Below are 57,671 nucleotides of genomic sequence, written 5' to 3' on the forward strand. Positions count from 1 at the left end.
TGTCTGAACCTGCGTCTTATTCTTGATATTCAATTCCTGCATGATCTCTTTCATAGGTACACCTGCCAATCTCATTTCTACAGCCTTCTGTTTGACTTCAACTGGATAACTCACTCTTGTCCCCATAAAAAAAACACCTCCATGTTTTATTTCGGATCACAACGGTCCGTTTTCAAACTTGAAGGTGTTTTTTATTTGTCTCATCTTAGGGGGTCAGTCCCTTCTGTGTTTATTTTTTTGTTACGACGAGAATGTCTTTTCCAGAGATTTGAATCGCCTCTAAAGCCTTTCCCGCGTTCACATGTGGCGGAAGCTCCTGGAACGCCTTCTCATTCAGCGACCCGCCCCTCTGCCTAGCTTGTCGATGATAAATTCAGTCTGCCATTTCACCGCCTTTGACGTTGCAGAGGCTACAAGTGCTTCCACCTTTCTGCTGAACGGTCCAATGTGATGACAGGTATATTTGAAGCATTCGCTGATTCGACAACTGTTGAAATCGCAGAAGAATCAGCTTCGTCTTTGTGTAACCGTTTACACGCATAGATTATCACGAAATTATAGAACTGACAATCTTGAAAAATATAAAAAGAAAAGAAAGATGACTTCTTCCCTTTCTTAGCTAGTAATACCTGTTTGTTTAATGTTCACTTTGATTTTTGGAATAATTTTCACCTTTGGATAATCGTTGACCCAGTTCATTTTCATATACTCATCATAATGTCTTACTCGGTATTTTCTGCCAAGACTTAGGACATCAGAGTTTGCTTCTTGCAAAGCAGCAACGACTTTTTCAGCTTCTTTTGTCAAAATGACTGAAAGTCTTTTGTTGAGCATTTGGATGTTCTTATCTGTATCTAGGTTATCTTTCGGGTACTCTAGCACAGATGTCGTGAATTCATAATTGAGAAAGAATGTTAAGTCTCGGTGATCAGGATTGACAATCTTGATGTCTCTCTTTGAGTCAGTTACTTGAATGGTGATGTAATTGCTCTCTTTTGATTTCATATCACTTCCGACTTTTTTTGTGAAATTTGCATATCTCCCCATTTTGTTGTCCATCACGGTAAGCAGGATCGCATCTTGACCGTACAGTTCGCCTTTCTTTTTATCATTATTAAATAGGGCTACACCTTTTACACGAATTAATTGCTTCGATTGATCGAAGTGAAGTAAAGGCAGTGTTAAGTCCTCTCCAGTTTGGAGCATTTTAGACCGGACACTTTGAATGTTTTTGGGTGAAACTTGTGAGGAACGTGAAGCAGTGGTGATTAAGTTATTTAAATAGTCGCTCACAATGAGCTTTTCCTTGAGCAGCTGGTTGATCACATCCACACAGCTTCCACCTTGTACCAAAGCGAGATTTGCAAGTAAAGGACTTTTGGGGTCACGGTAAAACATATCTAAGTAAGGGAGAAGGCGTTGTTGAGCAAATTCATCGCCGATCAGCATGACCTGCATTTTCGACATATCAATTTTTTGGTCGACAATTCGGCTAAAGTTGGTTCTTGCTTTTCTTAAAGTCGGTGCTTCAGTTGAGAGAACAGTGGTTGAATAGTTGCCTGTATTTTCTTGTTCCATGCTTTGAGACTGCTGCACCTTTCGGTAGGTAATTGAGAATTCCGCATTGTCATCTTCTCCTTGGTCAATAGCTGAAGTTAAGACAAGAGAGATGTTTTTTAACAAGGTCTGATCCCAGCAGCCAGGCATGAATATAAGGGAAATACATATAAGCAGTGTCAGTATGGACTTATGACGCATGTGATTTCACCTTCCCTTTGCGATGTTTAATCAAGATGATAATGGCCATCATGATCGGAAGTGTATAAATAACTGAATATTGAGAAAAAGTCGTAAACTCATTAAAGCGCTTAATTCTAAAATTATCGTCTGCGAGAAAACAGCTAGCGACATAGATCAAAATGGCAATATAATAGACATATTTTTTATGATCTGTTTTTTTTAAAATACTGGATAATCCATTTGCGCAAAAGTAGAGATAATTGCTGAGTGTGGCAAGAATGTTAAACACCCAAAAACTGAGAAAAATTAAATCTGTTCTTTCAATTACACCGAATGAAATGGTCTTTAATAGATAAAGAACAGGGTGGGGAATGATATTAAGCTCAATTGGGCTGAAAAACATAAAACAAATTAATGTGATAATTAAGTAGTAAAGGGTTGTGCATATATTTGAAATGGTCATCACCTTATACCGTTGCTTAATGGAGCCCTTCATAAATGGAGAGATGATGAGGATCATCTCGAATCCATTCAAGGACAGAACCACGTCCTTCAACCCAAGCTGAAATTGAGAAATATTTGTTTGGAAAAAAGGCATAATGTAATCCATATTCGTTCCTTTTACTGCATAACACATCAATAGAGATAGCATGAGCAAAAAGGGAGTCAAAATAAAGTTAAACCTGACAATTGCTGTGATTTTTTCCTTTGCAATGTAGATAATGCATATCATCATCAATAAATTAATGACCCAATTTGGCGTAAGCGGCAGCACCCATATTCCAAGAATTCTAGTGAAAATCGATAGAACAGCAATGCAGACTGAGGCGAAGTATACTGTATAGAGTACGATCAAGAACCGACCGATCCATTTTCCGAACACGTCGATTAACGTTTGAAAAAACGATGTGTCAGGATATTTATGAATGATGTAAATAAAAATGGTGTTGATGATTTGGATGAATAATCCGGCTAGAATAATGGCCATCCACCCATCGTGACCCATGTCTTTCATGAGCAAATGGGGAAGTACTAAAATACCAACACCAATTTGAGATTGAATGATGAAAAAAACAGCTTGAGGTGGAGATATTTTATTTTCCATTTTCCTTTTTCCACCCTCTCAAATTTTCGATTTGTCTTTTCTTTTGCGGATTTAAATAAACAGGGCGCATTTTGTACATCCCCATCGGTAATCGAATGATCGTGTCTTTTAAGTCCTGCCAGTTAAATGGAGCAACTGGTGATAAGTAAGGCACTCCTAGTGATTCAAGGCGGCATAAATTCATGAGTACGATGGCCAGTCCGAATGAAATGCCAATAAAACCAAACATTGATGCCATGAACATGAGCGGGAAACGTAGCACTCGAATGGTTGACGTCATTTCAACGGATGGGAGGACAAAGGAAGCCACAGCTGTTACTGCAACGACAACAATAAGGACATTGGAAATGAGACCTGCTTGTACAACGGCATCCCCAATGACCAACCCCCCTACAATTCCAATCGTCTGACCGATGGGTCTTGGCAGACGTACCCCCGCCTCCCGTATGAGTTCAATGGTGACCCCCATCAGCATTGCTTCTATTAATGGAGGGAAAGGGATACCGATAATTGAATTTTTCATCGTAATCGCTAATTCATCTGGAATGACCTCATAATGAAAGGTAATAACAGCGATATAAAGAGATGGCAAGGTAATGGCGATGATAAAGGAAAAAAAACGAAGAAAACGAATAAACGTAGCTGGAATCCAGCGGCTACTATAATCATCAGGTGATTGAAAGAAACTAAAGAAAGTGATAGGCAGAATAATGGCCATAGGACTACCATCCATCAGCACCACAATTCTCCCTTCAAGGATTGCAGATCTCACCTTGTCAGGGCGCTCTGTATCAATAAGCTGCGGAAAAATAGAGAATGAATCATCCTCAATGGCCTCTACGACTGAGCCAGGGCTTAGCAGCGTGTCTACTTTAATAGAAGTAATCCGTCTGTTTACCTCTTCTACCTTTTCTGGATTAGCGATATCAGAAATATAAATCGTCGCAAGTTTTGTTTCCGATTTTGTACCGATCTTATGATATTGGATCGCGAGCTTTCGATCATTTAAGTGTGAACGCAGTAAATAGATATTGGTATCTATACTCTCAACAAATCCATCATGTGCACCTGCAATAGTGCTTTCAGAAGAAGGCTCAGAAATAGATCGCAGCGGCGGCTGCCCGACGGCAAATAATTTGATCTGAGAGGCATTTTCATCAAGAAAGGCAATACTTCCTGCAATAATACTGTCGGTGATCAGCGTCAAATCACCGGTTTCAAGTGTACTAAGAGATTTTACGTAGTCTTGCTTTCCTGCAGGACCTAACAAGTTGCCGATCATGAAGTCATTTAATTTACTTTCATCCACTCTTGTTTTAATAAAAAACAGTACTGATTTTGTGCCATTCACCATTAACTCTCTGTATTCAAAATCGTCACTTTGCTGAAATATCTTTTTCAGGATCCGAATTTTCTCCTCAAAGCTGCCTGATAAAAAGTGCAAGCGTGTTTGCTCATTGGTGTTTGGCATCTTTAGCCTCCTCTCACAGGTTTTTTAACCATAGTGTAAGCAGAGAAGCTAATTTTATGCGCTACCTTTAGGGAAGACATGAGCCGACAAGTTTCAACTAAATCATATTAAAATGTTAAGAAATGATGAATCTTGATAAAAACAAATGAATAATGTTTCATTGTTTAGGTCATAAGGAGGGAAAAATGTAAAGATGAGATGTAACGAAATGATCATTTTTTTACATAATAAACCATTTTTTTGTGACCTAGAAATAAGCAGATTACTTGATTTTCCTAGAGGTGACCTTTGTCGTAGGTCAACGCGTAGCGTTCTGATCACTGAGGATGACTTTCTAACCTGTTCATTCAAAAAACGAAAAAATTCCAAAACACGTACTATTCATTTAAAGCACTGATATGACTGATTTTATAGAATGAAAGTGTATTTAAAACAATGATCAAAATACATTTTAATCATTGTCAAAAAATTTAGGGAGAAAAGTACAGAAGATTTTTCAATGATTGATGATAGCGCTTTCTCTTGTGTGAGGCAGAAACTTAGGCTAAATTTTGTCCGCCTTTTGTCCTTGTCATTTGAGAGAAAGCTAGGCAAATTCGGCTTCTGATTAGAGGATTTTGTCATACGGGAAAGTGAAAGAGTATGTTACATAATACCGATTGTGATTTTATGCTGAACAGATATACTGATGATTGAATTTACATATCACACTCATAAAAAAGGAGATGTAGATAGCGATGTGGTTAATCGTTATAGCCTGTGTCATCATGTTAGGGGTTGGCTTTATTGAAAAGAAGCGTCATCAGAAAAATATCGATGCCCTGCCGGTGCGCGTTAATATTAATGGTATTCGCGGAAAGTCCACCGTTACAAGATTGACAACCGGTATTTTAATGGAGGCAGGTTATAAAACTGTCGGCAAAACAACGGGAACGGATGCAAGAATGATTTATTGGGATACGCCAGAAGAGAAACCGATTAAAAGGAAACCGCAAGGACCGAATATCGGAGAGCAGAAGGAAGTGATGAGAGAAACAGTTGAAAGAGGAGCAAATGCCATCGTCAGTGAATGTATGGCGGTAAATCCAGATTACCAAATTATCTTTCAGGAAGAACTGCTTCAAGCGAATATTGGCGTGATCGTAAACGTTCTTGAAGATCATATGGATGTGATGGGGCCAACTCTTGATGAAATAGCAGAAGCTTTTACAGCCACAATTCCTTACGATGGACACTTGGTTATTACGGATAGTGAGTATACGGATTTCTTTAAAGAGATTGCGAAAAAACGCAACACTGAGGTCATTGTTGCAGATAATTCCAAGATTACCGATGAGTATTTGAGGAAATTTGAGTACATGGTTTTCCCAGATAATGCTTCACTTGCACTTGGTGTCGCTCAAGCATTAGGGATTGATGAAGATACGGCATTCAGAGGAATGCTAAATGCGCCGCCTGATCCAGGAGCGATGAGAATTCTTCCATTAATGGACGCAAAAACACCTGGACACTTTGTAAATGGATTTGCGGCAAATGACGCAGCATCTACATTGAACATTTGGAAGCGTGTGAAGGAAATTGGATATCCGACAGATGAACCAATTATTATCATGAACTGTCGTGCGGATCGTGTAGATAGAACGATCCAGTTTGCGGAAGATGTTCTTCCTTATATTGAAGCAAGTGACCTTGTCTTAATTGGTGAAACGACTGATCCAATTGTGAAGGCATTTGAGGAAGGGAAAATTCCCGCTGACCACTTACATAACCTTGAATATCAATCTACAGAACAAATTATGAACATGCTTGAGAGAAAGCTTCATAATCGAGTGGTTTATGGAGTCGGCAATATCCATGGCGCCGCTGAACCTTTAATCGAAAAAATTCAAGAATACAAAATTAAGCAGCTTGTCAGCTAGGAGGAAATATAGAAAATGTTCGGATCAGATCTTTATATCTCGTTAATTTTAGGTGTTCTACTTAGTTTAATCTTTGCAGAAAAAACAGGAATTGTACCAGCTGGATTGGTTGTCCCAGGTTATCTGGCGCTTGTATTTAACCAGCCAGTCTTCATTTTAGTCGTCTTATCTGTGAGCTTGCTTACGTATGTTATCGTTCGCTTTGGTTTATCGAAATTTATGATTTTATACGGACGAAGAAAATTTGCTGCGATGTTAATTACAGGGATTTCCTTAAAGCTCATATTTGATTTCTTCTATCCAGTCGTTCCATTTGAAATAGCAGAGTTCCGCGGAATCGGGATCATCGTACCTGGATTGATTGCGAATACGATCCAAAAACAAGGTCTTACAATTACCCTAGGAAGCACGTTACTTCTAAGTGGTGCAACATTTGCCATCATGTATGTTTACTATCTATTTTAAGATAAGGTGTGTTCAATAATGAATAAAAAATTGAGCTTTCAGGAAAAACTGCTGAAAATCACAAAGAATCAAAAGAAAAAGACGAATAAACATGTACTGATTACTTTACCGATCGTCATTGCATGTACATTTCTATTTACATTTATAGGGAAAGCACAAGTGCCCACTGTAGAAAAGATTCCAGAAAACATCCTGACCGCTTCATTTGTCGGCGATATTATGTTTGGTCGAAATGTAGAGAAAGTGACAGACCGCTATGGAAAAATGCATCTCTTTCGCTATGCGAAACCATATTTTGATGTATCAGAATATGTAACAGGTAACTTTGAGCATCCAGTTGCCTCAGATAAGGAGCAGGCGGTGCAAAAAAGTATTCACTTAAGAACAGATGAAGAGTCTGTCCAAGCGTTGAAAGACTTGAATTTCTCTGTACTAAACTTTGCGAATAACCATGCGGCAGACTATGGTGAAAAAGGATTGAACAATACGATCAATGCCTTTGAAAAAGCTGATATGGTTTACACAGGAGCAGGACGTAACCTCCAAGATGCGAAGCAGAACATTTCGTACAAAGAAGTGAACGGTGTGAAAATCGCTACAATTGGTTTTACAGATGTCTATGGGAAAGATTTCAGAGCAACGAATCGCAAGGCAGGTATTCTGCCAGCCGATCCATCTATCTTTATTCCGATGATTTCTCAAGCTGCTGAAAAGGCAGATATCGTCGTTGTTCATGCTCACTGGGGACAGGAGTACAACAATGGAGTAAATGACAGACAAAGAGAATTGGCAAGGGCGATGTCAAATGCTGGTGCTGATATTATCATCGGTGCACACCCGCACGTCCTGGAGCCGATGGAGATCTACAACGGAACGGTGATCTTCTATAGCTTGGGGAACTTTATTTTTGACCAAGGCTGGTCAAGGACACGTGATTCTGCGCTTGTTCAGTATCATCTAAATAAATACGGAAAAGCCACATTTGAAGTGGTGCCAATGTATATTAAAGAAGCAACACCTGCTCCAGTAAAGGCTGGGTCTCTTGAATCCAAATCAATCATCCGTCAGCTGACCAATGGCACCAATGCGAAGTGGAAAGAAAAAGACGGACACATTTTCTTTGAAGTGAATCATGCAGATAAAGTTCAAACATTAAAAGAAAACGAAGGGAAGGATAATAAATGAAATTCCTAAAAGCAATCTGGCCATTTGTTGCGTTAATTTTAGTATTTGTCTTTATGTCTGCTTTTAAATTAAGTGAAAGCCTCACAGATCATGAAAAGCAAAAGATCTCTGTTGAAATGCAGAAGATCGAGCAGCAAAAGCAGTCGAAAGCGAGTAAATAATCAAGTCATGGTGATAAGAGCACGCCTTTAGTACTCTCAGACCGTAGACAAACCCCACCTTTACTTCAAGTAAAGGTGGGGTTTTCACTTATTTTGATAAAATCGATCAGTTGTCTTACGCTGGACATGGTCCTTTCCATGTCCAGTTTGCTAGCTTTCTTGAGATTCATGGCAACGAAAGTAAGTATCGCCTGCATTAAAACTTTTTTCAGTCCACGAAGTTTCGTCCAACGCATACCATGCTTTTCTTTTGCATCCGCAAAAATGCGTTCAATCGTTTCTTTACGTTTTGCGTAGATGTTCTTATTCACTGGACTTCTCTAGGCGCTATCAGACAAGCGTCTTTTGGTTTTGTAAAAGCAGATCAATAAAATAGGCGACGCCATCCTCATGATTGTCTTTTGTGATATAGGTGCTCTTGTCTTTAATAACATCCACTGCATTTCCCATCGCAATTCGGTGACCTGCTTCCTCAAACATGGATAGATCATTTGGGCTGTCACCAATCGCATAAATATAGGAGCGGTCTACGCCATAATGGGCTGCAAGCTTTTTGAGAGCATGTCCTTTCCCTGACTCTTTGGGTATTACCTCAATAATATGTTTTCCAGACGAGGTTAAAGACAGTTCAGGCATTTCCGCAAGAAGGTCTCGTGCTTTCTGTAACTTGTTCATATCAAATGAAAAGCAGAGTAATTTATAAGTCGCCTCATTCGACTCAAAAATCTGGCAGATGTCATCTACTGGTTTGATGCCAAATTGTTTAAATTGAGTCATTGCTCCTTCCCATAAATCAGCTACATCCTCATTTGGATTTGCGCTTTTGATCACATCAAACTCTGCTTTCAATTTCTCTTTTCCATCAAATGGGGAAAGGAGAGCATCGTCAGTATATACCTCGAAGTAAATATTCCGTTCCATTAATACTTTTGCCGCACGCTTCCCAGCTTCTTGGTCAAGTGTCATTCTGCTGAAGAGCTGATATCCCTCAGTATGCACTGTACCTCCGTTTGCCGCAATAATTGGAATGTCCAAATCACCAAGAAGGTCCTTCACGTCAAAAGTGGCCCGTCCTGTACAAATTGTGACAATATATCCAGCTTTCTTTGCACGAATCAATGCCTGCCGGTTTTGAGCAGAAATTTCACTTTTTGTATTTAAAAGTGTGCCGTCTAAATCAATCGCAATCATTTTTTTCATAGCTGTCAAATCCTCCTTCATTCAGTATGTGCGATTTCCTTTATTCTCATGAAAAAGTGAGGATATTTGATTCCTCTCTCTATCAAGGTTAAACAAAAATGTCCAAATGATCAATGATGATATGAGAAAAAGCGCCCTAAATGGACGCCTTCTGTTTATGATAATTCAAGGTGCTGCTTCAATTCAGCCTTTACTTCATTTAGTTGATTTTGATCCAATTGGAAATAATAAACGTCGTTTGGCTGATAGTCAGATCCTTTTAGCTGAATGGTATCAGCAGATTTCAATGTAGTCAGAAGCGGTATGAGCCCGATTAATTCTTTCATTGAAAGGTTGGTTGAGACATTATCACCGAGCGTGTCAATGATATTGTCATATGACGGAATGGACGTTAATGACTTTGATTTATCAAAAATGGCTTCTAATACTTCCATTTGACGCTGTCCCCGCATTAAGTCATTATCTGCTTTTCGCGTTCTCACATATGCGAGAGCTTGATCACCATCTAGCGTATGAGTTCCTGTTTGAAGCACAATTTTACCTTTTGTATCTTTTTCAATCTGTTTGACAAGATATTCATCCTTAATGTTAATAGACACACCGTTTAATTCATTCACGACCTCCTTAAATGCTTTGAAATTACTTTCAATGACAAAATCGACAGGAATATCTAGTAAATTCTCAACTGTACTCACCGTTAAATCTGCCGCGCCAAATGCGTGTGCGTGTGCAATTTTGTCATAACCATGATCTGGAATATCCACATATGAGTCCCTTGGAATGCTTAAAAATTTAATGGTTTTATTTGTGCGATTCACCGTCACCAAGACATTTGCATCGCTTCGTGCCTGTTCAACGGTTTCACCGGGTCTGCTGTCGATTCCAAGCAGCAAGACAGAGAAGCTGTCTTTTCCAGGATCGAATGCTTCGATTCGTTTGACAGATTGTGCGCCTCGCTCTAGAGATACTTGTGCTTTTTTCGCAGCAGTTGTCAACTTATAGTAGGCATAGCCTGTGACAGAAGCGGTTGCCAGTAAAAGAATACCAAATAGAAAAAGAGTGACTTTCACCCATGGTTTTAAACGGTTTTTCCCTTTGTGTCTGTTTCGTGATTGATCCATATTTTTTAGCCCCTCGCATATGATTTTTATAGTAAAGGTATCCTTATATACCTTAAAACGGTATATAGTGCAACATTTCTTTTATCAACGCTTAATTGACGTTTCCTTGTCGTAAAAAGTTTCAATGAAACGAAAATGAAATATATTTGTCATAAAACATTGAAATGTTTGAAAAGAAAGGAAGTGAGGAAAATGATTTTTCATAGGGAAATATCCAGTAAACACAGACTATAGTGGGGTTATAATGACGAAAAAGCAAATGGATCGGCATAGTGGCCTTCTTCATTGTGAAATATTTAGTGAACGAAACAAAAGGAAAAAGTCTTGAAAGAATTGAAGAAGATTTAAAAAAGAGAAGCCGTACTGTCGTAAATGATGAAGGAGAAACGGTATAAAAAGGACAGCTGCCGTATGTAGCTGGTTTTCCTTTTCAAACAAACGTTTAATGAAGAAAGGATATCTCTCATCTTCTGAACGTGCTGGATATGACATACATATGGAACAGGCGGGCGAAAGGTGGAAATGAGATGAAAGGAAAAACAAGTATTGTTATGCTGACGTACAACGAACTGCATTTAACCAAAAAATGTATCGACAGCCTCAAGCAGCATACCCGATGTGACCAATATGAACTCATCATCGTAGATAATGCCTCAACAGACGGAACAAAGGCATATGTGCGAGAGCTAGAAGATATCATTTTTATTGAAAACGAAGTAAATCAAGGCTTTGCAAAGGGCTGTAATCAAGGAGTGAAAAAAGCGACAGGAGACAGTATTCTCTTTTTAAATAATGACACGATGGTCACTGAAAACTGGCTTTCTCCATTAAGAGAGGCATTATTTGCATCAGAACGTATTGGAATGGTGGGACCTGTCTCCAATTATGTGAGTGGTCCTCAAATGGTCCAGCCGTCGTATACAGATGTGAAGGACCTTCCTGCCTTTGCTAAGGAATATACAGCTGCGAGAAAAGGTCAGAGGACGTATGTGCACAGACTTGTTGGTTTTTGTCTGCTAGTGAAAAGAGAGCTGATTGAGGATGTCGGGTTATTTGATGAGCGGTTTGTGTATGGGTCATTTGAGGATGATGATCTTTGTTTACGTTCGTTGCTGAAGGGATATCAGTTGCAAATCGTCCATGATTCATTTGTCCATCATCACGGTCATGCAACCTTCCATGCGCATCAAGAAACGAATATCTCTACATTTTTTGCAGAGAACAGGCTTCGGTTTTTAAATAAATGGGGCATTGATTTAAATCTCATGACCCCTCATCCATATTTTGCAGCACTGTTGCCTCGAAAGGCCGCAAGTGTGCTGGATGTGGGCTGCGGTGCAGGCGCAACAGGGCTTGAACTCATCAATCGGCAGCCTGTTGACATGTACGGGGTAGAGCCGGATTCACTAAAAGCGACGATCGCAAAAGCATATTATCAAGAAGTCAAAGAAGTGAAAGTAGATGAGTACCCTTGGTCAGAGAAGGAAGCCTTTTTTGATGCAGTCATATTTTCTGATGTATTAGAGCATGTGTCAGATCCATGGCAAATCATTGCACAAGCGCACAATTCTTTAAAGCCAGGTGGCGTCATCATTTGCTGCTTGCCTAACATGATGCATGCGGAGGTGCTCCTTCCATTAATGACAGGGGATTTTACGTATCGAGATGTAGGGATTTTAGATCGAACGCATATGAGATTCTTCACACCAAAAACGATGCGTGCACTATTTCCAGACCATTTGTTTGATCGCGTGATAGAACAACAAATTAATGTACAGATTGATCAAACCGTCCAATTGTTTTTTGACGAAGTAGCGAGAGTCGGAGAGTCACTTGGCTTTCAAACAAAAGCTTTATCTGATCAAGTAACACTATATCAGCTTCTGATTGTGGCACGTAAAAAAGGAGGCACCCCTTCACGGTAACCGCCTTTTTGCTGCGCCTTCTGCACCGAAGTTCAAAATGTCGCCTTTTACATCATAATGAATATCAGCTTCTTGAAATAGCATGTCCCACTCGTCCCGATGCTGATCCCAAAAGTCAGGATACTTGATGCGCACCTGACGACTTAAAAAGATAGGATCAACTCTGGTCGTTCATGCACGAATACTAACTATACGCTCTATTATGATATCCAAGTTTATAACAAATAAAAAACGTCCGGCTTCCTAATAAGAAGCAGGACGTTTTTTGTGTAAGAGCTGCTGTTCTATAAATGATAAGAGCTGCTCACTTGATTGGCCCTTTGAATATTGGTTCCACTCCTCAGCAAAGGTTTTTAATGTATCTCGATTTTCTGATTCGTTTAGATGTAAAAGCTCCTTCAAGAGCATGTCTTGAGTCACGCAAGCCTTCCCTGGGATCATGTCTTCATAATGATCGACTAAGCCCCGTTTCTTTCGATAAATCTCTAGGTCATAAGTGAAGAACAAAACAGGCTTTTGGAGCAGCGCATATTCAAACACAATCGACGAATAATCCGTAATCAGGACATCACAAGCACAGAGTAAGGGATAGAGCGGCTGATCGGACACATCAAATATCCACTCACCATCTGTTTCTGTTTTCGCTAGATGTTTGACCGCAGGATGAAGCTTGACGAGTATAATGTAGTCGCCACTGAGCTCTGTCTGCAATTGCTCTTTTGAAAAGGGCAAAACAAGGCCATCCATAGCAAAATCTCGATAGGTCGGCGCATATAGTAGGACTTTTTTACCTTTCGGACCATCGTTCGCCTCAAAGAAAGACGAACACTGATCATAGTACACATCCGTGAGTGGAACACCTGTTGGTAAAAACCGTTCATCATTGATCCCAAATGATGTCTTGAACATCTCACGCATATGATCTGAGCCCGTGACGATATAATCGAAAGACGAATAGACCCGCTTGAAGCGTTCGATATCACGTGGACTCCGGTTAAGATTTGAAGCATCTTCAAGACCAAACTTTTTCAAAGCGCCATTGGCATGCCACACTTGAATACAGGTTGTAGAAGGACGGTTTCTTAGCACGCTTGTCATGAGAAAGTAATTATCCGTCACGACGACTTTGCTTTTCAGCATCGTATAGATACATCGAATAAGATGAAAGGGATTTTTTTCATGAAAATAGCGAGATGACAGGAGAGGCCCGTCCTTTTCTATTGCGGAAGCATGCTTCGTATAGAGGACAGTCAGCTTCATCGTCATATTCACTTGTTGTTGATAGGTATTAATGAGAGCAGTTGTATTCTCCTGGAATGAAACAAGCAGCGTCACCTGATTTTCACACGGTTTCACGCCGCTCATTAGCCATCCAATAAAAGAAACGAAAGCTGCATAACATGAGATGATCATTGAGCGTATATTCATCATTTGTCAGTCTCTCACAGATGTTTCGTTTGATCCTTTACTTGCTCAGGATAGTAACGTTTTTTTTCTTTGTTTTCTTTTAGAACGGCAAAGGCGTACTTGGGAACATTTAGCATTCTTTTCCATCTCCACGGATTGACAATCAGTCTGTACAGCCATTCCGTATTTGTCTTGATCATCCAGCGTGGTGCACGCTTTACCGTTCCGCTAAATACATCAAAGCTTCCGCCTAAACCGATGCAAACAGCTTGCGGGAATAAATGTTGGTATTCATAAATGAAGTTCTCCTGGTTTGGATATCCTAAAGCAACGAACACCATATCTGCTTTCGAGCGTGCAACTTGTTTTGCCACAAAACGTTTATCGGCTTGATAGCCGTCACAGCTGCCTGCAATGACCACATTTGGATATTCCGTATCAATCCGCTGTTTGACAGCCTCAAGTACTTCTTTTTTTGCACCATATAAAAAGATTCTTTTAGACTGCTTGTTTGCAAGATCAAGCATAGACATGAAAACATCAAAGCCTGCAATTCTTGATTTAAGCGGACTTTGTGTCATGCGTGACATCAACACGACGCCTACACCATCCGGCAATACATAATCTGCAGATGAAACCACTTGATGGTAAGCGTCATCCTTCATGACTGCATAGCCAATCTCGGGATTAACCGTCGCAATCATGGCGCCTCTTTTCTGAGAAATATGATGCTGGTTTATATAGCTGATAAATTCATCTAAGTCGCCGTTTACATAAGAAAGGTTAGACACCACTTCTGTTTGCATTGTTTAGACCTCCTTTTTCAACTTGTTATCTATAATCATTCATTGTAAATTCATTCTTAGCCTACTCATCATTTTATCACAGTTGCTCCATGAATGATTAACAATAACTTTACAATTCTTTAAATTTCGTGACATTTTCATAAATTCATATGGTGAAAAAAAGCGTGAAACATTGAGTTTTCGGACTTTTACTATCCTATCCATTAAAATGGAAATAGTGTGTCTTTACATTTTCTTAACCTTTCATAGGCATTGTGATATAATGAGTTTCCATAGAGCGAAAAAACGACCGAAGATAATAGGATAACGGATAAACATTACTGCTTGAAGAATAAATAAGGATGAAAGAAAGGAGTTTAGTTTGCAATGAAGAAAGTTATTACTTATGGTACATTTGATTTATTACACTGGGGGCACATTAAGTTACTGGAGCGTGCAAAACAGCTCGGAGATTACTTAGTGGTGGCCATCTCTACAGACGAGTTTAACTTACAAAAGTCAAAAAAGGCTTATCATAGCTATGAGCATAGAAAGCTGATTTTAGAGACAATTCGTTATGTAGATGAAGTCATTCCAGAAAACAGTTGGGATCAAAAAGTCCGTGACGTGCAAGAGCATGACATTGATGTATTTGTTATGGGAGATGACTGGGAAGGTAAATTCGACTTCTTGAAAGAGCATTGTGAAGTCGTTTACTTGAAGAGAACGGAAGGGATCTCTACAACACAAATCAAGGAAGAAATTGCGGGACTTTAATATTTTAACATTGTACTTCTTACCATGGTAAGAAGTACTTTTTTAAGTTAGTGTTAGTGACTAAAAAAGGAGACTTCAAGTTGATTACTAATTTCTTAAGCAAATTGAAAAAGGTTAACGTAAACTATACCAATTTATCAGAAGTAAAGCTCCCAGATATGGAATATTACTTTATTAGTGGATTAATTCCTTTTAACTTTGGAGGATTAACAAAGTCACTTTTACTGAGAATGAAAATGTTTGGAGAAGTAGGTGTCAATACAACATTTGTGACATATAGGTTTGACCCGAATTTTAAATTTAAATTGGATCAAATTATTCGACAAAAAATGATTGATCCCTCAAAATCAACTATCCTTAATATGATAGAGGACTTCCTTATTCCAAATAGTGGAAATAAGAGGGTTTATGAGGAATTTGCTGTAGGTAAAAAAGTGGTGAACATAAATGATATTAATATAATAGAAAATGAAATTCGCACAAAAAAATATGACGAGTTTCCATCGTTAATACAATATATTGATGTTCTAAACGAAGCAGGACATATCATTAAGCGTGAAGAGTATAATGTGGATGGCGCTTTATGTAGAATTATGTACTATCTGCCGGGTAAAGAAGCCCCTTACCATGAGGAATATGTGAAAAATCACAACGAGATATACCTTGAAAAAATGTTTAATACCCTTAAGAAAAATAACCCTACAATTAATATTAATTGGTATAGTAACAACGGCATCAAATCTTTTAATAGAAAAACAGACTTACGTCAGTATTGGATCGAGTTTATACAAAAACGTAATGATCAAAAAAAGTTCTTCCTTGTAGACAGCCGTCATCAGGATGAACATTTATTTAGGGTGAAGAAAGATTCAACTTCTTATTATGCAGCTTTTATTCATAGCCGTCATTACTCGGACACTAAGTATAAACTCCAAAAAAGGTTTGAAGAATTATGTAAGCATATTGGATTGGGAAAGATTGATTGCGTGTTTTTTATTACAGAAGATCAAAAAAAAGATTTTGGAGATTTCTTGGGTAAACAGCATTGTTTTTATTTTACACCTCACACACACAAAAAAGGATTCCATCCCGAATTATTAAGAGAAGAGGTTGACCATAAAAAGGCAGTGATTATATCTAGACTAGTACAAGAGAAGAATTTAACAGATGCAATTAAAGCATTTAGAATAGTTGTAGACCATTTACCTGATGTTCGTCTAGAGATATTTGGATCTGGAGAAGAAGAAGAAAAACTGCAACATCAGATTTGTAGCTTGAATTTAGAAAATCATGTTTTACTTAAAGGGTTTACCGCAGATCCTGATAAAGAGTTTCAAACAGCAAAATTTTCCATTTCAACGTCACACTCAGAAGGTTTGCCTTTATCTATTATAGAATCAATTTACAATTATTGCCCTGTTGTTTCATATGATTTTGATTACGGTCCTAATGATTTGGTACATAATGGTGTTAATGGATTTTTGGTGAAACAATATGATGTACAAGAATTGGCAGATAGAATGATTACTCTTTTTCAGGAGAAAAAGAAATACCTAAAAATGGTTAAAAATTGTCGACCAATTGCTGAGAAGTATTCACATAATAGCTATTACTACCATTGGGAGAAGGCACTTAACGAGGTAGTATATAATAGGCCAAAAGTGGAAAAAATAAAAAAAACACTTGAAAAAATCACATGCAATATTAATGATGTGATAGTAGATCAAAGTAGATTGATTTTGTTATTTGAATGGAATCAAAAAAATATAGATTTGAATAAATATACAGCTGAAATAGTAGGCATAGATAGACGTCATAGTGCTGAGTTATTAGCGGCTCAGATCACTGATAATAAGGTGGAGTTTAATTTACTAGACACAAAACTCAAAGAAAAATTGAAGTGTTATGATACAGAGTATGTTGATTTTTACATGAAGATGCACGATCGAGATGAGGAACATATTGAAGCCTTTAAAAGACTCTCATTGAATGAAGAAGTTGAATTTGAAAAGATTAATCATCGTATATCCTATGCAACAGTAAATGGGGATTATTCATGGAAATTATAATGCAGTGTGATATTTTTAGAAGAGGAGAATACTAATTAATGATTGAAGAAACTACTCAACGGCATTGTAAGGTTGAAAGTATGCAAAGACATCACAAAGAAATTGAGATGTTAATTAGTATACAGGAACAATCTCCATTAGAAGGTAAAGAGTTCTTCCTATTAATCAGAGAGAGAAATTCTCAATATGAAAAATATCTTCCTCTTTATCATTCAAGTGAAAATTTATACAAAGTAACTCTGAATGAAGCGTCTCTACAAAATCCAAATGAACAAGGTCAAAGATATAATTTATATGTAACTAATTTTAATGAACAAGAATTAGGTGAAATGAAGTATGCTGATTTCACAATAGATCCTACTAAATTAGAAGAACATCATTTTTACATGAAACGACTAAAAGTAAATGTCGCTATGCCGGAAATCACATTTATAGTGAATGATCAGAGTATGTTGATTATTGCTCCATATTGCACCGACAAAGGAAACTTGTCCATTAAAGTAAAACGTGAAATGAAAATTGTGCGATTTAAGAATATTAGCCTTTTAGACAATCGGGACCTTCTTTTGTCTGGATATACAGGTGTTTTAAGTGCAGAAAAGCCCTATAGGATTAAAAATATTCAATTACTTATCAGGCAGAATAAAGAACCGATCCATGAATATCGTTTTCCCGTTTCGATTCGAAAGAAAGATATGGAAATAGAGGGACATCAACCAATACCTGAATTATATCTATTTGAATCAACATTTTCATTAGACGAGTTGGCTTTCTCTTTAAAAGAGCGGTACGTTTATGATTTTTATTTGGAATTTATTTGCGAAGCAAATGGGATCGAAGAGACTTTAACAACACCATCTCTTGTGCTTGGAGATCGATTTAATAAATTAAAAGGTTTTGTCCAAATACAAAAAAAGAACGATATCCCGGTTCGATATGAAGTGTACCGAAAGAAAAAGCGACAAACACTGGGTATCCGAATTAATGATTACACAATCAAAACCCGTGCGAAGTACTATGTCAAAAGCAAGTGGAAGAAATTCAAAAAGCAAATCGGCAAAATCAAAAAAGTCCGTAACCGTCTTGTGACGCGAACCTTCCAAACGACCTTTAAGCTAGCAAGTAAATTGTCAGTAAAAAAGAAAACCGTTGTTTTTGAAAGCTTTAATGGGAAACAATTCAGTTGTAACCCACGTGCTATTTATGAGTATATGAAAGAACATCACCCTGAATATACGTTGATCTGGAGCGTTAAAAAAGGTCATGAAGTACCATTTAAAGAAAAGGGCATCTATTATATTAATCGTTTGTCATTCAAATGGATTTTTGCCATGGCCAGAGCGGAATATTGGGTCGTAAACAGCCGTCTCCCACTTTGGGTACCAAAGCCTGATCATACAACATACTTACAGACATGGCATGGTACACCGTTAAAACGACTTGCGATGGACATGGACGAAGTGCATATGCCTGGAACGAACACGAAAAAATACAAAAAGAATTTCACGAAAGAAGCATCGAATTGGGATTATCTCATTTCTCCTAATGCATACTCGACGGAGATCTTTATGCGTGCCTTCCAATTCCAAAAGACGATGATTGAATCAGGATATCCAAGAAATGATTTCCTTCACAATCAAAACAATGAAGAAACGATGAGAGCACTCAAGAAAAAAATGAATCTGCCGCTTGATAAAAAATTGATCTTATATGCACCAACATGGAGAGATGACCAATTTTACAAAAAAGGCCAGTACAAATTTGATTTAGACCTTGACCTGCATGAGCTAAGAGCATCTATAGGGGAAGAATATATCATTATCCTACGTATGCACTATCTAGTAGCTGAGAACTTTGATTTGGGTCCTTATGAAGGCTTTGCCTATGACTTCTCTCATTACGAAGACATCAGAGACCTTTATATGATTTCTGATCTACTCATAACAGACTACTCATCTGTGTTCTTTGATTATGCAAACCTCAAACGTCCGATGCTGTTCTATGTACCAGACATTGAGACATATCGTGACAAACTAAGAGGCTTCTACTTTGACTTTGAACAAGAAGCACCTGGCCCGCTTGTGAAAGAAACAGCAAGTGTCATTGACTGGGTTCGAGAAACAGAACAACCAACCTTTACATTACCAGCGTCATTCGCTCCGTTTTATGATAAATTCTGCTACTTAGAGAGCGGTGAGTCATCGAAGCAAGTGGTTGAAGTTGTGTTTGAAAGTTAAATAAATCACAATAAAGGCTTGCAGCTTAGCTTGTAAGCCTTTTAACATGATATAAAGTGAAATATTCCTCAACATCTGTTACAATTATGAGCGGTGCTTTTAATTTTAATGGTACTCAAAATTTTTTCTAAGGAAGATAACAATGAACGCAATGTTGACAATATTGAAGGAGCAAATTAGCTCATTTTCGCTGATTATGCGACTTGCTGTTTATGAAACAAAATCAAAATATCAGATGAATTATTTGGGTGTTTTGTGGCAGTTTTTAAATCCATTAATGCAGATGCTGGCTTACTGGTTTGTTTTTGGTCTGGGAATTCGCGGGGGACAGCCAATTGTTATTGGAGACATGGAGGTTCCGTTTATCATCTGGATGCTTGCAGGATTAATACCATGGTTCTTCATTAGTCCAACGATTCTTGATGGATCAAACAGTGTGTTTAAACGCATTAATATGGTATCGAAAATGAATTTTCCGATTAGTGCGCTGCCATCTGTGGTGATTATGTCCAACTTGTTCAGCTATTTTGTCATGATGGGTGTCTATCTGATTGTGCTGATTTCCTATGGCATTTATCCCGATGCGCATTGGCTACAATATATATACTATCTTATTTGTATGATCGCGTTTATGTTTTCGTTTAGTTTGTTTAATTCAACCATTAGCGTACTCGTGAGAGACTATCAATTTCTTTTACAATCAGTGACACGCTTACTTTTCTTTTTGCTACCGATTTTTTGGAATATCTCAGAGAAGCTTACTGGAGACAAGGCGTGGATTGGAGATATTTTAAGACTGAATCCTCTTTTCTACATTATTGATGGTTTCAGAAATAGCCTGTTAAAGGGAGATTGGTTCTTTCATGATGTGAAATATACGCTTTATTTTTGGATGATTACCCTTCTTCTCTTAACAGTCGGTTCATTGCTTCATATGAAATTTAGGGATAAATTTGTCGATTTTCTTTAAAAAGTAAGGAGATTATACGATGAAACTAAAGGTTTCGTTTCGAAACGTATCCAAGCAGTACTTTCTATATAAAAAGCAGTCAGATAAAATCAAGGGACTGTTTTTTCCTAATAAAAATAATAAAGGTTTCTTTGCTGTTCGTGATGTGTCCTTTGATGTATATGAAGGTGAGACGATTGGTGTTGTTGGGATCAACGGGTCTGGAAAATCAACCATGTCGAACCTTCTAGCGAAAATTATTCCCCCGACAAGTGGTGAAATTGAGATGGACGGCCAGCCTTCGTTAATTGCCATTGCGGCAGGTCTGAACAATCAATTAAGCGGTAAAGACAACATTCGATTAAAGTGCTTAATGATGGGGCTGACGAACAAGGAGATAGACGATCTTTATGAAAAAATCGTCGAGTTTGCAGATATTGGCGACTTTATCGATCAGCCTGTAAAGAGCTATTCAAGCGGGATGAAGTCCCGTCTAGGATTTGCCATTTCAGCACATATTGATCCAGATATCCTCATTATTGATGAAGCGTTGTCTGTTGGTGACCAAACCTTCTATCAAAAATGTGTGGATCGTATCACAGAATTTAAAGAACAAGGAAAAACGATCTTTTTTGTCAGTCACTCCATTAGCCAAATTCAAAAAATCTGTGACCGGGTCGCTTGGATGCATTATGGCGAGCTTCGGATGTTTGATGATACAAAAAAGGTCGTGAAAGAATACAAAGAGTTTGTTGATTGGTTTAACAAGCTGTCCAAAAAAGAGAAAAAAGAATATCAATTGGAACACAAGGAAGGTCGAAAAGGTGTACAAAAGACTGAAAAGTTCTCTCGTTATAATGAGAACCGGAAACGACGTTCATTTTTGGGACCAGCGTTTCAAGTGACAATTTTAGCGGTCTTGACCATCTTGCTTGCCCTTTCTATGTTTTCGGATCGTCCGCTTCGTACGCTGGCGACATTTGGTGTCATTTCATCAGATAAAACAGAGGCGCCTCAGTCAACGAGCCCTGAGAAGAAGGGTGCGTCTGATATGAAAAAGGTTGATCAGCAGGCTGTTGTCACGGCAGATCCAATGACGGTTTATAAAGATCAAGCCATGGAGAAAAAGGCAGATGTCTCTCTACCTTTTGGACAAGCGGTACAGGCTGTGGCTGAAAATAAACAAACCGTTCAAATCAAAACAGCGACAGAGACGTATTTTGTGAAACCTGGTGCGCTTCAAAACGCAGATAAATTGAAGCCATTATCCATTGGACCAGAACAGTTCAATTCCTACTTATCACCCGCATCAGCAGGTTCGTACGAGTACTTGCTTTCTTTTCTTGGGAAAGAGGAATCTGTGCTTAAACAAAGAATGCAAACGCTGAGCTCGGTCAAAAGTGAACAAGGTGAAACCATTGAGCGACTGACAACTGAGAAAACCGATTATGTGATTCAAAATGAGCAGGCGAATGCGATTGTGTTCCGTGAGATCATGCCAATTTCTCCTTCAGCACTGGGGCTAACAGAACAGAATGTCTGGATGAATGAGAAACAAACGAAATTCGCAGTAAAGGGCGAAAACAAACTGTTCGTCATTGATAATGAACAGCATACACTGACCATTTCAGCAATCAAATAAAATGAAAAGCTGCACGATGTGATATTATCTGATATGATCCCCTCTAAGTAGAAAGTGTAAAAAGCCCAATATTCATAATCGGCTGTAACATTATAATCCTAAGCCTATCTTTAAAAGTGTGGAAGAAGAAAGAGATTATTTAAAGGCACAGGTAAGCGTTATCCAAATCTTCACGGGGAGGACGGATTTTGAAGACTGCACGGTTTGAAGCTGTTCATGAATTAAAGAGCCTTTATTCGTTGACATGGCTGGTGTATCCATGGCGTAAGAATCAAAGGGTTTGAATCGAATTATTTTTCTCTCATCTCAAAACACTTCACAAGAGCATAGAAGATTACATTCAATTCTATAATCACGATCGATTCCAGAAAACATTAAACCAGTGTGCTCCGGTAGAATACCGTCACACACTGGCTACTTAGGCTTTTTATATGTGTCTACTTGACAGGGGTAAGACCAATGTCGGTAGCTTTTTTCATTTGACTTCTTCTTTTTCAAGAAGCTGTTTCATAAATGGAATCAGTTTCCTTTTCAACTCTTCATCCTGAAGGGCAAACTCTAGCGTCGTTTCGATGAAACCTTGCTTTTCGCCGACATCATATCGTTTTCCTTCAAAATCATAGGCAAATACGCGCTGAATGTCATTTAGCTTTTGAATGGCATCTGTCAGTTGAATTTCTCCGCCTGCACCAATCTCTTGTTGATCAAGGTACATAAAGATCTCTGGCGTGAAAATGTAGCGCCCTAATATGGCTAAATTTGATGGTGCTGTTCCTTGCGGCGGCTTTTCAACAAAGTTTTTTACTTGGTAGCGGCGTCCTTCTTGGGTAAGAGGGTCAATGATCCCGTAGCGATGCGTATCGCTGTCTGCTACCTGCTGAACGCCGATCACAGATGAAAGTGTTTTTTCATATTCATCCATTAGCTGGCGAAGGCCAGGTGTTTCGGCTTGAACAATGTCGTCGCCTAGTAAAACAGCAAAAGGTTCATCGCCGATAAAGTTACGGGCGCACCAAACGGCGTGTCCAAGTCCTTTAGGTTCCTTTTGACGTATGTAATGAATGTCAGCAATATTAGAGGACTTTCTCACCTTTTCTAAAAGCTCGCTCTTTCCTTTTTCCTCTAGGTTGCGCTCTAGTTCTGGCGCAAAATCAAAATGGTCCTCGATGGCTCTTTTCCCTTTTCCAGTCACAATAATAATGTCTTCAATTCCTGATTCAACAGCTTCTTCAATGATATATTGAATGGTTGGTTTATCAACGATTGGTAGCATTTCTTTAGGCATGGCCTTTGTTGCAGGGAGGAAACGTGTCCCAAGACCTGCAGCAGGTATAATGGCTTTACGTACTTTTTTCAATGAATTTTGCACCTTCCTTACATATAGAAAAAATGATTTGATTTCATTTTTCATCTTTCATAAAGTGTAACTTACAAATGATAGAAATGACAAATGGTTTACGAAAAATGCATGAGCTGATTTAAAACCTATTTGTAAAGAACTTGTGTAAATATTCATGTTGAAAAGAGTAAAGGCGATGTAAAGATTACCGAATAGAATGATTAGGATTCGATTCTATTCTTTTGTATAATGAACAACATACGATAATTGAGAAGGAAAGAGGCATAAACAAGTGAAAAAACTAAATGTAATGACTATTTTCGGTACGAGACCTGAAGCGATCAAAATGGCTCCACTTGTTCTTGAACTTAATAAACACCCACAAATAAATTCAGTTGTAACTGTAACAGCTCAGCATAGAGAAATGCTTGATCAAGTGCTGAAAGCCTTTGTTATCAAGCCCGATCACGATTTAAATATTATGAAAGAACGTCAAACATTATCTGAAATCACATCAAATGCACTGTTGAAATTAGATCAATTATTCAAAGAGGAGAAGCCTGATATTGTGCTTGTTCATGGAGACACAACGACAACCTTTGCGGGAAGTTTGGCTGCTTTTTATCACCAAATTTCAGTTGGTCATGTCGAGGCAGGCTTAAGAACACACAATAAGTATTCACCATTCCCAGAGGAATTGAACCGCCAAATGACTGGAAACATTGCTGATATTCATTTTGCGCCTACACATGAAGCGAAGCAGAATCTTTTAATAGAAAATAAAAAAGAAGAAACTATTTTTGTGACAGGAAATACCGCTATTGATGCTCTGCAAACAACTGTCACAGACCAGTATCAGCATCCAATTCTAGAGAAAATCGGCACAGATAAAATGATCTTGTTAACAGCTCACCGCAGGGAGAATCTTGGCGAACCAATGAAAAACATGTTTAGAGCGATTAGACGAGTTGTAGAAGAGTTTGAAGATGTTCAGGTCGTATATCCTGTTCACTTAAATCCTGCCGTTCGTGATGCGGCACAGACGGAATTCAGTGATCTTGATCGTGTGCACTTAATTGAGCCGCTTGAAGTGGTTGATTTCCATAACTTTGCTGCTGCCTCACACTTTATTTTAACGGATTCAGGAGGTGTTCAAGAGGAGGCGCCATCTTTAGGGAAACCAGTTCTTGTACTGCGTGATACAACAGAACGTCCAGAAGGCGTGAAAGCTGGTACGCTCAAGCTCGCAGGGACAGATGAAGACACTATTTACCAAATGGCAAGAGAGCTGCTAGAAAACCAGCAAGAGTACGACAAAATGTCGAAGTCTTCTAATCCATATGGTGATGGACAAGCGTCGAAACGAATCGTCCAAGAGCTCCTTCATTGTTTTGGATTCAGTGAAGAAAAGCCAGTCCCATTTACATCATAAAAAAGAAGACAAAGGGCTAAAACAACATCTTAGCCCTCTGTCTACGGTTTGAGAAGCCTACAATAATGTAGTCTTCTTTTTTACTGCTCCAAACTATCCTTCAATTCCTTCTTTACTTTCGCTAAACTGCTATCATCAAGCTGATAATAATAAATGTTACTGATTCGTGTGCCCGTTCCTTTTAATTCATGCTGTTTGACACGCTTTCTTGCATCGCGATAATCATTCATCATGGTCCACATATCGTCAAAGGACATGTTTGTTTTCATGTTGTTTTCAACGACTTTGAACATATCGCCGAATTTTGTAATAGACGAAATGTTGGCACCCTTCGCAATGATGCCTTCAATGACTTGGCGCTGTCTTTGCTGGCGGCCAAAATCCCCTTTTGGATCTTGCTTTCTCATTCTTGTATAGGCAAGTGCTTGATCCCCGTTAAGGTTAATTTCACCTGTACCAAATGAATGGCCGTCATAGTTGAAAGCAAACGTGCTATTTACGGTAATGCCGCCAAGCGTATCGACAATATCTTTAAAGCTTTCCATGTTTACTTTAACAAAGTAATCCACAGGTACATCAAGCAATTCTTCTACTGTATCTGCTGCCATTTGTGTACCGCCAAAAGCATAGGAGTGATTGATTTTATCCATTGTGCCTTTCCCGACAATCTTTGTATAGGTATCACGCGGGATACTGACCATTTCTGTTGTTTTATTTTTCGGGTTGACTGTCATATATATTAATGTATCTGCACGGCCACGGTCATTCTTTCTTTCATCGACACCCATCACTAAAATTGAGATCGGGTCTTTTTTGCTTAAATCGACATCTTTGTCACGTTTATCCGACTTCTTTAAATTCTCCTGAATGCCTGCGACGGTTGATGCTGCTGTGTTCCAAAGATGATATGCATATCCGCCAGTTGCTAATACGAATAAGCCAATAATTGATAAAACAATCCAAAGAACCTTTTTCTTTTTTCTTTTTCTCTCAGCTCTCATAATGTCCCTCACCTTTTCTATGATTCTTCCATGATTATAGGTTTACGAATCTTGATAAACAAGTTATTTTTTTACCCTCAACCTAGATATAGACGTTGGAACAAAAAAAAGGTTTCAAAAAACCTTAAATTTACCTTAAAATATTAAGTTATAAGACGATATAAAAACATGAGGTGAAAAAAATGAAGAAAATCATCGTTTTACCGTTCTTAATACTACTACTGGGTATCGTGCTCACAGCATGTGGAACGGCTGAGCAGTCCTTAGAAGAAAAGAAGACAAGCAGTTCAACTTCTCAAACGTTAAAGGAAACAGCCAATTATGTAGGAATGGCAGACTCTCATACAATTGAAGTGAAAAAGTCAAATGTTACTTTGAGTTTTGAATTTACTGAAAACTTCAATGAAGTATTGAATAAATTTCAACCAGGAGATAATGTAGACATTTTTTACATTCTAAATGACAGTGGTCAAAAGGAAATTCAAGAAATGAAAAAAGTTCAATAGAGAGATGGTGGGATCATTAAATTGAAAAAAATCAGTCTAACTTTCACAATGTTCATCTTACTTTTACTTGTATTCATCCCAAAAGATGCTTCAGCGACAAGCTCAACAATTTCTGTGAAATTATCAAACTATGTTGGAAATAAAACGAGCTTTAACATATCATCATCCGGCTTATACAAAGTGACTGGTACAAATGTATCTTCAATGGCTCGATATGATGGTAAGAACCGTTATGAGGTAGCCAATAATATTGCTTCAGCAGGTTGGAAAAATCCATCTACAATTGTCATTGTAAATCGTGATGCGTTTGCAGATGCAATTTCCGCTACACCTTTAGCTTATAAGTTGAATGCACCTATTTTATATACGAATGCTGAAACATTAACAAAAACAACTGAAGAGCAAATTAAAAAGATGAATCCTGACAATATCCTGATTATCGGTGGAACAACAAGTGTTTCTTCAGCAACAGAGAAAACACTGAAGAAATATGGGAAGATCAACAGGATCAGTGGTAAATCACGTTATGACGTTTCACAAAATATAGCAAAAGAGATGGGGAACTATAGTCAAGCTATAGTGGCGACAGGAAGCATTTTTACTGACAGTGCTTCAATAACACCATACGCTGCAAGAAACGGCTATCCTATTCTGTTAACGAAGAAAGATAGCTTACCAACTTATAAGCTTCCAAGTAAAGTCACCATTGTTGGTGGAGAAAAGAGTGTTAGCAAAAAAGTTGAATCTCAAATCAAAAAAACGTCCACAGTTAAAAGAATCGGTGGAGCTAATAGATATGAGGTCTCAGCAAATATTGTAAATGAGTTAAACATGGATGCTAATAAGCTATACCTAGCAAATGGTTCTATCTTTACAGATGCTATTACATTTTCGCTTTTAGCAGCCAAAAATAACAGTCCTATGGTCCTTGTAAAAGAAAATAGTCTAACATCACCTGTTACATCAGTTGTGCAAAAACAGGGGACGAACTCGTTTCAATTGTCTGGCGGAACAAAATCCATTTCAACAAGTTTACAAAAAAAATTATCAAATGAATTTTATTTGAAGAATAATAAGGATTATCAATTGAATGTTTCCAACGGAAAAATTTCTATCCAGGGCATTAAGACGTTTGGATCCTCAGTAAGAATTGTTCCAGAGAATTATTCAACCAGTAATGTCATTCGAGTTGCTGGGAAAGCATATTTGGGGGAAATGAACTTTGCTGTAGAATCAGGCTATATTCGCCCAACAAATGAAAATATCCCTTTTGAAGATTATCTTAAAGGGGTTGTACCGAATGAAATGCCAGCAAGCTGGCATGTTGAGGCATTAAAAGCGCAGGCTGTTGCAGCACGTACATATTCTGTGAACAGTATTGGGAAGGTTGTGCCAGATACAACAGCATTCCAAGTATATGGTGGATACAACTGGTATACAAACTCTACGAAAGCTGTAGATGCTACAAAAGGTAAGGTACTAAAATATAATAATAAACTGATTTCTGCTACCTACTATTCTAGTAATGGAGGCTACACTGAGGCGAGTGACGAAGTGTGGTCAAGTGCATCTCCTTATTTAGTAGCAAAAACAGATACAAAAGATCCAGTGAATGCTTGGACACTTAAACTATCAAAAACACAATTGAGTAGATCGCTTAGCACAGCAGAACCAGCATCTTGGTGGAGTAAGACAACAGAAACAAATGCGAGTCAGTTGACAGGATTGAAGAGCTGGATTCTAAAAAATAAAGAAACTTCGGCTTCAGACATCAAGATAGCTACAATTTCAAGCATCTCCTTTTCAGGTAAAACAAAAGGGCAGAGAGCAAAAACAGCCTCTATGGAAATCAGTTATCACTTAAAAAATAAAACGGGTTCTTATAGTATGAATAAATCAGCGAAACTTAGTTTTAAAATGACTGAATTTAGATCAATACTTGGTGCGACTAATTTAAAAAGCACGTATGCTTCAGTGAAGAATAACACCAATGATTTTACCATCTCAGGAAAAGGATATGGTCATGGAGTTGGAATGAGTCAATATGGAGCGAAAGAGAGAGCTGAATCAGGAACCTCATATTCAAGTATTTTGTCATTCTATTATCCGGGTGCAAAGTTAACAACGAATTAAAACATCAAAGGAGGTTATAAACTGTGCGCTCTATTATAAAAGTTGTATTTTTGAGTGTAGTAACAATGTTTTTGTTTCTTCCATCTGCACTTGCTGACAATTCAGTCACAAGAATTGATGGAAAAAACCGTTATGTTGTTGCGGTGAATGCGGCGAAAAAAGGCTGGACAACATCGAGTACGGTTGTTCTTGTAGGTAAAGAAGCATATGCGGACGCTTTAAGTGCGGTTCCTTATGCGTATCAAAAAAATGCACCTGTTCTTTTTACAAACAGTAGCAGTTTATCTGCAGATACAAAAAAAGGTCTTCAAGATCTAAAGACAAAGAATGTGATTATTCTCGGTGGAACAAAGAGTGTCTCTAGCAAAGTGACAACTCAGCTAAAGGCGATGGGTATTTCAGTAAATCGTATTAGTGGTAATAATCGATATGATTTAGCAGCAAATATTGCAAAGCAAATGAAAAGCTCTAGTACGGCTGTTGTAGCAAATGGCTTTGCTTATGCAGATGCAGTTGCCATTGCACCTTATGCTGCAAAACAAGGCTATCCAATCTTATTAACAAACGATAAAGATTTACGTTCGGAAACCTCAGCGGTGATTAAAAGCAGAGGAGTTAAAAAGACCATTGTGGTTGGTGGAGAGTCTAGTGTAAATAAATCAGCATATTCTAAACTACCTTCACCTGAAAGAATTGGTGGGGCAAATCGTTATGAAGTGGCTGCAAATATTGTGACGAAATACAATATGAGTACAAGTAATACGTATATTAGTAATGGTTTTGCATACGCTGATGCCGCTTCAGGAGCTAGTATTGCTGCCAAGCAGGGTAAAGCCTTTATTTTCACGAATGAAAAAACATTACCGAATGCAACGAGAAAAATCATTGGTTCAAAGAAGATCACTTCATTTAGTGTTCTAGGTGGTACATCTACTGTGACGAATACTGTGACTTCCCAATTGAAAAATCCAGTCGTTGGAAAAACAGTTTTTATTGACCCTGGTCATGGAGGTCAAGACTCTGGTGCTATTGGATACGGTCTTCTTGAGAAAAACGTGACCCTTGATGTTGCTAAGCGTCTAAATACAAAATTGACTAGTGCTGGGGCACTACCAGTCATGTCACGTACATCTGATACATTTGACAGTCTTGAAACACGAGTAAGTAAAGGTGCTTCTGCGAAAGCAGATATCTTTATTAGTGTCCATGCGAACGCACATGATAACAGCAGCGCAAATGGAACAGAAACGTATTATGACGCAACATATGAATCTGCAAACAGCTTAAAGCTTGCGCAAAACATCCAGCCTAAAATGGTCAGTGCATTAGGCACAAGAGACCGCGGTGTGAAAACAGCTGGCTTCTATGTCATTAAGTATTCAAAGATGCCAAGTGTCTTGCTTGAAACTGGTTTTGTTTCCAGTCCAGTCGATTCAAATATTTTGAAATCTGCTACTTATAAAGATAAATTAGCGGCTGGTATTTCAAGCGGCGTTTCAGGTTATTTTAGATAAGAAAAAATATGAGGGGTGGTTAAGATACTCCTCTTAGGCTGCTCGAGAACGTCTCTCGGCAGCCTTTTTTTATCAATAGTACATGAAGTGGTCATACTAAGGGTGTTGCCTTCATAAGATATCAGCTGTCTTTATTATTCGTGCTCTCCCTAAGCGTGCAGACCAAGCATATTGCTGGAGCCTAGCTTTAACACAAGCCCATTTGATGCAAAATATATAAATCTTCTGCTGCGAAAGATCAGCTTACCTCTGGATTGCATCTGGTGTTTCGACTTACTTTGATTCAAAATGAAAAGACTGTTTATGTGTCAAGTTCAATATACATTCATTTCAGGTTATTTTTGTTATAATTGAAACATAGAGAGTAGATTTTTAACGTGTTTTCGATAACAGCAAATCGACAAATTATGAAGAGGTGACGATATTGAAAAAAATAATCACGATGCCGTTTCTAGTCTTTCTTCTAGGTGTCATGCTTACAGCGTGCGGCACAACTAATCAATCAAGCGACAATACGGATAACAGCAAAAAAGAAACTACTGACAAAGAAAATGTATCAGATGAAACAGTTGAAGATAAGTCTACAAATGAAAAAGCAGACGATCAAAGCAAAGAAACAACTGCTCAAACAGAGGATCAAGCAGGGCAATCCAATGAAGATTCAAAAGAAAGCTCAAGTAAAGAAATCACAAAAGAAGGCACTTTTGTCGGTTTGGCTGATGGACACACAATTGCTGTCAATATTGATGGGAAAGAAGTAGCCATTTCATTCGGAAATTCATTTTCAAAACAAGTGAACAGCCTAAAAGAAGAATCAAAAGTGAAAGTGACTTATACAAAAGATGCAAACGGAACACTACGACTTAAAACAATTGAATCTGTAAAGGCAAAATAAAGAAAAGACCCGCAGAATGGTCTAATCCCTGTCAAGTAGACACATATAAAAAGCCTAAGTAGCCAGTGTGTGACGGTATTCTATCGGAGCACACTGGTTTAATTTTTTCTGGAATGGATCGTGATTATAGAATTGAATGTAATCTTCTATGCTCTTGTGAAGTGTTTTGAGATGAGAGAAAAATAATTCGATTCAAACCCTTGATTCTTACGCCATGGATACACCAGCCATGTCAACAGATAAAGGGTCTTTAATTCGTGAACAACTTCAAACCGTGCAGTCTTCAAAATCCGTCCTCCCCGTGAAGATTTGGATAACGCTTACCTGTGCCTTTAAATAATCTCTTTCTTCTTCCACACTTTTAAAGATAGACTTAGGACATCCACTAAAAGGATTTTCTGACTTTGTATTTTTCCTCGTTGATCTTCAAAAGATTGTCCCTCACGATATTTCCTGTCCCAATTTTTTAGCTGAGTTGAACTTCTGAGACCTAATTCTTTAGATAATGAGTGATAGCTTCTGTTTCCTTCTTCATACATTTCACGGCTTTCATCTTAAAGTCTTTCGTATAGTGTTGAAAAAGTTGTTCTTTTCTCGCTATAAAAAATCCCCTCCAAGTATAGTGTAACAGCCGATTATGAAAATTTGGCTTTTTACACTGTCTACTTAGAGGGGATCATACCATAAAGCGGGTCTTTTTTACGTTGAAAAGGGCATAACTTGATATAAGTGCTTATTCTTAACACACTTTTACAAGAATTAACATCCCATTTACATCTGCTTAATGTTTCTCTGCTAAACTGACTTTCATAGAACATCTCTTTACACAACAACTATTTGAAGGGTGAGGTGCAGGTCAGTGAGCGCAGAGAAGGCGATGAATCTTTACAGAGAATTTGAAGTGAGACGAAACCATTCTTTTGCCTTAACAGAACATATGGTTCGTTATTTATTTGCAAAACGTTTCATAGACTTATTGTTCTCGTTCATCGGATTGATGTTAAGTACGCCAATCATTTTGCTGTTTGCCCTCTTGATTAAGTTAGAAACACCAGGGCCAGCCTTTTATATGCAGGAAAGGGTCGGGAAAGACGGTGTTTACTTTAAATTATGGAAGCTCAGATCGATGAGAACCGACGCAGAAAGCGGAGGAGCGAAATGGGCGCAAAAAAATGACCCACGTGTCACCAAAGTGGGGGCATTCATCCGAAAAACAAGAATTGATGAACTGCCACAATTTATTAACGTGTTAAAAGGAGAAATGAGTATCGTAGGTCCACGGCCGGAAAGACCGATGTTTACCGCTGAGTTTCATCGGACGATTCCGGGCTTTACAAAAAGGCTGGCGGTGAAGCCGGGACTAACAGGTCTTGCTCAAGTAAATGGAGGATATGAAATTAGTCCAAGTGAAAAATTATCACACGATTTACAGTATATTCAAAACTTGACATTTTCTCTTGACACGAAGATTATGGTAAAAACGTTAAAAGTCATCATGACTGGTGACGGAGCCAGATAAGCAAAGTAGGGAAGAGGAATGGCAAGTATGAAAAATCGAATGCTAGGCGGGGCAAAATGGACAAGTTTGTCCGCATTGATCATTACCATCATCCAAATTGCACAGTTCGCCTTTTTAGGGAACGTGATGTCCCTTAAAGAGTTTGGTCTCGTTGGCATGATCACAACTGTCACAATATTTACGCAGATTTTACTTGATCTAGGCATCGGTGCAGCGATCATTCAAAAGGAACAAACGACAGAACGTCAATTATCTACATTATATTGGATTAACTTACTCACAGGTATTGTCTTGTTTTGTTTACTTATCCTTGTAAGCCCAATGATTGCTGCCTTTTATGCCCGGCCTGAGCTGGAAAATCTGCTCCAGCTATTATCGATTATGTTTCTGATTGCTCCAATTGGTCAGCAATACCAATATATGATGCAAAAAGACTTAGCTTTTAAAACATTAAGTACCATTGAAACGATTGCGACCATCATATCGCTTCTCGTGTTACTCCTCCTTGCCTTTTTCATCAATCCAGTTGTTGCCTATGTCATATCTCAAGTGCTGCTGCAATCAGGAAAAGGTCTATTGTATGCAGCGGCTTATTGGAAGAAGTGGCGACCAGCACCAGTTTTCGCATTAGGGGAAGTGAAAGAATTTTTCTCATTCGGTGCTTTTCAGCTAGCATCTAGGCTAGTTAATCGAGCAGGATCTAATATTGATATGATTTTAGTCGGCCGGTTTCTTGGAGCGGAGGCGTTAGGCATTTACAGCTTGGCCTATCAAATTGTGACGATCCCCGTGCTGAAAATCAATCCAATTGTAACGAGAGTGGCTTTCCCTGTTTTTGCAAAGAGTCAGCGTGATCACTCGATGCTGCGCGAGGGCTTTCTAAGTATGACAAATCTGCTCGCACTGATTAGTTTTCCTTTATTAATCGGCCTCGCTGTTGTATCAGATAGCTTTATAGAAGTTGTGTTTGGAGAGAAATGGTTAGTAGCAGTTCCTGTTCTCAATATTTTGTGCATCGTCGGTCTTCTGCGTGTGCTAATGAACCCAAATGGTTCAATACTACTTGCAAAAGGAAGAGTGGATTTAGCTTTTTATTGGGATACAGTCATGCTCATCATCTATGGATGCGCGTTGTATGCAGGAGTCAGTACAGGCAGTCTGTTGACTGTGGCTTGGATTTACTCAGGTGTCAGCCTACTGAATTTCATTGTCGGCAGATGGCTCATGGCTTACGTGATTCAGCTTGATATGAAGGTGTATCTAAAATCACTTCTAAAGCCTGCTGTCATGACTTTGGTGATGTCCGCCTGTGCTGTGGTTTTACATCAAGGAATGAAGCTGACGTCAGCAGATGTTTCGCTTCAATTACTCCTGACTATTTGTTTAAGTGCTGCTTTGTATGGCCTGCTGCTCGTCAAAATGTATCCACAGGTTGTAGGAAAATTATTGAGAAGAGGTCGTTCGTCATGAAGGTTCTATGGCTGACAAGTGTATATCCTAGTGAAAAACATCCGAGTGAGGGCGTCTTTCATGAAACGCAAGTGCAGGAACTTCTCAAGCAAGGAATAGAAGTGACAGTCATTTGTCCCAATCCAGTGAATCCGCCTATCTTACGGATGTTCAAGGCATCCTATCGGCAGAAAAGAGATTTGCCAGAACAGGAAATACGGTGTGGTGTGACGGTTTACAGACCTCCCTATACAGCATTACCGGGACAGCTGAAATGGGCACAGCCGAGTAAACGAATAGCAGTTGCTGTTCTGCGCACAATGCAGCGTCATCAGCTGTCACCAGATTTCATCCATGCGCACTTTGCCATGCCGTCAGGTGGCGCAGCTGCCGTGATACAAAAAGAAGCTCATATCCGTTATCTTCTGACCTTGCACGGCAGTGATGTCAACGTGTATCCCCGCTATAGCAAAGGGGCGCTTGCAGCCTTTGAGACAGCGGTGAAACAGGCAGCTGCTGTTTTGACAGTGAGTGAGGAGCTGGCAAAAAAGACCAATGACATGACAAAGGTGGGAGCAAAATTTCTCCCGCTCGGTATTCCGCTCAAGTCATTTTCTGAAACGCATGGAAATAAAGAAGACATCAGAAAGCAGTTAGGTTTACCGCTTCACGACAAGCTTGTTGTCTTTGTCGGGCGATTAGTCAAAGAGAAAGGCTTGCTTGAATTAGCTGATGTTGTCAGTGGGATGGATGGTGTGAAAGCGGTATGTGTCGGAATAGGACCACTTGCAAAGGAGCTGACTGAACGAGCTGGGGAATCAATTATACTCCCAGGGCAGGTGCCAAATGATCAGGTGAAAGACTACTTAATGGCAGCCGATCTATTTGCACTTCCTTCCTATAGTGAAGGAATGCCGACCGTCGTCCTTGAGGCGCTTTCGTTAAAGGTACCTGTCATTGCGACACGAGTAGGTGGTCTACCGTCATTATTTTCGACCTATCAACACCTGCTCATTGAACCGCGTTCAACGAGTCAGCTAAAAGAGTCCATTCATACCTACCTTTATGAAAATAAATGGAATGAACAAGTGAAGGACGATCTTCACCGAATCGTCCATAGAGAATATTCATCAACACATAATGCTGAGCATCTGATTCGGCAATATGAAAAGATGCTGAATCAATCAACATCCATCGTTTAAACAGGATGAAATGTGCAAAGGATGATAGATATACAGTTTGGAACGGTCAAATGCTTTTACTGAGAGGATGAAGAATGATGAAGAAAATTGCTGTGATTGGAACAGGGTATGTCGGGTTAGTATCGGGTACTTGTTTTGCTGATATCGGAAATCGCGTCATCTGCTGTGACATCGATGAATCAAAAATCAACAGCTTAAAAAGTGGTATCGTTCCAATTTATGAACCTGGTTTAAAGGAATTGATTGAAAAGAATACAGAAGAAGGAAGACTGTGTTTTACAACCAATATTCTTGCTGCGATTCGAGAATCAACGATTATTTATATTGCTGTAGGCACACCAATGACACCGAAGGGGGAAGCGGATTTAACTTACGTGAAAGCAGTTGCTCAAACTGTTGGTGAATCCTTGAATGGATACAAAGTCATTGTTAATAAAAGTACGGTGCCAGTGGGCACGGGTCGACTTGTTAAAGCCATTGTAGAGAAAGCTTCACGAAGCAAATACCCCTTTGACGTTGTGTCAAATCCAGAATTCCTTCGAGAAGGCTCTGCTATTAAAGATACGATGAATATGGAGCGAGTTGTCATAGGGTCTACAAGTTCTCATGCATTGGAAATCATTAAGGAGTTACATGAACCATTTCAAACAGCAGTGGTGGAAACCAATATAGAAAGTGCAGAGATGATTAAATACGCTGCAAATGCGATGCTTGCAACCAAAATTTCCTTTATCAATGATATTGCCAACATATGTGATCGAGTGGGTGCAGATGTTGAGAAAGTATCAGAAGGTGTTGGCCTAGATAGCCGGATTGGGAGGAAATTTTTAAAAGCTGGAGTCGGATTTGGGGGTTCCTGTTTCCCGAAAGATACCAAGGCACTATTAAAAATAGCTGAAACAGTAGGCTATCGTTTTAAACTAATTGAATCTGTTGTAGAAACAAATACACATCAACGAGCGTATCTTGTAAAAAAATTGATGGATGTCTATGGTGAAATAAAAGGAAAAACCATTTCGGTATTAGGGTTGGCATTTAAACCTAATACAAATGATTTGAGATCCTCTCCAGCCCTTGATATTATTCCTATGCTACAAGATTTGGGAGCTTACGTAAAAGCGTACGATCCAATTGCTCACTTAGAAGCGAAGGAGATCCTTGGGAACGAGATAATATTTAGCAACAATCTATATCAAACAATAGAGAATTCAGATGCCTGTTTAATTTTGACTGAATGGGAAGAAGTATTAAAAATGGATATGGAGAAAGTCAGAAGTCTTCTTCAACGTCCAGTCATTATCGATGGACGCAATGTATTTGAACCAGATCAAATGAGAAAAAACGGCTTTATTTATCATTCAATCGGTCGTCCTCATGTACAGGATGTTAAGATGTTATTAGAAGCTTGATTTAGGAGGAAACTTGGATGAAGAAAGTATTGGTTACTGGAGGCAGTGGATTTATAGGTTCACATACTGTTGAAAAATTAATAGAAAAGGGATATGAGGCCATCGTACTTGATAATTTTTCAACAGGTAGTAAGGAAAATATTGCTCATTTATCTGTTCAATGTATTGAAGCGGATATAACAAAACCAGAAGTGGGTGAAATCATCAAACAAATCGCACCAGACTACATCATTCATCTTGCTGCACAGGTAAGTGTAGCAATGTCGGTCAAAGATTATATATATGATCAGGAAGTGAATATTAAAGGATCTCTGCATGTGATCAAAGCTGCTTCAGAGATTGGTGTCAAGAAGGTAATATTCGCCTCTTCGGCAGCTGTCTATGGAGACCCAGTTTATCTGCCAGTGGATACAGCTCATCCACTACAGCCTGGTTCACCCTATGGCTTATCGAAACTCACAGTAGAGCGATACTTAGAAATGGCAAAATCACTCTATCATGTGGATTATTGTATTCTGCGATATAGCAATGTATATGGCCCGCGTCAAGATGCACTTGGCGAAGGTGGGGTTGTCTCTATTTTTTCTGATAAGTTTGCAAAGCATGAGGCACCATTCATTTTCGGAGACGGCGAACAAACAAGGGATTTTATCTATGTCGGTGATCTAGCAGCAGCGAATGTCAAAGCTTTAACAGCCCAATCAAACGTTTGTTTAAATATATCGTGTGGTGATTCCATTACTGTCAATGAGTTGTTTCAAACGATGAAGCGAGTGACGAAATCACATCTTGAACCGATTTACAAGCCGCAGCGTGAAGGAGATATTGTTCATAGTACATTGGCGAATGAGGATACGAAACGAGTCTTAGCATGGGAGCCTGTCGTAACTTTACAAGAAGGTTTGGCACGTACCATTTCCTACTATGAACAGGAAGTAAAGGCTTAATCCCTCAAATCGGATGGATGGCTTAGGAGGAAAATGGGTATGAGTGTGAAACAAACAGCATGGCAAATCATGCTCGGATTTATTTTATTTGCTGCAGGAATTTGGCTTGTGCAAATGGCATTCACGCAGCCTGTTGGGGTAAAAAAGATGATGGCAATTCCGGTATTGCTTGTAGTTCTTGTGGCAGTTGCAGTATTGATGAAGCTATATTTGAATGGTGAGCAAATATTCATGTCAGCTATCTACCTTTTGATTGCATTCACCTTTCTCAATAACGCTTTCTTTTCTATTAGTGTCGGTTTCTTTAGTCTTTTTCTATATCGGATTATGCTCATTGTCGTCTTTGCTTTATTGATTTGGAGGATGAGAGATAAGGGGACGTACATATCGCATTGGCAACATCTTCGTGTAAAAGGCATTCTCGGTTTTTTCGCTTCATGGTTTCTTTACGGGCTCATCTCATTGCTTTGGGCTCATTCAGTCACAGACGGTCTGAAATATATGTCTCTCCTTGCGATGGGGATGGGGTTCGTCTTTCTTGTGGTCATGTACATTCAGCGGATGGATCAGATTGTGACATTTTATAGCATTTGGCTTGTCATGACCGTATTTGTGATGGGGATCGGGTTTTATAATCACTTTACCTTGATCCATTTACCGAATACATCATTGTATCTTGGACCAGCGTACAAACAGCACTATCCTACAGCTGTCTTCTTTAATCAAAATGATTTCGCGACGTTTTTATCCATTAGCTTTTTCTTATATGTGGCGTGTATGCGTCAAATGAAAAATGGTTATATCAAAGCGTTTGGTTTATTAGGAGCGATCGCAGCGCTGTATCTCATTTTGTTAACAGAATCTCGCGCCAGCTTGCTTGGTGTTTTTGCTGGAGCGGCGATCTATGTGTGGCTGCTGATGCCTCGCTTCTTAAAAAAGTGGTCACTCATCGCAGCAGGCGGGTTAGGTGTCATATGTATTGCCGTCTTTTCAGCTAAGATCTATTCGGTCTTTTATGACTTGTTTCTTGCTTCTCAGGTCGCACATTCTTTTAGTGAACCACTCCCATCCAACATTGCTAGAGCGAATTTGATTAAAAACGCATGGCATTTCTTTACGAATTCATACGGGTTCGGGGTCGGAGCGGGCAACGTGTCATACTACTTAGCCCACTTTTCGATCTTTGATACAGATCAAGTCGTTGAAGTACACAATTGGCTGCTAGAGGTGATGACGAATTTTGGATTTGCAGTCACGCTAGGCTATATCGCAGTGTACGCCTATCTCATGTTCTCACTGTACAAACAATACAAATTGGCTGACACGAGATCAGCAAAGATGATTATTGAAGGTCTATTTGCTGCAATGCTGAGCTTTCTCGTCTCAAGTATCAGTCCTAGTTCCGTCTCGAATTTATATTTCCACTGGGTGTTTTTAGGGCTGGTGATCGCAGCGGTGAATATCATGAAAAATAAACAACGTTTCAAGCCGTGGTAAAACGTGTGATGCTGAGCTTGTATGGTTACACTAGTGAAAAAGCAAATACGTCAAATGTTGGGAGAATGAACATGTCTGGTTTCATATTAAGAATAGGGAAGCGAATCAAAAAATATATCATATGGCTTGTGCTGCTACCTGTCGTATTAGCCGCTTTTGGTTTCTTTTTTGCCAAAGGGACAGTAGAAAAGTCTAGTTACACAGCAGTTGTTACCTTGACGCTTGGTAAATATGATGACGGGGTGTATAACAATATAGCAGAAGTGACATCTCTATTAAAAAGCGATGCATTTCTTAGTCAAGCACTCCGAGATGTAAAGGAAGAAGAAAGGCAGGATGTGAAAAACCGTCTGATTCTAACCAATCAATTAGATACACAATTACAGCTTTCGTTTACAGATGCCGATAAGGATCGAGCTTTGGCTGTTGTCAAGCAGGTATCAGATACATTTCTAAAGCAAGACAAAGCATTATTTACGAAAAGACAGCAGGTTATTGAAAGTAGATTATCCGCTATTGAAGACGAATCTGTCAGCAATGGCTCCAAAGTCGATAAAGAACGATTCTTATATGAATTGGAGGCAACAAAGCTCGGAATGAAGCAGGCAACGATTGTCGATCATGCCCAAGTGCTGGATGAAGGCAATAAAGGCATGTCAGCGAAAAAACGGGCACTGCTTGGACTTGTCATTGGCTTTAGCATCTCGCTTATGTTTGTGGTGTTACCTGAAGTGTTCAAAGAATCTTAATGATGAACTGGAGATGAGTCTTAGGTGAACAAACAACCGTTAGTATCAATCATTACACCGGCGTATAATGCGGAACGTTATTTAACGGATACAGTTCATTCCGTCCTTGCCCAAACCTATTCTAACTGGGAGCTGATCATTGCAGATGATCGCTCAACAGATGGAACAAGGAAGCTATTAGGCGAATTAAGTCAAACGGACGACAGAATCAACGTCATATATTTAGAGGAAAATGGGGGAGCCGCCATTGCTAGAAACACAGCCATCAAACAGGCAAGAGGCCGTTTTATCGCATTTTTAGACAGCGATGATAAGTGGAAAGAGACAAAGCTCGAAAAGCAGGTAGGCTTTATGTTAGCGAATGATTATGCCTTTTCATTCACCGCGTATGACATCATTGCAGAAAATGGAGAACCATTACAAAAAACAGTCACTGCACCATCTCAATTGAACTACAATGAAGCCTTGAAAAATACAATTATCGGCTGTTTGACAGTGATGCTAGATCTTCAACAGGTAGGACATGTGGAAATGCCGAACATCCGAACTAGACAGGACCTGGCAACATGGCTGTCAATTTTAAAAAGAGGATTTACGGCCTATGGGATGAGTGAGCCCTTAAGTGAATATCGCATCGTTGGAAACTCTATCTCTAGTAACAAGTGGAAAGCGGCGAAAAAAACGTGGTTTGTCTACAGAGAAATAGAGCAGCTTCATTTTGTCAAAGCGTCTTGGTGTTTTATGCACTATGCCACAAATGCTGTGAAGAAGCGCTTATAAACAGAAGGGAAAAAAGGTGATAAAGGTGAAAGCCAACTCGATCATACATGTTATCGTAGCAACGGGAGAATGGGGGCAGGATGGCCTGAGGTACAGACGGCATCGCTTGGCTGAATTTCTAGCATCTGATCCAGAAACGAAAGAGGTTATTTGGGTATGTCCATCTTCAGCCCGTCATACAGCTCCCTTTCAGCCCATAACGGATCGAATGAAGCAAATGACCATTCCTGATGTGTTTAAGAGCAAATTTTTTCGCTTTGGTCGTTATCAAGATATGTTCTATATTCATAAGTTGTCCCCACTTCTTGAGCATTTGCGGCAGGAGGAAAAGAAGGGGGTAGCTGTTTGCTTATGGTATACGTTTCCTGGCTTTCCGCTCTTATCTTCTTTATTTAAATGGAAACATATTGTGTATGATTGCAGTGATCTGTGGGGAGAGCCGATAAGCGGGAAAAATAACATCCTCTCTTATATGAGACAGCGTGTCATTGTAAAAGCAGAGAATCGTATTATTAAATACGCACATAGTATTACATGCTCTTCACAATATTTACACGATCAAATCAAAAAGCGTCTCATGGGTGAACCGAAAGATGTGTTCACAGTGGAAAATGGGGTTGAATACGATATGTTTGCGAAAAGCACTCTCCCTTGTAAGGAGGATGTGCTAGAAGGAAGAAAAGGAACCGTTCTTGGCTTTATTGGAGGAATCAAGCCGAAGCTCGATTTTGACATGATTGCGCAAGTTGCTCACATGCAGCCAGATTGGACATTTTTATTTGTCGGTCCGGATGGAACAAATGGAGATCCATCTTTTCAGCATGCACTCAAACTGCCAAATGTCATTTGGACAGGGGCTGTTGCACCAGAAAAAGTGCCTGCGTATATGAAACTGATTGATGTAGGAATGATGCCATACAAACAGTCTCCTTATAATAAAGCGGTTTTCCCGCTTAAGCTATTTGAATTTTTAGCTGCAGGAAAGCCTGTAGTAGGTTTAAATCTTCCGTCAACGGAAAGGCTAAGAGAGAATAATGTGTATGAGTATTTAGAGGGCAAAAATCCAGCTCTTTTCGTAGAAGCCTGTCAAAAAGTGATCAGCAAAAAAGACGACTTGACCTACAAACATCTAAGACAAAGTCGGGCAAAGAAAAAAGATTGGCATGCGCTGTTCACAAATATGGTGGAATTAACGAATATTAAAGAAAACGCATAATTGATTCAGGATTGTGCGTTTTTATTTGTATCTTCTTCACAGAGGGAGCTTGTGATCATCCTATATTCAATTGTATAATGGAAAGAGCGGCCAATATACAAAATACAGATTTCAATTTAGAAGGAGACTGACCTATGGAATACGAACGCGCCCTGTTAGCGTTTTTTGTCTCTCTGGCTACAGTTTTAATTGTGACACCAATCGTCAAAAAGTTTGCAATTAAGATTGGTGCAGTGGACCAGCCGAATAAACGAAAAGTTCATGATAAAGTAATGCCTCGAATGGGCGGTTTGGCGATTTTTATTGGGGTAGTGGCTGGAGCATTAGCAGGTGGGCTGTTTCTACATAATAAAATTACAGCTATTTCAGTTGGTGCCGTACTCATCGTCATTTTAGGTATATTTGATGATAAATATAATTTAAGTGCAAAATTTAAATTTCTCGTGCAAGTTCTCGTGGCTTGCTTGATCGTGAGCACGGGTTTAAAAATGGACTTTTTCTCTGTTCCTTTCTTAACAGATCGACTCGAGTTAGGCTGGATGGCATATCCCCTAACTGTGTTATGGATTGTCGGAATCACAAATGCGATCAATTTAATTGACGGCCTGGATGGACTTGCTGCCGGAATTTCTGTCATCGGTTTAACAACGATTGCTGTGATGGCATTTTCTGCTGACAAGATACTCATTCTTTCTTTGTCTCTTGTCGTCATTGGCAGTACAATCGGCTTTCTATTTTATAACTTCCATCCGGCAAAGATTTTTATGGGTGATACAGGCTCATTATTTTTAGGCTACATGATTTCAGTGCTGTCTCTGTTAGGGTTATACAAAAGTGTCACTTTGTTTAGTGTCGTTATCCCGGTGATCATCTTAGGTGTCCCTATTTTCGATACCACTTTTGCGATTATCAGGCGGATATTAAATAAACAGCCAATTTCGGCGCCTGACAAATCTCACATCCATCATAGACTCATGGCCTTTGGCTTATCTCATCGAATGGCTGTGATCGTAATTTACATGATTGGCTTAGTCTTCAGCTTGAGTGCGATTTTGATGACAAGCGCAACCATTTGGTTATCACTGATCATTATATTTTTACTGGTCATGTTTATGCAAGTCATTGCGGAAGTCACTGGTTTAGTGAACGAAGAGTTTAAACCATTTACAAAATTCTATAAGCGCATGGTCAAAAGGCAATAAAAAAACAACCTGTTCCTAATGAAGTGACCCCTGTCAAGTAGACAGTGTTAAAAAGACACTAAGCAGCCTGAGTCCTGTATTGATATGGGCTCAGGTTGTTTAACTTCTGTTGGAATCGTTGATGGTTGTAAAATAGATATATTTACATACTGCTTCTTGAACTGCTTCAGCTATTTTGAATTTTACGTGTTTCCCCAAAAAAACCCCTCCATTATAGACAGATTAGTATGCTTTCTTTTTTCTGTCTACTATGAGGGGATCCTATCATAGGAAGCGGGTTGTTTTTTATTGTCCTGATGAATTGGTCTGTGAATCTGTTCCAATGGATGACTCAATAGGAAGCTTTAAATGCGTCCGTAATTCATTTTGCAGCTCAGCCAAGTTGGTTTGATCTGGCTCGAAGTAGTACGTTCGATTTGGTCCTAAATAAAGGTCTGATCCTTTAATAGAAATTGTTTCTGTGTCGTCTCCTTTAAAACCACTGTAAATTTGCTGAAGAGCAAGGCCTTCCGTGATACGGAAATTGGTCGTAATGTGATCACTTACTTCTCTTGCGATATTATCGATGTTTGCAATGTTATTTGGTTTCGCCATTTGATCGATCATTGCTCGTAAAATTTGTTTCTGACGATCGTTACGCCCGAAATCACCACGTGGATCTTGTTTTCTCATACGTGCGTAAGCAAGTGCTTCTTCCCCGTTTAAATGCATATTTCCTTTTTTAAAGTAAATCTTTTTTGATTTTTTGACGTCACTTTTTTCATTGAAGTCAAATGGAACATCTATATCAATTCCACCCACTTCATCAATGACATCTTTGAAGCCCTCAAAATCCACTGTTGCATATTTGTCGATCGGAATATGCAAGAATTGTTCGACAGTTTCAATCGTTTCGTCTTTTCCGCCTTTAGCAAATGCCGCATTAATCTTTCCTTTACTTCCTGTCGTATCACTTGCAAGCTGTACCCGTGTGTCACGAGGAATACTAACCATTTTCATCGTTTTATCCTGAGGATTAATGGTTGCGACAATGAGTGAATCTGAACGGCCATAATCACCATTCGTGGCATAATCTTCAATTCCGACAAATAGAACAGAGAAAGGTTTCTTCTTAATGTCAATCACAGCATCACGGAGCTTTGATTTCTCCCCGCGCTCTAATTCATCATATGTTTTGTCAGCAGCCTGAAGTGTATTAACAATTTTATATACTGCAAATCCGCCCATGCAGATGAAGAGAAGCAAAAATAAGATCAGAATACGTTTGAAAATCTTTTTCTTCTTCCATTTTTTCTTTCGTACACGCACTTTTACTCGTTGTGCCATTCATCTTTCTCCTTTATCGGACAAATGTCCTTTTCTAAATAAATAAGTACACCTTCTTTTGTAACACTGTTTCCATTTGTCAGCTCAGTCATCCATTTGATGAACTGCTCTGTTTGTGATTCTTCTACATACGTCTCAAAAATAACATCTTCGGCATAATGGATTTCTTTTAGCTGAAAAGATGAGGCTCTAAGCTCATTCTCTACCTTTCCAAGCCATGTATAATCTATTGTTGTGTGCATCGTACGCATTAAGCAACATTCTACCGTACCAACATGATTGATTGCTTCTGATACAGACTTTCCGTAGGCACGAATTAATCCACCGGCACCTAATTTGATACCGCCGAAATAGCGAGTGACCACAACGACTGTATCTTTAAGCTTACGTTTCTTTAGCACTTCAAGCATTGGCACACCTGCTGTACCACTTGGTTCACCATCATCATTTGCTTTTTGAATCAAATCATTTTCACCAATGAGATAAGCTGAACAATTATGTGTGGCATTCCAATGTTGTTTTTTAATGGTTTGTATAAATGCTTGTGCTTCTTCTTCTGAGACAGCACGCTGTATATGACAAATAAAACGTGATTTTTCAATGACGACCTCATGCTCGCCACGACTTTTTACTGTAAGATAGCGGTTCAGCAAAAGACATACCCTCCTGACAAGCAAATTGTAAGACTAGAGAAAATTTGCATTGGCTTTAGAATTTTACAGCGTATTTTGTTATGATGATAGGAGCGTAAAAAGGGTCGTCATAAAAACTTCATGATTTATACGCATTCTTTCATTATAATTCGACATAAAATGCAGATCAATGACATTTATAATAAAAAAAGATGACATCACTGTTACGGGAGGGAAAAGCCATGACAACACCCAAAATGGATCCGAAATTATTGGATTCAATCATCATAAAAATGCTAAGTACAGTTGATGGTAGCAAGGACGAAGTATTTAGAATAGGCGAACAGTCCCGTCAACAATATGAAAGCCTAGTAGAAGAGCTTAAGCAAATCAAGCAGCAAGTGAACGAAGTAATCGACTTTGGGGATAAACTAGAAGTCCATACGAGACATGCTAGAAATCGCTTATCTGAGGTCAGCAGAAACTTCAACAAATTCAGCGAAGACGAAATTCGAGAGGCCTATGAAAAAGCACATAATCTTCAAGTAGAACTCACCATGATCCAACAGCGTGAAAAGCAGTTGAGAGAGAGAAGAGACGATCTCGAAAGACGCTTATTAAACCTACAAGACGTCATTGAACGTTCTGAAACGCTTGTGAGTCAGATCACGGTTGTCCTCAACTATCTCAACCAGGATTTACGCCAGGTGGGCGTTTTGCTGGAAGATGCACAGGCAAAACAAGATTTTGGTCTAAGAATTATTGAAGCGCAGGAAGAAGAGCGCAAAAGGGTGTCCCGGGAAATTCATGACGGTCCTGCTCAGATGCTGGCAAACGTAATGATGCGTTCTGAATTGATTGAACGGATTTTTAGAGACCGTGGTACAGAGGAGGGCTTTAAAGAAATTAGAAGTCTCAGACACAATGTGCGAAATGCTCTGTACGAAGTGAGAAGAATCATTTATGATTTAAGACCGATGGCTTTAGATGATTTAGGTCTCATTCCGACATTAAGAAAATACTTAAATACAATTGAAGAGTATGATGGAAACACCAAGATTACGTTCCAATGCATAGGTGATACAGAAAACGAAAGAATTGCTTCTCAATTTGAAGTGGCACTGTTTAGGCTAGCCCAAGAAGCTGTCACTAATTCCTTAAAACATTCTGAAGCTGAAGAAATTTCTGTAAAGGTAGAAGTAACAAAAAATTCTGTGACATTAATTATCAAAGATGATGGAAAAGGCTTTGATATGAAGGATGTCAAAACAATCAAAAACAAATCCTTTGGTTTACTTGGCATGAAAGAGCGCGTAGACTTACTAGAAGGTAAAATAACCATAGACTCAAAAATAGGTCTAGGGACATTCATCATGATTAGAGTGCCGTTAACATTGCAGAATAAAATTGTAAAATAGAGTCAAAAGACATATTGACCATAAAGTTCAGGTGTAGAACAATAAACATGGGGAGGCGTAGCTTGTGACTAAAGTAAATATTGTAATTATTGATGACCACCAATTATTCCGTGAAGGTGTCAAACGGATTTTAGATTTTGAACCTACTTTTGAAGTAGTTGCAGAAGGAGACGACGGTGACGAAGCTGCACGTATTGTAGAGCACTATCATCCGGATGTTGTCATTATGGACATTAATATGCCGAATGTAAATGGTGTAGAGGCTACAAAGCAGCTAGTAGAGCTTTATCCCGAATCAAAAGTCATTATTCTATCTATTCATGACGATGAAAACTATGTGACACATGCATTGAAAACAGGTGCGAGAGGTTACCTGTTAAAAGAAATGGATGCAGACACTCTCATTGAAGCAGTAAAAGTAGTAGCTGACGGAGGATCTTATTTACATCCAAAAGTAACTCATAACTTAGTAAATGAATTTCGACGTCTAGCGACTAGTGGTGTTTCAGCATATCCACAGCACGAGGTATACCCAGAGATTCGCAGACCACTTCATATTTTAACAAGACGTGAATGTGAAGTTCTTCAAATGTTAGCTGATGGAAAGAGCAATAGAGGAATTGGTGAATCGCTCTTTATTAGTGAGAAAACAGTCAAAAACCACGTAAGTAACATTTTGCAAAAAATGAATGTAAACGACCGTACACAAGCTGTTGTTGTAGCGATTAAAAACGGCTGGGTAGAAATGAGATAATGTTCCGGACAAGTACTCCTTTTTCGCCTGTTTTTGGTTCTCTCACATCCTTAGATTGAGTGAAATGATAGGTTTGATAAGAAGTCTTTTTCGGAGATAGTGGCTTGCCTATTGATTAGGCAGGCTTTTTTGATTACTATTATAAATCTAACGAAAACAATGATCATTCCTTTAGAATAAAAAAGAGTAACGAATAAGGAAGGTATTTAAGAATGAAAATAGCCGTTGTAACAGACAGTACTGCTTATATACCACAAGAGCTACGTGACAAACATCAAATTCATATGATCCCCCTTAACGTCATCTTTGGCTGTGAATCGTATCGAGAAGAAATAGAGATGGATTGGAAGGCATATTATGAGGAAGTAAAAAAGCATAAAGACCTTCCAACAACCTCTCAGCCTGCTTTTGGTGAACTAGTAGAATTATATGAAAAATTAAGTGAAACACACGACGCTGTGATTAGTATTCATCTTTCAAGTGGAATCAGTGGAACTTATAATAGTGCAGCCATAGCAAACGATATGGTTGACGGAATTGACATTTATCCGTTTGATTCAGAAACTAGTTGTATGGTGCAGGGTTTTTATGCATTAGAAGCTGCTGAAAAAATTCAAAAAGGTGTTTCTCCAGAAGAGGTTTTAACACATCTCAATCAATTGAAAGAAAACGAACGAGCCTATTTTATGGTAGACGACTTAACTCATTTGCAAAGAGGCGGCAGATTAAATGGTGCTCAGGCTTTTATTGGAAGCCTCTTAAAGGTAAAGCCTATCCTTCATTTTGACAACAAGCTAATTGTCCTTTTTGAAAAGATTCGTACACGTAAAAAGGCCATTTCCCGTATTTTTGAATTATTTGATGAAGATGCATCATGCGGTGTTCCGATGAGAGCAGCAATCATTCATGGAAATAGAGAAGAAGAAGCAGAAGAATTGTTGGCGCATTTATCAGAAAAGTACCCACATGTTGAATTTTATAAAAGCTATTTTGGTGCCGTGATCGGCACTCATCTAGGCGAAGGCTCATTAGGTATTGGCTGGGTAATCAGATAGAACTCAAAATCCCCTTTTCTCATAAAAAAGGGGATTTATTTTTCTGTTTTTGCAGTTGGACGAAAGCTCAGGTCTTTGTACATAATAGGCAAACATCAATTGAAAGGTGTTTGGTGAAATTGAACATGAACAAAGCAATGAAACTAATGGGACAACTCCACTCACGGCACCTCCTTACCTTTGAATGCAGATGCACACAATCCAATTTGGATTGGCTGGAGGAGAAAGGGTTAATAACTAGAACTCCTGCCATTGAAAGGAAAGCGAGCGGTTTTATATGCTTGCGGTGTGGTGTATCAAAAAAGCAATATTTTGCTCTCTCTCCGTGTGAAATGTGTCAAAAAGAATGTGTGTACTGTAGATCATGCATCATGATGGGAAAAGCAACCGAATGTAGCTCTCTTTATGAATGGATTGGTCCACAAACGAAAGAAACATTTCAAGTTGAATTAACATGGCAGGGAGAGCTGTCTAAGGGACAAAAGGTAGCGTCAGAAAAAATGATAGAAGCGATAAAAAATAAATCTGATCTACTAGTATGGGCTGTTTGCGGGGCAGGGAAAACAGAGGTGCTTTTTCACGGAATTGAATATGCGTTAAAGAAAGGAATGAGTGTATGTATTGCCACACCTAGAACAGATGTTGTGCTTGAACTTGAACCGCGAATTAGAAAAGTATTTCAAGGGGTGAATATAGCTGTGCTTTATGGTGGAAGTCCTCAAAGGTTTCAAATAGCGCCGCTTATGATTGCCACAACACATCAGCTGATGAGATACAAAAATGCTTTTGATGTCCTCATTGTAGATGAAGTCGATGCCTTTCCTTTCTCAATCGATGAGCGTCTTCAGTTTGCTGTTCATAAGGCCATGAGCAAAAGCGGAATCAAAATTTACTTAAGTGCCACACCATCTAAAAGAATGAAAAGAGACGTTTCTCGCGGACGATTAGAAGCAGTAAAGATTCCTCATCGTTTCCATCAACAACCTTTACCGGTCCCATCATTTCAATGGATCGGACATTGGAAAAAGAAATTAAAAAAGAATCAGCTGCCGTTTACTGTGGTGAAATGGCTTCAGCAACATATCACAAAAAGGAGAAGGGTTTTACTTTTTGTTCCTTCTATTTCTACTATGAAGAAGGTAATGACTATTCTTCGAGAACTTCATGTAAATGTAGAGGGTGTTTCTGCTGACGATCAAGATAGAAAAAAAAAGGTAAGGAGATTCAGGAATGATACATACGATGTCCTGGTTACCACAACTATTTTAGAGAGGGGTGTAACCATTCAAAATGTTCAGGTTGGGGTACTAGGTGCAGAATCAACTATTTTTACAGAAAGTGCACTTATACAAATTTCTGGGAGAGCAGGTAGGCATCCTGATTATTCTGATGGAGATGTTCTCTTTTTTCATTTTGGTTTAACGAGAAGTATGAAGCAAGCGAAGAATCATATCGTACAAATGAATGGTACGGCTGCACAGGAGTTTTCTTGAAAATAGTGTGGTTTCAGATAAATCAGGGTACATAATATTGACAATACACAAATGGCAGGAGGGACAAAATATGCTACTCAATGCAAAAGAAATACTACTAAAGAAAATCCTCTATCAATATCTCGACCAATTAAACATGATTTGTCATTGTGAAAAGTATATAGAAGATGTATTGGCTATTTCGCTGAATCAAATGAAACTACAATATATAATAGATATCGAGAAAATATCTTACAGTAAATCCGAGATGGTAGATAAACAAAAAAATACGGCTATGCTTGTCATTCTCACAGAAGCTGCTTCAAAGGTCACAACATTTCCAAGATGTGCAAATCGTCTACCGTTGAATAAGGAAAATAGTTGATTTGTCCAATCTGTGAGGGACAATTTGTTGCTCCTTTTACATGGAAATCATTACTTCTATTAAGTGAAGATAGTTTATGTATAGCTTGTAAGAAACGACTAATTAAGATTCATAGCCCTATTTGTCCCAAATGTGGAAGAGCACAGGTTAGTAATCAATTATGCCATGATTGTTTCCGCTGGAATCAACGATCTGATTCGACTGAGGTGCTGGTAAAAAATAGGTCTGTTTATGTTTATAACGATTTCATGAAAGGCCTCCTAGCCCGGTATAAATTTCGAGGTGATACTGCTTTAGCTGATTTGTTTAAGAAAGATGTACAAGAAGCGTTTAAGTGCTCTTTTTCAATAGAAAAACCGGCATTGGTCCCGATTCCTTTAAGTAAAGAGAGGTTAAAGGAAAGAGGATTTAATCAGTCAGTCGTGCTAGCTTCCTTCATTGGATTGCCTATACTGCAACCACTCATTAAAATTCATCAAGATAAGCAGTCTAAGAGAAGTAAAAATGAACGTCTAGATCAAAAGGGTTTGTTCCAATTAAAGCAACGAGACGGCATCGTTCAAAAGGATGTCATTTTAATCGATGATATCTATACAACTGGGGCGACAATCTATGATGCGGCAAGAATTTTAAAAGATGCAGGTGCCAAAAGTGTTTCCTCTTTTACGTTGATTCGTAGTTAAAAATCATGATAATCAACCGATATTAAAAAAGAAAATAACGCAAGGGGTTTTGGTTATGAATCAATTGGCAAACTGTCCACAATGTAATCAGTTATTTTTAAAAACCACCATCCAAACTGTTTGTAATAAATGCTTTGAAGAAGAAGAACGTTCTTTTGATATCGTTTATAAATTCTTGCGGAAGCAAAGTAATAGACAATCAACCATTGTTGAAATAGTAGAAGCAACAGAGGTTGATGAAGAATTAATCTTGAAATTTATCCGGTTGAAAAGGCTTCAGATTAGTCAATTTCCGAATATCAACTATCCTTGTGAAAGATGCGGCCAACCGATCAGAAAAAATAAGCTGTGCAGCCAATGTGAACAGGATATAAGTTCGCAAATCACTCAAATGAACCAAGAAGATGGGCGTAAAAGGGAGATCGAATCTAGAAAAAAAGACACTTATTATGCCATTAATCCTAAAAACGACTGATTTCCTAAACTAAGTTGCAGTTTGGTCGATAAAAAGGATAGAATCAATACAGACTGTAACGGAAAGCGAGAGGAATCCCGTGAAAATTAATCGATATGGAACACAGCCAGTAAATCCTTACAAGAAAACATATGAGAAACAGACGTTGCAATCGAATCAAGCAAAATCAACTGATAAAGTCGAAATTTCTAAAAAGGCAATCGAAATGCAAAAGGTGCCGAATTTAATGAAAGAACGCCAAGATAAAATAGAGCAAATTAAAAAAAGCATTGAAGCCGGAACATATCAAGTAGATACAAAAGGCATAGCAGATAAAATGCTGAATTTTTATAAACAACAATAACAGAAGGAGTAGCGTGAATGTCAGTTAAAATAATTATTGAAGAGCTGCATCGACTCTATGGATTGCATGAACAGCTTCTAAAGCTGTCTAATGATAAAACAGAAATGCTGAAAAGTAATGAGATTGATGCTCTTTCAGAGGTTCTGAATCTAGAACAAAAATATATTCAGGCCATTTCTCAATTAGAAGAAAAGCGGATTGAAGCCACAGTTCAATTTTTACAAAGTGATCAATCGTCTACAATCACCGCATGTATCGAAAAGGCTGAAGGTACGGATCAAGTAGAGCTCATTTCATTATATGAAAAATTAAATGACATCATGGTGGAACTGAAAGATGTAAATGATCTAAATAAACAGCTCATTCAGCAATCACTTCAATTTATTTCACTGACATTTGATCTCGTTAATCCTAATAAAGAAAATATGAATTACGGACAAAATGGTCTTGAGAGTTCAAAGCCTACACAGCATAGGGCTTTGTTTGATTCAAAGGCTTAAACAAGGAGGATACCAATGGGTTCTACATTCATGGGACTAGAGACGGCTAAAAGAGGAATCACAGCCCAGCGTGCAGGGCTTTATGTCACATCAAACAACGTGTCTAATGCAAATACGGAAGGCTACTCAAGACAAAGAGTTACCTTTAAAGCAGATAATCCTTATCCAGTGAATTCTGTTTATGACGGCAAGACTTATGGCCAAATGGGGACTGGTGTTCAAGTTGGAACCGTTGAAAGAATTAGAGATAGTTTTTTAGACCTTCAGTTCAGAGGTCATAACAACAATTTGTCTTACTATCGAGCCAAGTCTGATGCCCTTTCACAAATGGAGGGGGTTATGAATGATTTGACAGATGAAGGCTTAAACAGAGCCTTTGATAATCTTTGGAAATCATTACAGGTCCTATCAGAATCGAAAAATGCTGATTCTGCTTCGGCGCGTACGGTTGTCAAAACAAGTGCACAAGCTTTAGTAGACCAATTTCGCCTGCTCAATTCTTCTTTAACAACGATACAAAAGAATCTAAAAACAGAACTCGATTCAACAGCAAAAAATGTGAACACTCTTTTATCTCAAATAGAGGAAGTGAATAAACAGATTGCAACAGTTGAGCCAAATGGATATCTTCCAAATGATCTTTATGATACGCGTGATGCCCTTATAGATCAGTTATCCTCACTTGTTGATATTAAAGTGAGCTACAATCCACCTGGTGGAAATGCACTCAAAATTGCTGAAGGAACTGTCAACATCGACATTATCGGTGCGAATGGACAATCTGCTGGTACAATTTTGAATGGCATTACCAACGAGAAGTCTGAGTTGCAAATCTCCTACGATAATACGACAGGTCTTGTAAACTCGCTTCAATTCGGAACAACAACGATTGCAGCAGATCAGTTACAAGTGAATGGAAAAGTGAAAGCACTTGTTGAATCGTATGGCTACATGTCAAATGGAGCTGAAAAAGGAATGTATCCAGAGATGCTTGCAGAGCTAGATGAAGTAGCACAAGTATTCATGGATACATTTAACGACGTGCATAAGCAAGGGTACACATTAAACGGTACAAGCGGCCAAAACTTTTTTGACATTGAGGATAACAATGATTTGAATAAAGGATTGGCAGCTCGTATCAAGGTGAGTGATGTGATTTTAGCATCAACAGATAATATTGCCGCATCTCTCAATCAAACACAAGGTGACGGTTCGAATGCTACGGAATTAGCCAATATTCAAAATATAAAGCTGTCAATAGGCGGGAATACAACAACGATTCAAGATTACTATCAAAATGTCATTGCTGAAATGGGGATACAAGGGAAAAAGTACATGACGCTGGAAAGAAGTTCAGCTGATCTTGCTACCTCAGCAAATGAACGTAGAATGTCTACAAGCTCTGTCTCCATCGACGAAGAAATGTCGAATATGATTCAATTTCAGCATGCATATAATGCCGCCGCAAGAATAATGACATTACAAGATGAAGTATTAGATAAAGTAATTAACGGCATGGGTGTCGTAGGAAGGTAGGATAACTGATGCGAGTCACACAAGGTATGATTTCTCAAAACTCACTTCGCAATATTAGTAAAAGTTATGAAAAACTTTCTAAAATTAATGAGCAGGCGCAAACTGGAAAACGTTTTACAAAAACGTCTGATGATCCTGTTGCAGCAGTGAAAAGTCTTCAGTATAGTACAGCTCTGTTTCGAAATGAACAATATCAAAACAATCTAAATGAGGCTCGAAACTGGATTGATACATCTGAAACGAGTGTCACTGAAATCATTGATATTATGTCAAATGTACGAGACAAAGTGCTTGATGCGGCTAATGGAACAAAGCAGCCTGAAGATTTAGCGGCTATCGGAGTGGAAATTGGTCAGATGAAGAAACAAATCATTGATGCAATGAACACTCAGATGTTAGGCAAGTTCGTATTTAATGGGACAAATACGAATGTAAAACCAGTTGTAGAAAACGCAGATGGCACGTATACGTTTAACTTTGAAAATTATACGGATGCTAATGGAGTTAAATCGAACATTTCTGATGGTATTACTTTAAATGTGAACTCAAATCCACTTTCAGCTTTTGGGGGACAATCTGCTAGCGGTCAAAATGTCATCGAAATGCTGACGGATTTAGAAAACTCACTAAAAAATGGAACGTTTACAAACTCTGATGATGCATTAGGAAATATCGATCAGTTTAAAGAAGTGATGAGTGCTGAGCGCTCAGACCTTGGAGCCCGATCGAATCGTATTGATTTAGTAGGTAGCCGTTTGACTTCACAATTCGAAATGCTGAAAAATGCTAAATCAGATAATGAAGATGTTGAAAGTGAAAAAGCGATTATTGATCTTCTTCAACAAGAGGTTGTGAATAGAGCTGCTTTAGCGGCGACAGCTAAGGCTATTCAGCCATCACTTGTCGATTTCTTAAGATAATAAAAAGCATCCATTGGGTGCTTTTTTGCATCATGGAGGTGAATATATGCAAATCCCTAGATTGTTAATTCAACAAACCTATGCAAAGCTGCAAATGTCAACAACTCCTTCTAGACAAGAGGTGGAGCAGCCAAGAGCGGATCTTGAGATACAGCAGCCAAAAGCTGTCATGAACATTACAAGGACACCGTCGAAATTAACAATTGATCAAACTGAGGCATTTGCTGATATGGATATCAAATCAATTTTTAGGCGGTCTGAGGAATGGGCAGTTGAGGGGAAACGTGCTGTTGAAGAAGGAATGGGCCGAAGAGCGGAAGAAGGAAGCGAACTAATTAAAATTGAGAATGGTGGTAATGCAATTGCTGAATATGCCAAAATCAATGGCAGTTCTCCAGCAAAACAATTCACCATCGGTGTGATTCCTTCGTTCTTTAGTGTCAAAATTCACTATCAGCCTTCCGAGCTTCAAATTGATGTTGAGCCGCAAAAAGCCATCATTGAGGCAACAACGCATAAGCCAATTGTTAACTATCAGCCGGGTAAAGTAAATATTGATATGTTACAATACCCTGAATTAAAAATAGAAGTTGACGAAACGGGCCAAAATGGTGATAAGGTATAGTTAAGAAAAATGAAAAAGGTCGTGAATTATGATCATTCAAACAAAATACCATGGCGAAGTGCCGATTAAAGAGGAGCAAATCATCAACTTCTCTAATGGGATACCAGGATTTTTGGATCAAAAACAGTTTGTTATTTTACCTTTATCAGAAGAATCCCCATTTTTAGTTCTTCAATCATTAAAAAGTGCCGAATTAGGGTTTATTGTCAGCAGTCCGTTTATATTTTTCAACCAATACGAATTTGACTTAGATGAGGCGGTTGTGGAAATTATTGGTGTGGAAGATGCGAACGATATTGAAGTAATGGTTATTTTAACAATGGAATCTTCTATTGAAAAAACGACAGCCAATTTAAGAGCGCCTATTATTGTAAATCGGAAAAACATGAAAGCGAAACAGGTCATTTTGCATGATTCAGCTTATCATACAAAACATTTGTTAGAGGTAGCTTCCTCATGCTAGTTCTATCTCGTAAATTAAATCAGTCGATTCAAATAGGCGATGATATTGAAGTCAAGATTATCTCGATCGAAGGCGATCAATTGAAAATCGGAATTGATGCTCCTAAGCACATCGACATTCACAGGAAAGAAGTTTACCTGTCTATTCAAGAAGAGAACAATCGCGCTGCGAGTATGTCCTTAGATCTACTTTCTCAATTATCCTCACAAAAAAAGTGAGGATTTTTTTATCTGACTGACCCATTCTCCTTCGTGTGAGAGCGTTTCTGTGTGAATGTTACTATCTATATGAAACTTTAACAAATCTGTCTATCTATATTTAATTTGAAAATTCAAAGCCGATATAAAAGATAGATTAAAGCACAGGAGCTGAATAACTATGTCTGTTGGTAAGTTGACATCGCTAGAGACAATTATCGATGCATATCAAACCCGTGTTTCTAATAATCAGAATGACAGTGTAAACACTGATTTACAAGGAAATGGCAAGGTCGTTTCAAAAGAAGAAATTGAAAAAACCATTCAAGGAGCAAATAAACTAATAGAACCTACTCAATTTCATCTTCAATTTGAATTACATGAAAAGCTCAATGAATATTATGTCAAAGTAGTAGATAATCAAACAGAAGAAGTCATTAGAGAAATTCCTTCCAAGGAATGGCTTGATTTCTACGCGGCGATGACAGAGATTGTCGGTTTATTTGTAGATAAAAGGATGTAAATGAAGGGAGAAATGAACAATGGTTAATCGAATTACTGGATTTTCAAATGTGTTTGATATTGATGAAATCATATCAAAGTTAATGAAATCTGAACGAGCACCGCTTGATAAAATGACACGTCAGAAACAGATACTAGAATGGCAAAGAGACAGCTATCGAGAGGTTAATTCGAAAGTCAAAGAATTAGATGATCTGATTAACAAATTAAACTTAACGCTTCCAAGTACTTATGGCGCAAAAAAAGTGACAAGCTCTAATGAAGCTGCTGTCACAGCGACTGGAACGACAAGTGCTACCTCTGGCTCGATCAATGTCACTCAGCTTGCGACAGCTTCTGTATACAAATCTTCTGGTACATCTGGGTTTACACCTACAAACGGTACATTTACGTTTGAGGTAACTACACCAGATTCAACGAAACCAAAAACAGTGACAATTAATACCTCTGATACCGATACACTTGATGATATTGTCGCCAGGCTGAATAACTCTCAGCTAGGTGTAACGGCTTATAAAGGACAAATTTTTGATGGGACAAGCTATGTGGATACGATTGCTCTCACCTCGCGAACGACTGGTGAAGGTGTCAGTATTAAAGCAACTGATGGTGATTCAGCTTCATTCTTAACACAATTAGGATTTCAAGTAGATGGAGATAACAAATTAGTTGCGACGACACAAGGGCAGAAGGCGCAATACGAAATTAACGGTCTGAAAATGGAAAATAACAATAATACGTTCACCCATGCTGGTATCACATACGAGCTTAAAGCAACTACTGATAAGCCAGTCAGCTTAAACGTTTCAACAGATGTCGATGCGATCTATGACAAAATCAAACAATTTGTTGATAAATACAACGAACTCGTTGAGCAGATCAATGGCAAAGTCAATGAAAAAAGAAATAGAGATTATCAACCATTAACAGCTGAAGAAAAAAAAGCGATGTCTGACAAAGAAGTGGAGCTATGGGAAACGACCGCGAAGTCTGGTTTGCTGAGAAGTGATTCAATTTTACGATCTGGAGCCTCTAAAATAAGAAGTGATTTTTATGCTGATATTACGACAAGTGATTCTAATAAAATTCACATCACACAAATTGGTATTACGACATCATCAAAGTATAAAGATGGTGGAAAGCTTGAAATTAATGAAGAGAAGCTAAGAAAAGCTATTGAAGAAGATCCTCAAAAGGTCAGTCAAATGTTCATCTCGGGAAGTTTAAACCTTGATTCAAAAGATAAAGACAAAGCACAGCAGCAATATAAAGAACAAGGAATTATTTACCGTATTAAAAACTCCTTATCAGACTTCACGAAAAGTATTCAGATAAAGGCTGGTAGCACAACAATGGAGCTGAAAGAATACGGACTTGGGAAGGACCTGGATTCTTTGGCAAAACGAATGAGTACATT

Annotated in this window: 56 protein-coding genes and 3 pseudogenes (1 of these 59 running past the window's edge); 42 read left to right on the forward strand and 17 right to left on the reverse strand. The window is 38.6% G+C overall.

The annotated features are described in order from the left end of the window. The 5 genes and pseudogenes from WAX46_RS05835 to WAX46_RS05855 all read right to left on the reverse strand — a co-directional run. A pseudogene (locus tag WAX46_RS05835) lies at window positions 1-126 on the reverse strand (IS3 family transposase); the annotation flags it as partial. Between the two features lie 206 nt (window positions 127-332). Continuing rightward, window positions 333-512: pseudogene (locus WAX46_RS05840) on the reverse strand (D-ribose ABC transporter substrate-binding protein); the annotation flags it as partial. A gap of 103 nt (window positions 513-615) precedes the next feature. Beyond that, a complete protein-coding gene (locus WAX46_RS05845; RefSeq protein WP_226567748.1) occupies window positions 616-1,758 on the reverse strand; it encodes a Ger(x)C family spore germination protein in 1,143 nt (380 codons plus the stop codon). Further along, a complete protein-coding gene (locus WAX46_RS05850; protein ID WP_336493492.1) occupies window positions 1,748-2,845 on the reverse strand; it encodes a GerAB/ArcD/ProY family transporter in 1,098 nt (365 codons plus the stop codon). The genes WAX46_RS05845 and WAX46_RS05850 overlap by 11 nt, the downstream gene beginning before the upstream one ends. After that, window positions 2,835-4,316, reverse strand: coding sequence for a spore germination protein (locus tag WAX46_RS05855; protein ID WP_226567746.1), 1,482 nt, complete (start codon window positions 4,314-4,316; stop codon window positions 2,835-2,837). The genes WAX46_RS05850 and WAX46_RS05855 overlap by 11 nt, the downstream gene beginning before the upstream one ends. A 737-nt stretch (window positions 4,317-5,053) precedes the next feature. On the opposite strand from WAX46_RS05855, the gene pgsB reads away from it, so the two are divergent. From pgsB to WAX46_RS05875, 4 genes are read left to right on the forward strand one after another with little or no spacing between them, the layout of a single operon-like run. After that, window positions 5,054-6,235, forward strand: a complete 1,182-nt coding sequence (gene pgsB / locus WAX46_RS05860; protein ID WP_226567745.1) for a poly-gamma-glutamate synthase PgsB — start codon at window positions 5,054-5,056, stop codon at window positions 6,233-6,235. A gap of 15 nt (window positions 6,236-6,250) precedes the next feature. After that, window positions 6,251-6,700: a poly-gamma-glutamate biosynthesis protein PgsC gene (pgsC, locus tag WAX46_RS05865; RefSeq protein WP_226567744.1), complete on the forward strand. Its 450-nt coding sequence runs from the start codon at window positions 6,251-6,253 to the stop codon at window positions 6,698-6,700. Between the two features lie 18 nt (window positions 6,701-6,718). Then, window positions 6,719-7,885, forward strand: coding sequence for a CapA family protein (locus tag WAX46_RS05870; RefSeq protein ID WP_336493493.1), 1,167 nt, complete (start codon window positions 6,719-6,721; stop codon window positions 7,883-7,885). Then, entirely contained in the window at window positions 7,882-8,046 is a 165-nt protein-coding gene (locus WAX46_RS05875) for a hypothetical protein (RefSeq protein WP_226567742.1), read from the forward strand. The genes WAX46_RS05870 and WAX46_RS05875 overlap by 4 nt, the downstream gene beginning before the upstream one ends. Window positions 8,047-8,161: 115 nt before the next feature. On the opposite strand, the pseudogene WAX46_RS05880 reads toward WAX46_RS05875, so the two are convergent. The 3 genes and pseudogenes from WAX46_RS05880 to WAX46_RS05890 form a co-directional block, all read right to left on the reverse strand. Beyond that, window positions 8,162-8,357: pseudogene (locus WAX46_RS05880) on the reverse strand (transposase); the annotation flags it as partial. Between the two features lie 19 nt (window positions 8,358-8,376). Continuing rightward, window positions 8,377-9,246 carry a Cof-type HAD-IIB family hydrolase gene (locus tag WAX46_RS05885; protein WP_336493494.1) on the reverse strand — a complete coding sequence of 290 codons (870 nt, stop codon included), beginning with the start codon at window positions 9,244-9,246 and terminating at the stop codon, window positions 8,377-8,379. Window positions 9,247-9,401: 155 nt separating this feature from the next. Then, window positions 9,402-10,367, reverse strand: coding sequence for an LCP family protein (locus WAX46_RS05890; RefSeq protein ID WP_226567740.1), 966 nt, complete (start codon window positions 10,365-10,367; stop codon window positions 9,402-9,404). A 527-nt stretch (window positions 10,368-10,894) separates the two neighbouring features. Here WAX46_RS05890 and WAX46_RS05895 point away from each other — a divergent pair. Next, complete coding sequence (locus tag WAX46_RS05895) at window positions 10,895-12,292, forward strand: bifunctional glycosyltransferase family 2 protein/class I SAM-dependent methyltransferase (protein ID WP_226567739.1); 1,398 nt, start codon at window positions 10,895-10,897, stop codon at window positions 12,290-12,292. On the opposite strand, the gene WAX46_RS05900 is transcribed toward WAX46_RS05895, so the two are convergent. The 3 genes from WAX46_RS05900 to WAX46_RS05910 all read right to left on the reverse strand — a co-directional run bounded on the left by WAX46_RS05900 (window position 12,284) and on the right by WAX46_RS05910 (window position 14,505). Further along, on the reverse strand, window positions 12,284-12,445 hold the full coding sequence (locus tag WAX46_RS05900; protein ID WP_226567756.1) for a Ger(x)C family spore germination C-terminal domain-containing protein: 162 nt from the start codon (window positions 12,443-12,445) through the stop codon (window positions 12,284-12,286). The genes WAX46_RS05895 and WAX46_RS05900 overlap by 9 nt on opposite strands. Window positions 12,446-12,535: 90 nt before the next feature. Beyond that, complete coding sequence (locus WAX46_RS05905; RefSeq protein WP_226567738.1) at window positions 12,536-13,723, reverse strand: CDP-glycerol glycerophosphotransferase family protein; 1,188 nt, start codon at window positions 13,721-13,723, stop codon at window positions 12,536-12,538. Between the two features lie 11 nt (window positions 13,724-13,734). After that, window positions 13,735-14,505: a WecB/TagA/CpsF family glycosyltransferase gene (locus WAX46_RS05910; protein WP_336493495.1), complete on the reverse strand. Its 771-nt coding sequence runs from the start codon at window positions 14,503-14,505 to the stop codon at window positions 13,735-13,737. A gap of 366 nt (window positions 14,506-14,871) precedes the next feature. Between WAX46_RS05910 and tagD the strand changes: the two genes are divergently transcribed. The 6 genes from tagD (at window position 14,872) to WAX46_RS05940 (ending at window position 22,580) form a co-directional block, all read left to right on the forward strand. After that, the gene (gene tagD, locus WAX46_RS05915) at window positions 14,872-15,261 is read left to right on the forward strand and encodes a glycerol-3-phosphate cytidylyltransferase (protein ID WP_008343212.1); all 390 of its coding nucleotides are present in this window, start codon (window positions 14,872-14,874) and stop codon (window positions 15,259-15,261) included. An 80-nt stretch (window positions 15,262-15,341) separates the two neighbouring features. Next, on the forward strand, window positions 15,342-17,330 hold the full coding sequence (locus WAX46_RS05920; RefSeq protein ID WP_226567736.1) for a glycosyltransferase: 1,989 nt from the start codon (window positions 15,342-15,344) through the stop codon (window positions 17,328-17,330). 38 nt (window positions 17,331-17,368) lie between these two features. After that, window positions 17,369-19,567, forward strand: a complete 2,199-nt coding sequence (locus WAX46_RS05925; protein WP_226567735.1) for a CDP-glycerol glycerophosphotransferase family protein — start codon at window positions 17,369-17,371, stop codon at window positions 19,565-19,567. A 142-nt stretch (window positions 19,568-19,709) separates the two neighbouring features. Beyond that, window positions 19,710-20,537: an ABC transporter permease gene (locus WAX46_RS05930; protein ID WP_226567734.1), complete on the forward strand. Its 828-nt coding sequence runs from the start codon at window positions 19,710-19,712 to the stop codon at window positions 20,535-20,537. Window positions 20,538-20,556: 19 nt separating this feature from the next. Further along, window positions 20,557-22,158, forward strand: a complete 1,602-nt coding sequence (tagH, locus tag WAX46_RS05935) for a teichoic acids export ABC transporter ATP-binding subunit TagH (RefSeq protein ID WP_226567733.1) — start codon at window positions 20,557-20,559, stop codon at window positions 22,156-22,158. Between the two features lie 284 nt (window positions 22,159-22,442). Beyond that, window positions 22,443-22,580: an IS3 family transposase gene (locus WAX46_RS05940; protein ID WP_312887862.1), complete on the forward strand. Its 138-nt coding sequence runs from the start codon at window positions 22,443-22,445 to the stop codon at window positions 22,578-22,580. A 53-nt stretch (window positions 22,581-22,633) separates the two neighbouring features. On the opposite strand, the gene galU is transcribed toward WAX46_RS05940, so the two are convergent. After that, complete coding sequence (gene galU, locus WAX46_RS05945; RefSeq protein ID WP_226567732.1) at window positions 22,634-23,515, reverse strand: UTP--glucose-1-phosphate uridylyltransferase GalU; 882 nt, start codon at window positions 23,513-23,515, stop codon at window positions 22,634-22,636. Window positions 23,516-23,789: 274 nt separating this feature from the next. On the opposite strand from galU, the gene wecB reads away from it, so the two are divergent. Next, the gene (gene wecB / locus WAX46_RS05950) at window positions 23,790-24,929 is read left to right on the forward strand and encodes a non-hydrolyzing UDP-N-acetylglucosamine 2-epimerase (RefSeq protein WP_226567731.1); all 1,140 of its coding nucleotides are present in this window, start codon (window positions 23,790-23,792) and stop codon (window positions 24,927-24,929) included. Between the two features lie 80 nt (window positions 24,930-25,009). On the opposite strand, the gene tagU is transcribed toward wecB, so the two are convergent. Beyond that, window positions 25,010-25,930, reverse strand: a complete 921-nt coding sequence (tagU, locus tag WAX46_RS05955; protein WP_226567730.1) for a polyisoprenyl-teichoic acid--peptidoglycan teichoic acid transferase TagU — start codon at window positions 25,928-25,930, stop codon at window positions 25,010-25,012. Between the two features lie 182 nt (window positions 25,931-26,112). Between tagU and WAX46_RS05960 the strand changes: the two genes are divergently transcribed. From WAX46_RS05960 to WAX46_RS05975, 4 genes are all read left to right on the forward strand, one after another. Beyond that, window positions 26,113-26,436, forward strand: a complete 324-nt coding sequence (locus tag WAX46_RS05960) for a LytA (RefSeq protein ID WP_226567729.1) — start codon at window positions 26,113-26,115, stop codon at window positions 26,434-26,436. Window positions 26,437-26,457: 21 nt separating this feature from the next. Then, window positions 26,458-28,569 carry a SpoIID/LytB domain-containing protein gene (locus tag WAX46_RS05965; protein WP_376776424.1) on the forward strand — a complete coding sequence of 704 codons (2,112 nt, stop codon included), beginning with the start codon at window positions 26,458-26,460 and terminating at the stop codon, window positions 28,567-28,569. 23 nt (window positions 28,570-28,592) lie between these two features. Next, window positions 28,593-30,083, forward strand: coding sequence for an N-acetylmuramoyl-L-alanine amidase (locus tag WAX46_RS05970; protein WP_336493496.1), 1,491 nt, complete (start codon window positions 28,593-28,595; stop codon window positions 30,081-30,083). Window positions 30,084-30,498: 415 nt separating this feature from the next. Further along, window positions 30,499-30,978, forward strand: a complete 480-nt coding sequence (locus WAX46_RS05975) for a hypothetical protein (protein ID WP_226567727.1) — start codon at window positions 30,499-30,501, stop codon at window positions 30,976-30,978. Between the two features lie 54 nt (window positions 30,979-31,032). On the opposite strand, the gene WAX46_RS15780 is transcribed toward WAX46_RS05975, so the two are convergent. Further along, window positions 31,033-31,170 (reverse strand): IS3 family transposase, encoded by a 138-nt coding sequence (locus tag WAX46_RS15780; protein WP_226567754.1) that lies wholly within the window; start codon window positions 31,168-31,170, stop codon window positions 31,033-31,035. A 667-nt stretch (window positions 31,171-31,837) separates the two neighbouring features. Between WAX46_RS15780 and WAX46_RS05980 the strand changes: the two genes are divergently transcribed. From WAX46_RS05980 to WAX46_RS06025, 10 genes are all read left to right on the forward strand, one after another. Then, on the forward strand, window positions 31,838-32,497 hold the full coding sequence (locus WAX46_RS05980; RefSeq protein WP_336493497.1) for a sugar transferase: 660 nt from the start codon (window positions 31,838-31,840) through the stop codon (window positions 32,495-32,497). A gap of 18 nt (window positions 32,498-32,515) precedes the next feature. Next, entirely contained in the window at window positions 32,516-33,967 is a 1,452-nt protein-coding gene (tuaB, locus tag WAX46_RS05985) for a teichuronic acid biosynthesis protein TuaB (protein WP_226567725.1), read from the forward strand. Further along, window positions 33,964-35,148, forward strand: coding sequence for a teichuronic acid biosynthesis protein TuaC (tuaC, locus tag WAX46_RS05990; RefSeq protein WP_226567724.1), 1,185 nt, complete (start codon window positions 33,964-33,966; stop codon window positions 35,146-35,148). The genes tuaB and tuaC overlap by 4 nt, the downstream gene beginning before the upstream one ends. A 77-nt stretch (window positions 35,149-35,225) precedes the next feature. Continuing rightward, a complete protein-coding gene (gene tuaD, locus WAX46_RS05995; RefSeq protein ID WP_442895661.1) occupies window positions 35,226-36,557 on the forward strand; it encodes a UDP-glucose 6-dehydrogenase TuaD in 1,332 nt (443 codons plus the stop codon). A 17-nt stretch (window positions 36,558-36,574) separates the two neighbouring features. Continuing rightward, window positions 36,575-37,504: an NAD-dependent epimerase/dehydratase family protein gene (locus WAX46_RS06000; RefSeq protein ID WP_226567723.1), complete on the forward strand. Its 930-nt coding sequence runs from the start codon at window positions 36,575-36,577 to the stop codon at window positions 37,502-37,504. Between the two features lie 39 nt (window positions 37,505-37,543). Further along, window positions 37,544-39,001, forward strand: coding sequence for a teichuronic acid biosynthesis protein TuaE (tuaE, locus tag WAX46_RS06005; RefSeq protein ID WP_226567722.1), 1,458 nt, complete (start codon window positions 37,544-37,546; stop codon window positions 38,999-39,001). 71 nt (window positions 39,002-39,072) lie between these two features. Further along, window positions 39,073-39,750: a teichuronic acid biosynthesis protein TuaF gene (tuaF, locus tag WAX46_RS06010; protein ID WP_226567721.1), complete on the forward strand. Its 678-nt coding sequence runs from the start codon at window positions 39,073-39,075 to the stop codon at window positions 39,748-39,750. A 24-nt stretch (window positions 39,751-39,774) separates the two neighbouring features. Continuing rightward, window positions 39,775-40,530: a teichuronic acid biosynthesis protein TuaG gene (gene tuaG, locus WAX46_RS06015; protein WP_226567720.1), complete on the forward strand. Its 756-nt coding sequence runs from the start codon at window positions 39,775-39,777 to the stop codon at window positions 40,528-40,530. 19 nt (window positions 40,531-40,549) lie between these two features. Further along, entirely contained in the window at window positions 40,550-41,746 is a 1,197-nt protein-coding gene (tuaH, locus tag WAX46_RS06020) for a teichuronic acid biosynthesis protein TuaH (RefSeq protein WP_336493508.1), read from the forward strand. A gap of 134 nt (window positions 41,747-41,880) precedes the next feature. Then, window positions 41,881-42,948, forward strand: a complete 1,068-nt coding sequence (locus tag WAX46_RS06025; RefSeq protein ID WP_226567719.1) for a glycosyltransferase family 4 protein — start codon at window positions 41,881-41,883, stop codon at window positions 42,946-42,948. A 58-nt stretch (window positions 42,949-43,006) separates the two neighbouring features. Here the strand turns inward: WAX46_RS06025 and WAX46_RS15785 are convergent, their stop codons facing one another. From WAX46_RS15785 to WAX46_RS06035, 3 genes are all read right to left on the reverse strand, one after another. Next, a complete protein-coding gene (locus WAX46_RS15785) occupies window positions 43,007-43,090 on the reverse strand; it encodes an IS3 family transposase (protein ID WP_376776425.1) in 84 nt (27 codons plus the stop codon). Between the two features lie 143 nt (window positions 43,091-43,233). Continuing rightward, the gene (locus tag WAX46_RS06030) at window positions 43,234-44,274 is read right to left on the reverse strand and encodes an LCP family protein (RefSeq protein ID WP_226567718.1); all 1,041 of its coding nucleotides are present in this window, start codon (window positions 44,272-44,274) and stop codon (window positions 43,234-43,236) included. Further along, entirely contained in the window at window positions 44,259-44,927 is a 669-nt protein-coding gene (locus WAX46_RS06035) for a YigZ family protein (protein WP_226567717.1), read from the reverse strand. Before WAX46_RS06035 ends, WAX46_RS06030 begins: the two co-directional genes overlap by 16 nt. A gap of 221 nt (window positions 44,928-45,148) precedes the next feature. Between WAX46_RS06035 and WAX46_RS06040 the strand changes: the two genes are divergently transcribed. From WAX46_RS06040 to WAX46_RS06115, 16 genes are all read left to right on the forward strand, one after another. Then, window positions 45,149-46,324, forward strand: a complete 1,176-nt coding sequence (locus WAX46_RS06040) for a sensor histidine kinase (protein WP_336493499.1) — start codon at window positions 45,149-45,151, stop codon at window positions 46,322-46,324. A 64-nt stretch (window positions 46,325-46,388) separates the two neighbouring features. Next, complete coding sequence (degU, locus tag WAX46_RS06045) at window positions 46,389-47,078, forward strand: two-component system response regulator DegU (RefSeq protein WP_226567715.1); 690 nt, start codon at window positions 46,389-46,391, stop codon at window positions 47,076-47,078. A 212-nt stretch (window positions 47,079-47,290) separates the two neighbouring features. Beyond that, on the forward strand, window positions 47,291-48,133 hold the full coding sequence (locus WAX46_RS06050; protein ID WP_336493500.1) for a DegV family protein: 843 nt from the start codon (window positions 47,291-47,293) through the stop codon (window positions 48,131-48,133). 119 nt (window positions 48,134-48,252) lie between these two features. Continuing rightward, window positions 48,253-49,626, forward strand: a complete 1,374-nt coding sequence (locus WAX46_RS06055; RefSeq protein WP_442895660.1) for a DEAD/DEAH box helicase — start codon at window positions 48,253-48,255, stop codon at window positions 49,624-49,626. Between the two features lie 70 nt (window positions 49,627-49,696). Then, window positions 49,697-49,990 (forward strand): late competence development ComFB family protein, encoded by a 294-nt coding sequence (locus tag WAX46_RS06060; RefSeq protein WP_226567712.1) that lies wholly within the window; start codon window positions 49,697-49,699, stop codon window positions 49,988-49,990. Window positions 49,991-50,292: 302 nt separating this feature from the next. Then, complete coding sequence (locus tag WAX46_RS06065; RefSeq protein WP_226567751.1) at window positions 50,293-50,673, forward strand: ComF family protein; 381 nt, start codon at window positions 50,293-50,295, stop codon at window positions 50,671-50,673. A 55-nt stretch (window positions 50,674-50,728) separates the two neighbouring features. After that, window positions 50,729-51,148 carry a TIGR03826 family flagellar region protein gene (locus tag WAX46_RS06070; protein WP_226567711.1) on the forward strand — a complete coding sequence of 140 codons (420 nt, stop codon included), beginning with the start codon at window positions 50,729-50,731 and terminating at the stop codon, window positions 51,146-51,148. A 79-nt stretch (window positions 51,149-51,227) separates the two neighbouring features. Beyond that, window positions 51,228-51,491 (forward strand): flagellar biosynthesis anti-sigma factor FlgM, encoded by a 264-nt coding sequence (flgM, locus tag WAX46_RS06075; RefSeq protein ID WP_226567710.1) that lies wholly within the window; start codon window positions 51,228-51,230, stop codon window positions 51,489-51,491. 17 nt (window positions 51,492-51,508) lie between these two features. Beyond that, window positions 51,509-51,991, forward strand: a complete 483-nt coding sequence (locus WAX46_RS06080; protein ID WP_226567709.1) for a flagellar protein FlgN — start codon at window positions 51,509-51,511, stop codon at window positions 51,989-51,991. 15 nt (window positions 51,992-52,006) lie between these two features. Next, window positions 52,007-53,527, forward strand: a complete 1,521-nt coding sequence (gene flgK, locus WAX46_RS06085) for a flagellar hook-associated protein FlgK (protein ID WP_226567708.1) — start codon at window positions 52,007-52,009, stop codon at window positions 53,525-53,527. An 8-nt stretch (window positions 53,528-53,535) separates the two neighbouring features. Continuing rightward, window positions 53,536-54,447, forward strand: coding sequence for a flagellar hook-associated protein FlgL (flgL, locus tag WAX46_RS06090; protein WP_336493501.1), 912 nt, complete (start codon window positions 53,536-53,538; stop codon window positions 54,445-54,447). A 46-nt stretch (window positions 54,448-54,493) separates the two neighbouring features. Next, a complete protein-coding gene (locus tag WAX46_RS06095; RefSeq protein WP_226567706.1) occupies window positions 54,494-55,072 on the forward strand; it encodes a DUF6470 family protein in 579 nt (192 codons plus the stop codon). A gap of 28 nt (window positions 55,073-55,100) precedes the next feature. Then, complete coding sequence (gene fliW / locus WAX46_RS06100; RefSeq protein WP_226567705.1) at window positions 55,101-55,535, forward strand: flagellar assembly protein FliW; 435 nt, start codon at window positions 55,101-55,103, stop codon at window positions 55,533-55,535. Then, window positions 55,529-55,753 carry a carbon storage regulator CsrA gene (csrA, locus tag WAX46_RS06105; RefSeq protein WP_226567704.1) on the forward strand — a complete coding sequence of 75 codons (225 nt, stop codon included), beginning with the start codon at window positions 55,529-55,531 and terminating at the stop codon, window positions 55,751-55,753. Before fliW ends, csrA begins: the two co-directional genes overlap by 7 nt. A gap of 160 nt (window positions 55,754-55,913) precedes the next feature. Continuing rightward, on the forward strand, window positions 55,914-56,255 hold the full coding sequence (gene flaG, locus WAX46_RS06110; protein WP_226567703.1) for a flagellar protein FlaG: 342 nt from the start codon (window positions 55,914-55,916) through the stop codon (window positions 56,253-56,255). Between the two features lie 19 nt (window positions 56,256-56,274). Next, window positions 56,275-57,671 carry the 5' portion of a flagellar hook-associated protein 2 gene (locus WAX46_RS06115; RefSeq protein ID WP_226567702.1) on the forward strand. The gene runs 115 nt beyond the window's last position, so 1,397 of the gene's 1,512 nt are visible here — the first part of the coding sequence; the start codon lies at window positions 56,275-56,277; its stop codon lies off the right edge, out of view.

It is taken from the genome of Bacillus sp. FJAT-53060, from assembly GCF_037104745.1.
Taxonomy (GTDB): Bacteria; Bacillota; Bacilli; order Bacillales; family Bacillaceae; genus Bacillus; species Bacillus stratosphericus_B.

Coding starts and splice junctions, on each gene's coding strand:
- WAX46_RS05845 (WP_226567748.1), bottom strand. CDS start 1,758: ATGCGTCATAAGTCCATACTGACACTGCTTATATGTATTTCCCTTATA.
- WAX46_RS05850 (WP_336493492.1), bottom strand. CDS start 2,845: ATGGAAAATAAAATATCTCCACCTCAAGCTGTTTTTTTCATCATTCAA.
- WAX46_RS05855 (WP_226567746.1), bottom strand. CDS start 4,316: ATGCCAAACACCAATGAGCAAACACGCTTGCACTTTTTATCAGGCAGC.
- pgsB (WP_226567745.1), top strand. CDS start 5,054: ATGTGGTTAATCGTTATAGCCTGTGTCATCATGTTAGGGGTTGGCTTT.
- pgsC (WP_226567744.1), top strand. CDS start 6,251: ATGTTCGGATCAGATCTTTATATCTCGTTAATTTTAGGTGTTCTACTT.
- WAX46_RS05870 (WP_336493493.1), top strand. CDS start 6,719: ATGAATAAAAAATTGAGCTTTCAGGAAAAACTGCTGAAAATCACAAAG.
- WAX46_RS05875 (WP_226567742.1), top strand. CDS start 7,882: ATGAAATTCCTAAAAGCAATCTGGCCATTTGTTGCGTTAATTTTAGTA.
- WAX46_RS05885 (WP_336493494.1), bottom strand. CDS start 9,246: ATGAAAAAAATGATTGCGATTGATTTAGACGGCACACTTTTAAATACA.
- WAX46_RS05890 (WP_226567740.1), bottom strand. CDS start 10,367: ATGGATCAATCACGAAACAGACACAAAGGGAAAAACCGTTTAAAACCA.
- WAX46_RS05895 (WP_226567739.1), top strand. CDS start 10,895: ATGAAAGGAAAAACAAGTATTGTTATGCTGACGTACAACGAACTGCAT.
- WAX46_RS05905 (WP_226567738.1), bottom strand. CDS start 13,723: ATGATGAATATACGCTCAATGATCATCTCATGTTATGCAGCTTTCGTT.
- WAX46_RS05910 (WP_336493495.1), bottom strand. CDS start 14,505: ATGCAAACAGAAGTGGTGTCTAACCTTTCTTATGTAAACGGCGACTTA.
- tagD (WP_008343212.1), top strand. CDS start 14,872: ATGAAGAAAGTTATTACTTATGGTACATTTGATTTATTACACTGGGGG.
- WAX46_RS05925 (WP_226567735.1), top strand. CDS start 17,369: ATGATTGAAGAAACTACTCAACGGCATTGTAAGGTTGAAAGTATGCAA.
- WAX46_RS05930 (WP_226567734.1), top strand. CDS start 19,710: ATGAACGCAATGTTGACAATATTGAAGGAGCAAATTAGCTCATTTTCG.
- tagH (WP_226567733.1), top strand. CDS start 20,557: ATGAAACTAAAGGTTTCGTTTCGAAACGTATCCAAGCAGTACTTTCTA.
- tagU (WP_226567730.1), bottom strand. CDS start 25,930: ATGAGAGCTGAGAGAAAAAGAAAAAAGAAAAAGGTTCTTTGGATTGTT.
- WAX46_RS05960 (WP_226567729.1), top strand. CDS start 26,113: ATGAAGAAAATCATCGTTTTACCGTTCTTAATACTACTACTGGGTATC.
- tuaB (WP_226567725.1), top strand. CDS start 32,516: ATGGCAAGTATGAAAAATCGAATGCTAGGCGGGGCAAAATGGACAAGT.
- tuaC (WP_226567724.1), top strand. CDS start 33,964: ATGAAGGTTCTATGGCTGACAAGTGTATATCCTAGTGAAAAACATCCG.
- tuaD (WP_442895661.1), top strand. CDS start 35,226: ATGAAGAAAATTGCTGTGATTGGAACAGGGTATGTCGGGTTAGTATCG.
- WAX46_RS06000 (WP_226567723.1), top strand. CDS start 36,575: ATGAAGAAAGTATTGGTTACTGGAGGCAGTGGATTTATAGGTTCACAT.
- tuaE (WP_226567722.1), top strand. CDS start 37,544: ATGAGTGTGAAACAAACAGCATGGCAAATCATGCTCGGATTTATTTTA.
- tuaF (WP_226567721.1), top strand. CDS start 39,073: ATGTCTGGTTTCATATTAAGAATAGGGAAGCGAATCAAAAAATATATC.
- WAX46_RS06025 (WP_226567719.1), top strand. CDS start 41,881: ATGGAATACGAACGCGCCCTGTTAGCGTTTTTTGTCTCTCTGGCTACA.
- WAX46_RS06030 (WP_226567718.1), bottom strand. CDS start 44,274: ATGGCACAACGAGTAAAAGTGCGTGTACGAAAGAAAAAATGGAAGAAG.
- WAX46_RS06040 (WP_336493499.1), top strand. CDS start 45,149: ATGACAACACCCAAAATGGATCCGAAATTATTGGATTCAATCATCATA.
- WAX46_RS06050 (WP_336493500.1), top strand. CDS start 47,291: ATGAAAATAGCCGTTGTAACAGACAGTACTGCTTATATACCACAAGAG.
- WAX46_RS06060 (WP_226567712.1), top strand. CDS start 49,697: ATGCTACTCAATGCAAAAGAAATACTACTAAAGAAAATCCTCTATCAA.
- WAX46_RS06070 (WP_226567711.1), top strand. CDS start 50,729: ATGAATCAATTGGCAAACTGTCCACAATGTAATCAGTTATTTTTAAAA.
- WAX46_RS06080 (WP_226567709.1), top strand. CDS start 51,509: ATGTCAGTTAAAATAATTATTGAAGAGCTGCATCGACTCTATGGATTG.
- flgK (WP_226567708.1), top strand. CDS start 52,007: ATGGGTTCTACATTCATGGGACTAGAGACGGCTAAAAGAGGAATCACA.
- flgL (WP_336493501.1), top strand. CDS start 53,536: ATGCGAGTCACACAAGGTATGATTTCTCAAAACTCACTTCGCAATATT.
- WAX46_RS06095 (WP_226567706.1), top strand. CDS start 54,494: ATGCAAATCCCTAGATTGTTAATTCAACAAACCTATGCAAAGCTGCAA.
- fliW (WP_226567705.1), top strand. CDS start 55,101: ATGATCATTCAAACAAAATACCATGGCGAAGTGCCGATTAAAGAGGAG.
- csrA (WP_226567704.1), top strand. CDS start 55,529: ATGCTAGTTCTATCTCGTAAATTAAATCAGTCGATTCAAATAGGCGAT.
- flaG (WP_226567703.1), top strand. CDS start 55,914: ATGTCTGTTGGTAAGTTGACATCGCTAGAGACAATTATCGATGCATAT.